The 57671-nt window shown below is 61.0% G+C and carries 47 protein-coding genes, 1 tRNA gene and 1 pseudogene (2 of these 49 only partly in view); 23 read left to right on the plus strand and 26 right to left on the minus strand.

Translation table 11 applies throughout. The features are described from left to right. The 4 genes from ACT4OC_RS04335 to ACT4OC_RS04350 all read right to left on the minus strand — a co-directional run. Positions 1 to 98, minus strand: partial view of a DUF932 domain-containing protein gene (locus ACT4OC_RS04335; RefSeq protein ID WP_211379701.1) — the 5' end (the start) only. It extends 1096 nt beyond the left edge of the window; 98 of the gene's 1194 nt are visible here — the first part of the coding sequence; it begins with the start codon at positions 96 to 98; the stop codon falls past the left edge of the window. Between the two features lie 691 nt (positions 99 to 789). Then, entirely contained in the window at positions 790 to 981 is a 192-nt protein-coding gene (locus ACT4OC_RS04340; RefSeq protein ID WP_444837732.1) for a hypothetical protein, read from the minus strand. Between the two features lie 136 nt (positions 982 to 1117). Then, complete coding sequence (locus tag ACT4OC_RS04345; protein WP_444837733.1) at positions 1118 to 1615, minus strand: thermonuclease family protein; 498 nt, start codon at positions 1613 to 1615, stop codon at positions 1118 to 1120. A gap of 45 nt (positions 1616 to 1660) precedes the next feature. Then, the gene (locus ACT4OC_RS04350) at positions 1661 to 2134 is read right to left on the minus strand and encodes a hypothetical protein (RefSeq protein WP_444837734.1); all 474 of its coding nucleotides are present in this window, start codon (positions 2132 to 2134) and stop codon (positions 1661 to 1663) included. Between the two features lie 133 nt (positions 2135 to 2267). Here ACT4OC_RS04350 and ACT4OC_RS04355 point away from each other — a divergent pair, with 133 nt between their 5' ends. From ACT4OC_RS04355 to ACT4OC_RS04370, 4 genes are all read left to right on the plus strand, one after another. Then, positions 2268 to 2474 carry a hypothetical protein gene (locus ACT4OC_RS04355; RefSeq protein ID WP_444837735.1) on the plus strand — a complete coding sequence of 69 codons (207 nt, stop codon included), beginning with the start codon at positions 2268 to 2270 and terminating at the stop codon, positions 2472 to 2474. A gap of 23 nt (positions 2475 to 2497) precedes the next feature. After that, positions 2498 to 2794 carry a hypothetical protein gene (locus ACT4OC_RS04360; protein WP_444837736.1) on the plus strand — a complete coding sequence of 99 codons (297 nt, stop codon included), beginning with the start codon at positions 2498 to 2500 and terminating at the stop codon, positions 2792 to 2794. Between the two features lie 92 nt (positions 2795 to 2886). Next, a complete protein-coding gene (locus ACT4OC_RS04365; RefSeq protein WP_444837737.1) occupies positions 2887 to 3549 on the plus strand; it encodes an SOS response-associated peptidase in 663 nt (220 codons plus the stop codon). Between the two features lie 125 nt (positions 3550 to 3674). Beyond that, positions 3675 to 5747, plus strand: a complete 2073-nt coding sequence (locus tag ACT4OC_RS04370; protein WP_444837738.1) for an ATP-dependent helicase — start codon at positions 3675 to 3677, stop codon at positions 5745 to 5747. 163 nt (positions 5748 to 5910) lie between these two features. Here ACT4OC_RS04370 and ACT4OC_RS04375 read toward each other — a convergent pair whose 3' ends face one another. The 8 genes from ACT4OC_RS04375 to ACT4OC_RS04410 all read right to left on the minus strand — a co-directional run bounded on the left by ACT4OC_RS04375 (position 5911) and on the right by ACT4OC_RS04410 (position 19486). After that, positions 5911 to 9303 carry a TM0106 family RecB-like putative nuclease gene (locus ACT4OC_RS04375; RefSeq protein ID WP_444837739.1) on the minus strand — a complete coding sequence of 1131 codons (3393 nt, stop codon included), beginning with the start codon at positions 9301 to 9303 and terminating at the stop codon, positions 5911 to 5913. 36 nt (positions 9304 to 9339) lie between these two features. Next, complete coding sequence (locus ACT4OC_RS04380) at positions 9340 to 11571, minus strand: DEAD/DEAH box helicase (protein ID WP_444837740.1); 2232 nt, start codon at positions 11569 to 11571, stop codon at positions 9340 to 9342. Further along, positions 11543 to 12859 carry an ATP-binding protein gene (locus ACT4OC_RS04385; protein ID WP_444837741.1) on the minus strand — a complete coding sequence of 439 codons (1317 nt, stop codon included), beginning with the start codon at positions 12857 to 12859 and terminating at the stop codon, positions 11543 to 11545. The genes ACT4OC_RS04380 and ACT4OC_RS04385 overlap by 29 nt, the downstream gene beginning before the upstream one ends. Beyond that, on the minus strand, positions 12856 to 15210 hold the full coding sequence (locus ACT4OC_RS04390; RefSeq protein WP_444837742.1) for a TerB N-terminal domain-containing protein: 2355 nt from the start codon (positions 15208 to 15210) through the stop codon (positions 12856 to 12858). The genes ACT4OC_RS04385 and ACT4OC_RS04390 overlap by 4 nt, the downstream gene beginning before the upstream one ends. A gap of 301 nt (positions 15211 to 15511) precedes the next feature. After that, on the minus strand, positions 15512 to 17041 hold the full coding sequence (locus ACT4OC_RS04395; protein ID WP_444837743.1) for an SAVED domain-containing protein: 1530 nt from the start codon (positions 17039 to 17041) through the stop codon (positions 15512 to 15514). Between the two features lie 7 nt (positions 17042 to 17048). Continuing rightward, a complete protein-coding gene (locus ACT4OC_RS04400) occupies positions 17049 to 17996 on the minus strand; it encodes an AAA family ATPase (RefSeq protein ID WP_444837744.1) in 948 nt (315 codons plus the stop codon). After that, positions 17996 to 18511: an HORMA-1 domain-containing protein gene (locus ACT4OC_RS04405; protein WP_444837745.1), complete on the minus strand. Its 516-nt coding sequence runs from the start codon at positions 18509 to 18511 to the stop codon at positions 17996 to 17998. The genes ACT4OC_RS04400 and ACT4OC_RS04405 overlap by 1 nt, the downstream gene beginning before the upstream one ends. A 9-nt stretch (positions 18512 to 18520) precedes the next feature. Beyond that, the gene (locus tag ACT4OC_RS04410; RefSeq protein WP_444837746.1) at positions 18521 to 19486 is read right to left on the minus strand and encodes a CBASS oligonucleotide cyclase; all 966 of its coding nucleotides are present in this window, start codon (positions 19484 to 19486) and stop codon (positions 18521 to 18523) included. A 157-nt stretch (positions 19487 to 19643) separates the two neighbouring features. Here ACT4OC_RS04410 and ACT4OC_RS04415 point away from each other — a divergent pair, with 157 nt between their 5' ends. The 5 genes from ACT4OC_RS04415 to ACT4OC_RS04435 all read left to right on the plus strand — a co-directional run bounded on the left by ACT4OC_RS04415 (position 19644) and on the right by ACT4OC_RS04435 (position 22202). Then, positions 19644 to 19856 carry a ribbon-helix-helix protein, CopG family gene (locus ACT4OC_RS04415; protein WP_009734077.1) on the plus strand — a complete coding sequence of 71 codons (213 nt, stop codon included), beginning with the start codon at positions 19644 to 19646 and terminating at the stop codon, positions 19854 to 19856. Beyond that, positions 19853 to 20482, plus strand: coding sequence for a GNAT family N-acetyltransferase (locus ACT4OC_RS04420; protein WP_444837747.1), 630 nt, complete (start codon positions 19853 to 19855; stop codon positions 20480 to 20482). The genes ACT4OC_RS04415 and ACT4OC_RS04420 overlap by 4 nt, the downstream gene beginning before the upstream one ends. Then, positions 20479 to 20982, plus strand: coding sequence for a helix-turn-helix domain-containing protein (locus ACT4OC_RS04425; protein WP_444837748.1), 504 nt, complete (start codon positions 20479 to 20481; stop codon positions 20980 to 20982). Before ACT4OC_RS04420 ends, ACT4OC_RS04425 begins: the two co-directional genes overlap by 4 nt. Further along, entirely contained in the window at positions 20979 to 21914 is a 936-nt protein-coding gene (locus ACT4OC_RS04430) for an ImmA/IrrE family metallo-endopeptidase (protein ID WP_291553993.1), read from the plus strand. Before ACT4OC_RS04425 ends, ACT4OC_RS04430 begins: the two co-directional genes overlap by 4 nt. 120 nt (positions 21915 to 22034) lie before the next feature. Beyond that, positions 22035 to 22202, plus strand: a complete 168-nt coding sequence (locus ACT4OC_RS04435) for a hypothetical protein (RefSeq protein ID WP_444837749.1) — start codon at positions 22035 to 22037, stop codon at positions 22200 to 22202. 49 nt (positions 22203 to 22251) lie between these two features. On the opposite strand, the gene ACT4OC_RS04440 is transcribed toward ACT4OC_RS04435, so the two are convergent. Further along, on the minus strand, positions 22252 to 22869 hold the full coding sequence (locus tag ACT4OC_RS04440; protein WP_444837790.1) for a cell envelope biogenesis protein TolA: 618 nt from the start codon (positions 22867 to 22869) through the stop codon (positions 22252 to 22254). A 153-nt stretch (positions 22870 to 23022) separates the two neighbouring features. Between ACT4OC_RS04440 and ligD the strand changes: the two genes are divergently transcribed. Then, positions 23023 to 23970, plus strand: coding sequence for a non-homologous end-joining DNA ligase (gene ligD, locus ACT4OC_RS04445; protein WP_444837750.1), 948 nt, complete (start codon positions 23023 to 23025; stop codon positions 23968 to 23970). Between the two features lie 79 nt (positions 23971 to 24049). Here ligD and ACT4OC_RS04450 read toward each other — a convergent pair whose 3' ends face one another. From ACT4OC_RS04450 to ku, 3 genes are all read right to left on the minus strand, one after another. Continuing rightward, the gene (locus tag ACT4OC_RS04450; protein WP_444837751.1) at positions 24050 to 24514 is read right to left on the minus strand and encodes a metallophosphoesterase family protein; all 465 of its coding nucleotides are present in this window, start codon (positions 24512 to 24514) and stop codon (positions 24050 to 24052) included. After that, a complete protein-coding gene (locus ACT4OC_RS04455; protein WP_444837752.1) occupies positions 24511 to 25014 on the minus strand; it encodes an NUDIX domain-containing protein in 504 nt (167 codons plus the stop codon). Before ACT4OC_RS04455 ends, ACT4OC_RS04450 begins: the two co-directional genes overlap by 4 nt. A 63-nt stretch (positions 25015 to 25077) precedes the next feature. Further along, entirely contained in the window at positions 25078 to 26007 is a 930-nt protein-coding gene (ku, locus tag ACT4OC_RS04460; protein ID WP_444837753.1) for a non-homologous end joining protein Ku, read from the minus strand. 145 nt (positions 26008 to 26152) lie between these two features. Here ku and ACT4OC_RS04465 point away from each other — a divergent pair, with 145 nt between their 5' ends. From ACT4OC_RS04465 to ACT4OC_RS04475, 3 genes and pseudogenes are all read left to right on the plus strand, one after another. After that, the gene (locus ACT4OC_RS04465) at positions 26153 to 26548 is read left to right on the plus strand and encodes a hypothetical protein (RefSeq protein ID WP_444837754.1); all 396 of its coding nucleotides are present in this window, start codon (positions 26153 to 26155) and stop codon (positions 26546 to 26548) included. Between the two features lie 46 nt (positions 26549 to 26594). Next, complete coding sequence (locus tag ACT4OC_RS04470) at positions 26595 to 27044, plus strand: hypothetical protein (RefSeq protein ID WP_444837755.1); 450 nt, start codon at positions 26595 to 26597, stop codon at positions 27042 to 27044. A 3-nt stretch (positions 27045 to 27047) separates the two neighbouring features. Next, positions 27048 to 27131, plus strand: a pseudogene (locus tag ACT4OC_RS04475) (SOS response-associated peptidase); the annotation flags it as partial. 20 nt (positions 27132 to 27151) lie between these two features. On the opposite strand, the gene ACT4OC_RS04480 reads toward ACT4OC_RS04475, so the two are convergent. Beyond that, positions 27152 to 30958: a CHAT domain-containing protein gene (locus tag ACT4OC_RS04480; protein WP_444837756.1), complete on the minus strand. Its 3807-nt coding sequence runs from the start codon at positions 30956 to 30958 to the stop codon at positions 27152 to 27154. Between the two features lie 178 nt (positions 30959 to 31136). Continuing rightward, positions 31137 to 31643, minus strand: a complete 507-nt coding sequence (locus ACT4OC_RS04485) for a hypothetical protein (protein WP_211377799.1) — start codon at positions 31641 to 31643, stop codon at positions 31137 to 31139. Positions 31644 to 32099: 456 nt separating this feature from the next. Between ACT4OC_RS04485 and ACT4OC_RS04490 the strand changes: the two genes are divergently transcribed. Genes ACT4OC_RS04490 through ACT4OC_RS04510 form a run of 5 tightly spaced genes read left to right on the plus strand, consistent with a single transcriptional unit; the run spans position 32100 to position 48225 of the window. Continuing rightward, positions 32100 to 33032, plus strand: a complete 933-nt coding sequence (locus ACT4OC_RS04490; protein WP_311970879.1) for a WYL domain-containing protein — start codon at positions 32100 to 32102, stop codon at positions 33030 to 33032. Beyond that, the gene (locus ACT4OC_RS04495) at positions 32989 to 34110 is read left to right on the plus strand and encodes a restriction endonuclease-related protein (RefSeq protein ID WP_211377798.1); all 1122 of its coding nucleotides are present in this window, start codon (positions 32989 to 32991) and stop codon (positions 34108 to 34110) included. Before ACT4OC_RS04490 ends, ACT4OC_RS04495 begins: the two co-directional genes overlap by 44 nt. Then, positions 34107 to 37496, plus strand: a complete 3390-nt coding sequence (locus tag ACT4OC_RS04500; protein WP_444837757.1) for a hypothetical protein — start codon at positions 34107 to 34109, stop codon at positions 37494 to 37496. The genes ACT4OC_RS04495 and ACT4OC_RS04500 overlap by 4 nt, the downstream gene beginning before the upstream one ends. Next, complete coding sequence (locus ACT4OC_RS04505; protein ID WP_211377796.1) at positions 37493 to 46600, plus strand: RNaseH domain-containing protein; 9108 nt, start codon at positions 37493 to 37495, stop codon at positions 46598 to 46600. Before ACT4OC_RS04500 ends, ACT4OC_RS04505 begins: the two co-directional genes overlap by 4 nt. After that, positions 46597 to 48225, plus strand: coding sequence for an AAA family ATPase (locus tag ACT4OC_RS04510; protein WP_211377795.1), 1629 nt, complete (start codon positions 46597 to 46599; stop codon positions 48223 to 48225). Before ACT4OC_RS04505 ends, ACT4OC_RS04510 begins: the two co-directional genes overlap by 4 nt. A 289-nt stretch (positions 48226 to 48514) precedes the next feature. Here ACT4OC_RS04510 and ACT4OC_RS04515 read toward each other — a convergent pair. Then, positions 48515 to 48589, minus strand: a tRNA-Glu gene (locus ACT4OC_RS04515). A gap of 101 nt (positions 48590 to 48690) precedes the next feature. Then, entirely contained in the window at positions 48691 to 49029 is a 339-nt protein-coding gene (locus ACT4OC_RS04520; RefSeq protein WP_444837758.1) for a hypothetical protein, read from the minus strand. An 11-nt stretch (positions 49030 to 49040) separates the two neighbouring features. Here ACT4OC_RS04520 and ACT4OC_RS04525 point away from each other — a divergent pair, with 11 nt between their 5' ends. Beyond that, the gene (locus ACT4OC_RS04525; protein ID WP_444837759.1) at positions 49041 to 50054 is read left to right on the plus strand and encodes an RluA family pseudouridine synthase; all 1014 of its coding nucleotides are present in this window, start codon (positions 49041 to 49043) and stop codon (positions 50052 to 50054) included. A gap of 215 nt (positions 50055 to 50269) precedes the next feature. Next, complete coding sequence (gene rpoH / locus ACT4OC_RS04530) at positions 50270 to 51166, plus strand: RNA polymerase sigma factor RpoH (protein ID WP_444837760.1); 897 nt, start codon at positions 50270 to 50272, stop codon at positions 51164 to 51166. A gap of 81 nt (positions 51167 to 51247) precedes the next feature. Here the strand turns inward: rpoH and ACT4OC_RS04535 are convergent, their stop codons facing one another. The 5 genes from ACT4OC_RS04535 to ACT4OC_RS04555 form a co-directional block, all read right to left on the minus strand. After that, a complete protein-coding gene (locus ACT4OC_RS04535; protein ID WP_444837761.1) occupies positions 51248 to 51532 on the minus strand; it encodes a type II toxin-antitoxin system RelE/ParE family toxin in 285 nt (94 codons plus the stop codon). After that, positions 51529 to 51798 carry a hypothetical protein gene (locus tag ACT4OC_RS04540; protein WP_444837762.1) on the minus strand — a complete coding sequence of 90 codons (270 nt, stop codon included), beginning with the start codon at positions 51796 to 51798 and terminating at the stop codon, positions 51529 to 51531. The genes ACT4OC_RS04535 and ACT4OC_RS04540 overlap by 4 nt, the downstream gene beginning before the upstream one ends. A gap of 62 nt (positions 51799 to 51860) precedes the next feature. Further along, complete coding sequence (locus ACT4OC_RS04545) at positions 51861 to 52466, minus strand: peptidoglycan recognition protein family protein (protein ID WP_444837791.1); 606 nt, start codon at positions 52464 to 52466, stop codon at positions 51861 to 51863. Between the two features lie 66 nt (positions 52467 to 52532). Then, on the minus strand, positions 52533 to 53762 hold the full coding sequence (locus ACT4OC_RS04550) for a GGDEF domain-containing protein (RefSeq protein ID WP_444837763.1): 1230 nt from the start codon (positions 53760 to 53762) through the stop codon (positions 52533 to 52535). 694 nt (positions 53763 to 54456) lie between these two features. Further along, on the minus strand, positions 54457 to 55068 hold the full coding sequence (locus ACT4OC_RS04555; protein ID WP_444837764.1) for a LysE family translocator: 612 nt from the start codon (positions 55066 to 55068) through the stop codon (positions 54457 to 54459). 122 nt (positions 55069 to 55190) lie between these two features. On the opposite strand from ACT4OC_RS04555, the gene ACT4OC_RS04560 reads away from it, so the two are divergent. Continuing rightward, entirely contained in the window at positions 55191 to 56042 is an 852-nt protein-coding gene (locus tag ACT4OC_RS04560; protein ID WP_444837765.1) for an SDR family NAD(P)-dependent oxidoreductase, read from the plus strand. Between the two features lie 232 nt (positions 56043 to 56274). After that, the gene (locus ACT4OC_RS04565; RefSeq protein WP_444837766.1) at positions 56275 to 56565 is read left to right on the plus strand and encodes a hypothetical protein; all 291 of its coding nucleotides are present in this window, start codon (positions 56275 to 56277) and stop codon (positions 56563 to 56565) included. Positions 56566 to 56625: 60 nt separating this feature from the next. On the opposite strand, the gene ACT4OC_RS04570 is transcribed toward ACT4OC_RS04565, so the two are convergent. Beyond that, complete coding sequence (locus ACT4OC_RS04570) at positions 56626 to 57417, minus strand: lytic murein transglycosylase (protein ID WP_444837767.1); 792 nt, start codon at positions 57415 to 57417, stop codon at positions 56626 to 56628. A 204-nt stretch (positions 57418 to 57621) separates the two neighbouring features. On the opposite strand from ACT4OC_RS04570, the gene ACT4OC_RS04575 reads away from it, so the two are divergent. Further along, positions 57622 to 57671, plus strand: partial view of a hypothetical protein gene (locus ACT4OC_RS04575; RefSeq protein WP_444837768.1) — the 5' end (the start) only. Its footprint extends 448 nt past the window's final position; only the first 50 of its 498 coding nucleotides appear in the window; its start codon is at positions 57622 to 57624; the stop codon falls past the right edge of the window.

Consider the following 57671-nt stretch of genomic DNA (forward strand, 5'->3'; position numbering starts at 1 on the left):
CACTCAGAGGACACCCGACCGACGCGCTCGCCGCGACTTACGTCCACTCTGTAACCGCCGCTGGCGTCGCGGCGGGCATCAAGAACCTGCGTATTCATGGGAGCAATCTCCATGACGGGCGCCGGAAGACTCTCCTCCGGCCCTGAACCCGTCACGGTCAGCGCCACCCCACTCTTCCTCTCCTGCATCGTCTATCGCCGACGCCGACGAAAATTCCGCTCCCGCCGCATCTTCCGTCAGGGATGGAAGCCCGAAGGGTGAAAACCCGGCTCAAGCCGGGGTTTCAGCGCCAGCCGACAGCCCGGTCCCGCAGGGAGACGGCAAACCACTGGGCTGCCGCTCATAATGGTCTGGTTGCAGGTTCATGTTCGGCCGGGCCAACACCAATCACCCAATCAGGGGTTTTTCTTGCTCTTGACGGCTCCGCAGACAGTCTACCACGCATTACGTTCTAGCCCCCGGAGAGTCTCTTCGGCCGAAGCGCAGCGAAGGCAAGAGAGAACGCAGCCGACGAAGGGGCAGTGATAGCGACGCGGGCATGAAATGCCCGCGGGCACCGAGGCGACTGCAGTCGCGAGACCGGTTAAAAAGGCACCCGCGTTCGGGGCAGTGATAGCGGTGCCGGCATGCAATGCCGGCAGCCCCTAACGCGAGAGCCTCCGGCGAGCGACACCGTATCGCGCAAGGGATCGAAGCCGGACGGCCGAGACGCGTCAGCGGCTCGGTTCACGAGAGCCCGGTCCGCGGCTAGCGGATGCGCACAAGCAGAAGAATCCGCTTACACTTGAGTCAGAGGATCTGGATTTCCTCGCGCGCATTGGTCTGCGCGTCATAGATCCTGATCTGAAGCATGGGAAAACGCTTCTTGAGTTCTTCTCCACCTGCCCTTGCGCCATCCTTGGTTGCAAATTCGGCTTTCAGTCGGCCATCCACTTCGAGCGCGTAACCAGAGGCCGGCAGTTCACGATTGGTTGCAACCATTTCATTCCCATTGTGCAGTGAGGCGGTTGGGACCGATGGATTAACGTGAGTCGCCCAAACCACGCTAGAGCCACCTGCGCGACTGTGTGCGACAGGCCACCGCACGTTGTGGATTGGCGCCTCGCATTGGAGTTCGTCATGGATGAGCACTTGCGTCGTCCGAACAGGCGGACGGATTTCCGTTCGCGCGGATGCAGGCACGATAGAGCCACGGTTCGACATAGCTGCCCTTCCAGATACCTCGACCGGCGCGCTCGGCATCGCGCTGAGCCCCGGTGTATCTGCCTCTCGAGTATTGTCGCCAGTCCAGAGCAAGCCCATTGCGCACGAGCCATTCGCCGAGATCGACGCCCTCGACAGAACAAGTCGCAACGGTGCGGCCATAGGAGTCGACGCTGAGCGGGATGCAGTCGACGGGGCGCCGCGCAATGTAAGCACTCAGATCGTTTGCCGCCTGGCCACCACAGCGATATTGAAGGCTGTCCTCGCCGCGGCACAGTTGGCTGCTCTCCGGCGCGTCGATGCCCCATAGCCGGATGTGTATCCCATGAATTTCCAGCGTGTCGCCATCAATAACGCTGGCCTGGCCGACAACATTATCGGCCAGAGCTCCGCTCGATAACAGCAGGAGCATCGATACAAGGGCTCGGAGTTTGCTCACAACGTTGACTACCATTGATTACCGCAGATCGCGGGGATTGGATTTCGGCCAGCTCTCAAGCGGCTTCAGTGCCGGCAGATTCGCTGGCCGCTCGGGATAATGAAACTCGGTGCCGCGCAACCAGCGGCCCTGAAAGCTATCCCAGAACAGGATCGCATCCATCTGCCAGGTGAACTCATAAACTCTCCAAACACCGTCGCTCTCTATGACTTCACCCGTCGCGTTGAAGGGCAGGCTGTTGAGCTTGCAGAGAGCGTAGATCTCATCCCAGTGCTCGCGGATATAGCGGTCCTCGAGCGCTACGTGATAGGGCCGGTCGGCCCGCCAGCGCAGCCCGCCTCCGCGCGGATAAAAGCCTTGGCGGGGCATCAGAAATTCGGGAATGCGCGCGATCGCCTTGCCGATCCGGCGCGCCTCATCCGAGGAGAGCTTGCTGGCGCCAAAACTGTAGCGCTGTGCGTCATCGCGGCAATAAAGCCACGCGAGGGTCACGCCATTGGCGTCCTTAACGACGTAGCACTCGGAATTTTCCCGGACCAAGGTCCAGGGAGGCCTGAAACGACGGCTTGACTCCATGAGAACAAAATAAGAACATGACCCGTCGACGGTCAACCTGGAACGGGCCATGTCCTCGGTCTTTCAGCCGAACGAACAGGACGATGGACTCGAAGCGGCCGTCGGCCAGGCGATCGCCGTTTGCGACGGCGATCAGCGTGCGACTGTTCGCGCGCTGATCGTCGCTAACAACCTTTTGGAGTCAGAGATAGCGGAGTTGAAGAAGGCGGTATCGCACGCCTACACGCGCGGGCGCTTTCGGACCTACACGGGATAGACGCTGGAGGTGGTGAGGTATCGATGAAGCACCAGGACAAGCTTTCCTTCATCACGGATGACCAGGCCGAGCAGATGGGAGCCGACATGGCGATCCAGTTCATGCTCGCGACGCTATTTCAGATCGTGTCGGAGATGGCTGATGAGCCGCGCGGCTTTCGTACGGATGTTCATAGGGAACTTACCGACCTCATGGCAGCCTATAAGCTGCCACCAATGCCAGAGGATGCTGAGCGAAAGGTTCGAGCCGCCGCTGGCAAAATTCTCGGCGGCATCATGATGCGCTCATTTGAACAAGACGGGGTGAGGAAGGCATCGTGACGGCCGGGAATACAGACCAACGGTTTTCAGATGCGTGGCGTGCCCCGTCCGGTCGAGGTCGTTGCCCATGATCGTCGAGAGCGAACGCTGAAATGTGCAATCTGTATTCGATCACGACGAACCAGGCGGCGATTGCTGGCTTGTTCAGACGCATGAACCGGTACGTCGGCAACCTGCCGCCCATGCCCGGTGTCTTTCCGGATTATCCGGCACCGGTGATCCGCAACATCGGTGATGCTGAAGAGATGATCCTGATGCGCTGGGGCATGCCGCCGCCGCCGAGGAACAGTGGTCCGCCAGTAACCAATATTCGCAACACGTCCTCTCCGCACTGGCGCGGTTGGCTGAAGCCGGAGAACCGCTGTCTGGTGCCCGCGAACAGCTTTGCTGAATATGCTCCGGAGGCGAATCCTGAGACCAGGAAGAAGGACGTCGTCTGGTTTGCGCTCGACGACAGTCGTCCGCTGTTCTGCTTTGCCGGCATTTGGACCGAGTTCAAGGGAGAGCGCGGCACGAAGTCGAAGCCGATTCCTGGACCTCATCTCGTTTATGGTTTCCTGACGACGTCACCGAACGCCATCGTCGCGCCGATCCATCCGAAGGCAATGCCAGTGATCCTGACGACCGAGGAAGAACGCGACGTCTGGCTACGCGGTCCGTGGGACGAGGCGAAGGCGCTGCAGCGTCCACTGCCCGATAACGAGCTGCAGATCGTCATGCGCGGAGCCGACAAGGAAGACAAGGCGGCGGCATAGGCCCGTCTGCCTGGAGCGCCGGAACCACGAAGGGACTGAAGGACGTCCTGAGGCCGAAGCGCAGATCATCTCATTGCGATTTGAGTGAGAATCATCGAGCGTGCAGAACTAACAGGGGGACAATCGTGCTCGCGCCCGCGGCCGCATCATATCTTGAGACGCTCAACGCGGAACAGCGTCGAGCCGTCGAGCACGGGGTCACCGCCGACGGTCATGTCGGAGCTCCCCTTCTGGTCATCGCCGGCGCCGGGTCCGGCAAGACGAATACCCTTGCCCATCGTGTTGCCCACCTCATCGTCAGCGGCGCTGACCCGCGCCGGATCTTGCTGATGACCTTCTCGCGGCGCGCTGCGTCCGAGATGTCGAAGCGCGTCGAGCGGATCGCTCGTAAGGTCCTTGGCACTGATGCTGGGATCATGACCGACGCGCTCAGTTGGGCTGGCACCTTCCATGGTATTGGTGCAAGACTGCTTCGTGAGTATGCCGACCAGATCGGCCTCAATCCCGCCTTCACCATTCACGACCGCGAGGACTCGGCAGACCTGATGAATCTGGTCCGGCACGAGCGCGGGTTCTCCAAGACCGAAAGCCGTTTTCCCGCCAAGGGCACCTGCCTTTCGATCTACTCCCGATGCGTCAACGCCGAGACCCAGCTTGAAGAGGTGCTCGGAGCGTCATACCCGTGGTGCTCGGGCTGGGCTGCCGAGCTCAAAGATCTCTTTGCGGCCTACGTCGAGGCCAAGCAGAAGCAGAACGTCCTCGATTACGATGACCTTCTTCTGTACTGGGCGCAGATGATGAACGACGCCGCCATCGCCGACGATGTCGCTGACCGCTTCGATCACGTGCTCGTCGACGAATACCAGGACACCAATCGCCTGCAGTCGTCAGTTCTGCTTGCGTTGAAGCCCGGAGGGCGCGGCCTCACGGTGGTGGGCGACGATGCGCAATCGATCTATTCCTTCCGGGCCGCCACGATCCGCAATATTCTGGATTTTCCCGAACAATTCAGTCCGAGAGCGGAGCTCGTCACCCTCGACCGCAACTATCGTTCGACGCAGCCGATCCTTTCGGCGGCAAACGGCGTCATTGATCTCGCCAAGGAGCGCTTCACGAAGAACCTATGGACGGAGCGCGCGTCATCCGCAAAACCTCGCCTGGTCGCCGTGCGCGACGAGGCGGACCAGGCGCGCTACATCGTTGAACGCATTCTCGAAAACCGCGAGGAAGGGGCGCTTCTCAAACAACAGGCGGTGCTCTTCCGCACCTCCTCGCACAGCGGGCCGCTGGAGGTCGAACTCACCCGTCGTAACATCCCGTTCGTGAAGTTCGGCGGTCTGAAGTTTCTTGACGCCGCGCATGTCAAGGACATGCTCGCCCTGCTGCGGTACGTCGAGAACCCGCGCGATCGTGTCGCCGGCTTCCGTGTGCTGCATCTGTTGCCGGGTATCGGTCCCGCTTCCGCGCAGCGCATCCTCGATCACATGGCTGAAGCCACCGACCCACTCGGCGCGCTTTGCAGCCTTCCCTGCCCGCCCCGCACCGGCGATGACTGGACAGCCTTCGTCGAAGCTGTCGGAAATCTCCGGTATTCGGAGTGGCCCGCCGACCTTGAGCGTGCCCGCCTCTGGTACGAACCGCATCTCGAGCGCATCCACGAAGACGCCGAGGTCCGGCGCGCCGATCTTGTTCAACTTGAACAGATAGCCGGCGGATATCCCTCGCGCGAACGCTTCCTAACGGAGCTGACCCTGGATCCGCCGGACGCGACCAGCGACCAGGCTGGTGTGCCCTTGCTGGACGAGGACTATCTGATCCTATCGACCATCCACTCGGCCAAGGGCCAAGAGTGGAAGTCAGTGTACGTCCTCAACGTAGTCGACGGCTGCATGCCGTCGGACCTGGGGGCCGGCACCTCGGCCGAGCTCGAGGAGGAGCGCCGCCTTCTCTACGTCGCGATGACGCGGGCGAAGGACGATCTCCATCTGGTGGTACCACAGCGCTTCTTCGCCCACGGTCAGCACTCACAGGGTGACCGGCACGTTTACGCTTCGCGAACCCGTTTCATTCCCGAGAAGCTGCTCGGTCTGTTCGAGCGCACGAACTGGCCGACAGCGTCTGCAGAGGCCTCCGCACGCGGCCCATCCGAGGGACCCCGCGTCGACATCGGAGCTCGCGTGCGAGGGATGTGGCGCTGAAGCTTTGCGGAAGCCATGCGATTTCGAATCCCTCAGGCGATCACCCTAGATGGTCGGCCCGGGCGGAGACGCCACCGAGAGCTCGCGTAAGCATTGCCGAAATCTATTGCTTCCTAAACATGATAGTTGAGCGACGAAACTCGCTCTGAAAGTGCTCGGCATCTCAAAGCGTCGTTGCCATCTCCAAGTATCGACAGAAGGCATTGGCGAGTTGCATCTGCCGGGGCGTCCGGCACTCAGCCTCAAACAAGGTTGGCGAGGCGACGACGATGCACATGCATTTAGCACGGGACGTCGCCACGTTCAATCTGTTGGCGCTGTACAAGAACTCCATACCGCGCGGCGCATCAGCATGGCTCGAGGTCGTCATTGAGTAAATGACAATAGGAGCTTCCTGTCCCTGAAACTTGTCGACTGTACCGATGCAGGCGGTCGGCAGGCGCTCCTGCAAAGCAAAGACCTGGGCATTGTAGGGAGCGATGATCAAAATGTCCTTGAGCGTGAGAGGCGCCTCGACTCTGTCTCGATCAATCCAGCTGGTGTCGGATTGCATGATTTCATCGACGAGCGCGCAGACGCGTTCGACTTCCTCGGGTGATGAACTTTGATTACCTGCGTGTTCAACAGGCGAGTAGCGCAAACCGGCTCCTGTGATCCTGCCTTTCGACTTGATCCCTTGCTTTTCCAGTCCGGGCAGGGAGTGCAAGCGCCCTTCGTAGAATAGCTCCGAATTGAACGCGCAAATCGAAGGATGTAGCCGCCATGTCTCGGGCAGAAAGAGCCCGCGCTCCGGTGGGACGGTCGCATGGGCGCCAAGCAGGTGATCGAGCGCGGAAACGGCAACGCCGTCGGGATGACTCCCTTGAATCGGCTGCTCAAGCTGGCGCGGATCGCCGAGCAGGACCAGGCTATTGGCGGCCTGAGAGACGGCAAGCACATTGGCCAAGGACATCTGCGCCGCTTCGTCGATGAACAAAACGTCGATACTACATTTTGCGTCGGGTCGCGCCCAGAACCAGGCGGTTGCACCGCCAAGGCTGACGTCATCCTGCAGCGCTTCGAGAAATTCCGAATTGCTCGTGATGAGTTTAATGCCGGGTCGGTCTTTCTCTTTGTCCGAGACCTTCTGCATGCAACGGACAACATGCCCATCTTTCGTCGCTGCGGCGACGGCTTCGTCGAGAAGCTTGCCGATGACCGTGTGGCTGTTTGCCGTCACTCCAACGGTCTGACCTCGCTTTGCCAACGTGCTGACCATGCGCGCGCCGGTGTGGGTCTTGCCTGCGCCCGGCGGCCCCTGGACGGGAAAGACGCTTTCGTCGAGATGAAGCGCGACGCGGAGCGCAGTGTCCTTCGCAGCTTCGCCCGCCTGCTGGAATGCCTGCCCGCGAAGACGCGGCGCGACGGCCATTAGAATATCCCTGGCTGCACGATAATCGCCCTCGCGCTCCACGCCATGGTCAGCGACGTATTCGCCGATGCGCATGAGTGATTCGGCAAGCACCTGGGTTCCGACAAAGCTGTGCGCGAAGACGGCCTCGGGATGCAGGTTGGCTGTGTCGCCGCGCTTTTTGATGTCGATGGTGCGCTGGTCGAGCGCAATATCCGCAACGCGTCCGAACTTCTCACCGCCAAGGCTGTGAAGCTCATCCCCCGGACGAATATCGGTATCCTGCAAGACGAACCTGTAGCGGTGCACGGGCGTCTTGGCGGTGCCGTCGACTTGCGCGACGAATTCAAGGCCGGCCAAGCCGTCACGCTCGAACAAGAGATCTTCAGCGGACAGGTCCCGAAGCCGGAAATACTCCCACCAGACCGCCTTGTTTTCGCGACCATGAAAATCCAGCATTGAAGCAAGGAGCCAGCGCGCCTGCTGTTCAGAGGTCCGCTCGCCAGCGTCATCGGGCACGCCGTCGGTCAGCCGCGCAGCAAGCGCGGCAACCTTCTTCTGCCAAGCATCGAGCTCCGGGCTGATTTCCGGCTCTGGGATCGCGGGCCGGTCGATCGAAGCGCCGTTCTGGATGAGCTCGGCGCGAAGGCTCTCCAGCCAGTCACGCAAGCCTTTTGTTGAAGCGCAATCGTCGCGGTTGTATCCGCAAATGGCAGCCTTATCCGTTTCCGGAATGTTGTTGGCATCGGCAAGTTCAAGCCGTGCCTGCGTTCGTGCCATGACGACACGCACATCCTCCAAGGGTACAGCGCGCTCGAACCCATACAGAGGCTCAAGTTTCTTGATCGAGTAGCTTTCTACGCTCGCGCGGATCGCATGCCTCACGACGGCATAAAGATCGACGAAGCGCTCGGCACGCAGGAGGTTGTCGACGTCATTTTCACGCGTGGCGTAACGGCCCATCAAGCGCTTGATGGCGGCGGGCTCATAGGGAGCGAAGTGGTAGATGTGAAGGCCGGGATGCGCCTTGAGCCGTTCGATCACGAAGTCCATGAAGCGCTCGAAGGCCGCTCTTTCCTCCTGGCGGGTGGATGCCCAATCGCCGGTGTAACGTAACTTGCCCTCGTCATCCGCATAGAGATACCCAAACAGGAACTCCAAGCCGCCCTCACCGACGAACGGATCACCTTCAAAATCAAAGAAGATGTCGCCCGGCGAAGGCTCCGGCAGCCGTGATAATCCAAACCCGGCAATCTGGGGCAGGGCTTCAAAAATGACCGCGCCTTGGGTCCGGCCATCGACCTGGATTCGCGCCTGCTCGCGTATTTTTTCAAAGCTTTGCACCGCGCCGCGTTCTGGCCGCCACGGCAATGGCAGCGGAACGGCGGCCAGTGCAGCCATGGTACTTACGCCGCGCCTTTCAAGCTCGCCCGCTTGCGACTTGCTGATGCCGGCGACGAGGGACAGGTAATCGTCAGCCCTGCGACGCTCGTCGCAGTGGTTTCTCCAGCGGCAAATGTCACAGTGCTCGATCGGCTCGGGATAGGCACCATCCATGCGTGACGCGATCGCGCGCTCAAGGCTGCTTCTGACATGCCGGTAATAGGCCGCGTAGTCGGCTACGCGGTATAGTTCGGGCTCGTATTGCGTGCCTGGCGTCACGACAAAGGCGGATGCAGGAGGGCTGCCCTGCATGGACGACACAAGGTCGGAATAAAGTGAGACCTGAAGGACGGTATTGCCCTTCGTTTCCCGCGCGAGCTTGGTGTCGGTGACTTCATAGGACCAAGCGCCAAAATTACTCGGCGTTTCGACGCGACGCAGAACGTCGGCGCGTCCACTCCATTGGCCGGATTGGAGCGCGCCCTGAACGATGACGGTATCGCCACGCCGCATGGCCTCCGTGGTTGCCGCGACGGCGGCTGCATCAATGCCAACACCATCGATCACGGTTATGGCCGCCCCGCCACCCTTTAGATGTTCGATGAAGCCTTGCTCATGAAGCGCGCCGCGCTCTGCAAGCGTTTCAAGGACAGGATCCCAGATCTTTGGTTTCGCCAGCTCGCCATGCGCGACCTTGAGATCAAGCTCGGTCAGGTAGCGGCAATTCAGATGGCCGACCAAGTCGCCCGCGCTGAGTTGAAGTGTTTCGCCTATCTTTTGCATCTGTTTTCACCGCGACGATGGAACGAACCCGTTGGGTTACAAGCTGCGTGCGATTTCGCTAATGGCATTGATTTCGGCGGTGTTTTGCCGAACCCACAAGGAGCGCGCGAGCGGTCCGGGAACCTGATCCTTGAATTTGCCAGCTGCTATGTCCTTCACGAAACCCGAGAGCCGAGCCGGATCGACCGCGCCTTCGGTTGCGAGAGCCTTCAATTTGGGCTGGGCATCAGCGGCGTTCGTCTGGGCAAGCGTGAGCCCCAGATCATGTACTTGGCCCGGAAGGCCGGCCATCGCGGCGGCGGCGCCGAATACGGCCGTGGTCTGCGACCCACGCCAAAGAAACACGTGAAGGTCCCGCTCTTCCTGCACAAAGGTCGTGGTTTCAAGCTTCAGCTCGCGAAACATCTCACGCCCCTCGGCCAGCAACTCTTGCCCCCTGTCGTCGAGATAGGGCGGCACGTCGGACGACAGGTAGACCCGACGCATTTCCTCGGCGAGACGATTGTGGAGGCGTTCACCGTCGGCGCGTTCGAACCGCGGCACCACACCGCCAGGATGTGGCGCCACGAACAGCGTGTTGGTCTTCTCATCGATGTCCTGGACGATCCAACGACGGCCGGCGAAAACCACGAGGCCGTCCTTGTGGACCGGGTACGAGATGGGAAGGGTCCCCAGCGTCTTGCCGCCCACGGTGAGACGCCATTCCTCGGCCGATTCAAACACGGCGAAGAAGCTTCGCGACTGCACGGTCTGCTCGCCTTTTTCGGCCAGCATGATCAATCCGTCTTGGGATTGCTCGATGAACTTGATCGCATCGGATGCTAGATGGCGCAGAAGCCCGGCGAATTCAGACACAGAAACTTCCGCAAAGGGGCCAGGACCGCACAACAGATCATAAAGCGGACGCGCTCTTATCCCACCGCGCTCGGCAATGACGGAAAGTATCTGATGAATGAGCGTCGAGGCGACCTCCGGTACCTGGCCTGCCGGCTCGACGAACTTTTCCAGCAAGAGCCGGATGACCGCGACGGAGCGGATTGTGTTCGGCCGCAGCCGGTCGAGGGTGCCGGACTCGCTGTCGATATGAGGCTCGCGCACATAGATCCGCAGGGTCGATGGCGTGTCGCGGCGGCGTCCGGTCCGGCCTAGCCTTTGCTTCAGCGACGACAGTGAGCGCGGCGATCCAATCTGAGCTACGGACTTCACCGAGCCAATGTCGATACCGAGCTCAAGGGTGGATGTGCATATCGCGGTTGTCGGGAGATTGCCGTCCTTGAGGCGGTCTTCCAGTTCTTCCCGCAGCGTCTTCGAGAGGCTGCCATGGTGCGGGAAAAATTCATCGGGCACCTTGGCTTTTTCCGATCGCCGCCGAAGCCGGTCGGCCGTCGACTCGACCGTACGGCGCGAGCTACCGAAAACCAGGTTGTTCGAGCCGCGCAGGGTTCCAAAAAGGTGGTCCGCGATGGCATCCAGCGCGATCCTTCGCGGCACTTCTTCCGCACCCGATCCACCCTCGGCATGATCGGGGTCGTCCAATTCCGGCGGCTCGACATAACCGCGTATCTGCAGGCGTAATTCGGGGGCGTCGGTTTTGGCTTCGAGGATTTCAACTTCGTCGTGATTGCCCGGCCGAAGCCATTTGGCGGCCTGTGGCAGGTCACCGATGGTGGCCGACAGGCCCACGCGCCGGGCTGGTTTGGGCGCCATTGCATCGATCCGACGCAAGAGGCTGGCCAGATGAAGGCCGCGGGGACCTTGCAGAAACGAATGCAATTCGTCGATGACGATGAAGCCGGCCGTTGAAAGCAGCCGCCGCGCATCGCCGGCGCGCCTCGTCAGCATGGCTTCGATTGATTCCGGCGTAATGAGTGCAACGCCCTGAGGGTTCGAAATCGCTCGCTTCTTGGCCGACTGTGGCGCGTCGCCATGCCACTTGACGACGGGGATGTCCATCTTGTCGCAAAGCTCGTCGAGACGCTTGAACTGATCGTTGATGAGCGCTTTCAGCGGGCTGATATACAAGACGGAGAACCCGGCATCGCTGCGGTCGGCAACCTGAGTGAGGATCGGCAGAAACGCCGCTTCCGTCTTACCGGCGGCGGTGGTCGCCGCGATCAGGATATCGCGATCAACCTCGATGACGGAGAGGATGGTACGCGCCTGGATCTCACGAAGCTCATCCCAGCCCTGGTCGCGGATCCAGCGACGGATGGTTGGATGGAGCTTGTGATAAGCCCCTTCAAGAGAGTCGGATACTGGTGAGCTCATCGCCCTCCCCGTTGGCGCCCGCCTCTGCGGCATCGTCCGGTGTATCGGGGGCGATCGAAACCGTCTCAAGAAGGCTTTGCCACGTCGTGCCTGGGTTTTGCTCAAGTATGGAGAGCATGTTGACGAACGCCTTGACCGTTGAGCGTGGCGTACGGAAGTAGGATTCACCGATCTTACGGTTGCAATACATCATGAAGGCCGTCAGCGCCTCGTCGGGAACCAGGTGCTTCGCAGCATCGCCACTAGCGAAGACCGTGCGGATATTGCCGAGCAGAACCAGAAGATCCTCGGGTGTGAGATTTTGCAGTTGGATGACTGGCCCTGAGAAGTCGACGCGGCCCTGGCCGGCGAACACGTTTTCCGCCAGACGGGACTGCAGTGCCTCATAGCTGAAGACGCCGCGGCGGGTATCGAGCAGGAACTCCGGAGTGCCACACATCACGAAACCGATCCCCGACGTCGTACCCTGCAGCGCATCATTCACGATATTGAGGATCTGCTCGTAGTTTTGTTTGCGCGCTTGCGCGTTCTGTAGCTTGTAGATGTTGGCCATCTCATCGAACATGACCAAGAGACCCGCATAGCCAGCAACCCGAACGAGGCATGCGAGCGATTTCAACGACTCATAGACCGTCTCGTCGTCAATGATGGTCCGAACGCCGAGATCCTTTCTCGCGTCGGTCTTGGTGGAATACTCGCCGCGAAGCCAGCGGATCGCATTTTCCTTCAGCGAGCCGTTTGATTCCTCGCTGCCCCGCCAATAGGCCTTGAGCACCGTGGCAAAGTCGTAGCCGCCCTGAACACCGGAGATCGGCTCCAGCTTCTGATCGATGACGGTTTCGACGGCCACGCTTTTCTCGCTCGCTTCCTTCACGGCGTCGGTGACCAGCCTCTCGATGACACTTTGCAGGGCGCCGCCCTCGGGCTTGTTTCGGGTCGCCATGTTGTTGACGGCCTCGGCATAGAGCGCGCGACCCTGGCCTCCGCTGGCGTGAATGCGCCGGTTCGGTGACAAGTCAGCGTGCATGGTCACGCACTTCCTTTCGTGCGCGATCAAGCGGACCATGCCTGCGAAGAAGGTCTTGCCGGCACCATAAGCTCCGATGACGAAGCGGATCGCCGACCCACCGTCAGCAACGCGATCGACGTCGCGAACCAACGCGGCTGTTTCCCCCACGCGGCCCACCACGATATGCGGCAAGCCAAGGCGCGGCACTACGCCCGCTGACAGAGCCTGGATGATCGTATCCCTCTCCTTCGGACGGATGGTCCTGGTCGCTTTCGTCATGCCGTACTCTCTCTAATCTCAGCGATGCGGTCGCGCATATGTGGGGCGACCGTGACTTCATCTCCGTCCTCGATCAATGCTTCATCAAAGCGATCGAAAGACCAGTCGTTGATGCGTTCAATAGCCCCATCGGGCAGCAAGCGCATCTCGCGCGCGTGGCGATCAAATTCCGACCGGCTCATCGCCCCGCGCAGTTCAAGCAATTCGAGCAGTTCGGTATGGGGTCCGTCTAGCCCCTTCAGAGCGGCGGGCTGCTCGATCACAGGGAGTGGTGGCGGCGCTTCCTCCTCGAATATCCCGGATAAGAGCGCGGAGACTTCGCTTGTCTCCTGACGCGTGCGCGCGAGGCGCGCCGCGTCGAACCGAATTCCGCCGGGAGCAGGCGAGAGAGCTCGCGCGGGCGCCGGCTCCTTCGGGATGGGAACGCCTGCGACGCGTTTTTCTTCACTGATTGCGACGGGCTCATCCGGACGGGCGGCAGCCGCCTGGTGAAGGCCCTCATAGACGGCCTCTTTCGGCAATCCAAGCGACTTATGCAGGCGTTCCAGGAATTTGACTTCCGAAACGTCCGGCGTGGGATTGTCACCGACCACAGCCAAAGCCGCGCCGGCAATCGCTCGTCGTTCAGGTTCGCCCATTTCGGCCAGCTTGCGCATCACGCGGGCACGCTTGGGAGGGCTATTGAAGGTGGTGACGGCGAAGGCAATCAGGCGCGCCTGCTCCACGCCAGATAAATCTGTAGCGGCACGGATACGGGCGATCGTCCGCTGCAACTCTTCGAAGGATGCGTCGCCGTCCGCGCCGGCGGCCAGCACGGCGACCTCGACCTGCGCCCGCATCGCCTTGAACGGCGCGCGCGCAGCGTCGACCGCTCCGCCCCCTTGGGCCTTGAACACGAAAACCTGCTCGTCAGCGCGAGGCACGCTGCTGCCGTACCGCCGGTCTGGCTCGATCGCGACATCGATGGAATCAAGCGCACGGCCAAGGTCATCGGCGACCGCCGCGGGAATCTTGCCATCGGGTGGAACCTCGATCCCCGCCATCTGGAAGAGAATTTGGGCCGTGGTACTGCCGCGCCCTTGCTCACCCATCACAGACGCCAGCTGACGTCGGAATTCGCCGAAAGCGGCGAGCCCGGGTGTCCGCTGAAGATCATCCGGCAGCATCGCCGCCGCCACCATTGAATTGCGAAGAGCCGGCTTGCGACCTACGAAACGGCTGAAGGCATCGAGTTCATCCGTACATTCGGCGACCAATGCCTGCAGCTTATCGAGAGGCTTGGAAAGCCCGGACACATCGGGCCATTTTTGGTGCGTGCCATCGACCTCGACTTCAAATGCTGCGCTTGCCGCGCGATAGCGCAGGGAGATCTTGCACTTTGCGTTGACCGCAAGCCCCGCCGGAAAGCGCTTTGCAAAGCGGATGTTCCAGAGCCGGACGAATTCATCGAAGCAGCGGAGCGCGGGGGTCCTGAGATAGGTATCCGGCGAGGCCAGTACCCATCGCAACGCATCCGCGGCGGAAAGTGACGGCGAATCCGCGAGGCGCTCGCCGAGATAGAGGCGGGTCGCAAGATCGAGCTCTGGGCCACCCAGGCGCTCAGGTGACAGTGGCGGCAAGGGCAGCCGCGCGCCGTACCAGACGCAGGCCATCGCGACGAACGTGGTCGCGTAGCCGCGAAAGGAATTGTTGGTGCCATAGATCGTGAGCAGTCGCTCGACTTCACGCACGAGCAGGGCCGCATCGTCGCCTCGGTCAACGAACAGGCGATGCTCAAGCCCGTAGAAGAACATGAAAACATAGCCGATGCCGTAGGCAGGATTGCGCCGGCCGTCACGCATCCAATCCAGGAAGGCGCGCCGTGCGGCAGGCGACATGTCTGCATACGAAGACCAGTAAGGCATCGAATGGCCTTCGATGTCCGCCCCACTGCTTGCGACCGGCAGTGCAGGATTGATCGCATACTGCACGATCGCCTGTCCCGGCCCCGGAAGGTAGCTACCTAGGTAGAAGAGGCCGATCGCAATCTCAGTGTTACCTATGCGGGCCCGGTCACCGGGAGGAATCCATTTCGCCGGCGGCGCCTGCTGCCGACCCGTCCCGCCGGTTCGGACTTGTCGTCCAACCGGGGGCGACAATCCGCGATCCTCAACCGAAGATATGGATGGAGATTTCCTGCGGGACAGCAGATACGCCAAAAGGATGATGCCACCGCATACGAGCGCAAATGCGCTGATCGCCGTGGCGTTTTCGACCACGAATCGATAAACGGCCGAAACCGCCGCTGCCAGCAGGCCGAAAACGACCAGGAAAACTGTTCCGCCTGCGGAAGATGTACGCCGACGCCCCATGCTCGAAAATACCGCGTACGTCCTTCAATAAGAACTCAAAAACTATCTACGTAGGGTGAGTTTCGCACGCCATGCAACCAACAGCAAACCTTATCCCGCCAGGCTGGCGATTGTCGGCCCACATTCTGTCCCTGCTCTACCCCGCGCCGGTTCGTCCGGCACGGTTGGAACTCCGCCCGACGGTCATCGCCGACACCGCGCCAACAATCTCCGATCCAATGCATTGCATTGCGGCTGGTCAGGTCCCGCTTTTGCACACTGCGGGGGAGCTGCTCTATTCCACCGCCTTCACAGGCACGCTTCACGATTTCGCTTTGTCGAGCGGCAACGTCAAGGCGGCTGCATAGGAGCGGCCACGTCCGCCGTCGAAATCGAACTCGTATAGCCGGACAGTGCCAAGCGCCGTCTGACGCTGGCCGAGAAAAAAGGTGAAGGCATTGGGCGCAGCGACGAATAGATGCGTCAAGCCGGGTCCGTCGGCCTTGGCGGTGCGGATCGCGCCGGTCGCCGTGTCGGCGAGCTCGAATGCGTGGCGGCCGCAAGTGACCGATTGCGCACCCGAACCGCAATTTGGCTTTAGAATCAGAATCTGTCCGACATTCGGAAGAGCGGATTCGCAATATCGGCGCACATCGGCCGATACATCATGCGTCAGGCCGACCGCGACTGCGAGTTCCGGTTGATCGGGCCGAAGCACCGCGGTTTCGAGGACGAGGGCAGGCCAGGTCGTATCGGGGATCATGTCATCGGCGGACCAGAGCCGCCGGCCCGTGCTTCGCTGTTCGAGCTCCACTTGGCGACCAGACTTGATGTTGATGACGGAGCCCGCGGCGAAGGCGAGCGTAACGTGGGCGTCAAGCGCAAGCCGCAACCGCGGCTGGTCTTTAGCGGCAGCGAGGAGAAAGGTCCGCAATGCGGGATAAAGTTTGGCGTCCCAGTCCGCGTCGCTGCGGATGTAGCGTTCGTCGAAGGATGGAATCAGATCCAAGACCGCGTGACACCGCTCCTCAAGCCGATCGAACGCGTGCTCGAAGGATTTTACCCCGAAAACCCGCGGGCCACCTTGCGCCGCGCCGAGAAGATCTTCCCGAGCGCAGACGGCGCGGAAGCCCACGCGGTCGAACTCGAGGCGTCCCTGCGCCATCCATTGGAAGATGGCATCGTCATAGGGGAACGCACTCTGGTTGGCCGGAATGCGGCGCAAACCGACATAGGCAAACAGCAGGTCCAGCTGATCACGAAGCCCATCGAGCGTGTCGGTCGCCTCGCCGAAGGCGAGCGTGCGCGCAAGCAGCCGAAGTTCGGCCTCGTCAATGCCGAGATGCTCGCGCCATGCCTTGCGCACCGCACCGGCTCTGCTGTTGTCCGTCAGGGAACCATACAGCCGCTCGAGCCGCATCGCGCCGGAGCGCGTGCCGACCATGTCACGCAGTGGGTCGTTGCGATCGAGCCGCCAATTGGTCACCAGCTTGAACCGCACGCCGCTACCCTGCGGTGCATGGGCAAGTTGCGCATCGCGCGCCCGCTCCAGCAACGAGCGGGCATTTGCGTTGATAAACTCCGGATCGACCAGATGTGAGTAACCATAGCTGTCGGGCGTGACATGCCATTTGCACTGCATGTGCTCGCGGCGCAGTGGGTCACCATACTGATCGACCGCGCTACGCGCCGGGTCGTATTCGACCCAGATGTCGTCGAAACTCTTCGGCCCCGTCTCGAAACCCACGCGGACGACCGGGCTTTCGGGATCGAGCAGACGCGCCGCGTGATACCAGAACAGGCGCGCCTGGAAGGTGTCGCCGTCGCGCCGGACGGTTACGGCCTGGGACATAGCACCATCACCTCGGCATCTCGCCGTCCCGGAAGGGAGGCGTCGGAACCATGGACCGGGCGATCTCGACCGCGCGCGCGCCGTCGACCGCCCTGGTCGGATAGGCATCCAGGACAATGGTCGGCAGCAGCCGTTGCGTCAGGTCCGAGAAGGTGAAGCCGTAGTCGCGGCCACCCCGCTGCGGCCCGGTGGCCGAAACCAGGGCTTCGATATGATGGCGGCCGAGGCCGATGGTCTCCAGCCGGATGGACAGCACGAAGCGGCGCTGCTCGTCCCCGGGTCGCGCAAAACTCAATACGTCGGCCGCACGGCGCCGTACGGCCGGATCGAGCGCATTGAGGCGGTTGGTGCACATCAGGACGGCCGCCGGCAGCTTCGCATTGGCGATCCGGTCGATGCCGCGGATGAAGGCGTTCACGCCGGCCCGGTCCTCGTGATGCATCTGTGCCGCCTCGCGCGACTGCGCGAGCGCGTCGGCCTCGTCGACCAGCAGGATCACAGCCCCGCGCGCCCGGCCCGAGGCTGATTTGAGCCTGGTCGCCTCCGCCACGGTATAGTCGAACGCGGCCGAGAGCAGCTGCGTCATCTCACCGACCCGGCCCTGCCCGCGCGTCGACAGGCTGAGCGGAAAAAGCGAGATGTCGATCTTCTCCTGTCGCGCGACCGCATCGCCGATCGTCTCGGCGAGCTCGGTCTTTCCGGAGCCTACGTCGCCGGCGAGCACCACCAGTGAAGGCCGCCGCAGCACCGTGTCGAGCAAAGCCTGCGCACCCGGATGGTGCTTCTTCGCCCAATCGGCGAGGCCGCCGGGATTGACGAGCAGGCCGAGGATCTTCGCGAGGCGGTTCTTCTGCTCATCGAGCCCGACGAGCCGGGCGAGGCGCGCCTGTGGGTCGATGTCGGGATAGGTGATGCGGCGCTCGAAGAGCTCATCGAGGGTCGGCTTGGTGTTCATCAGAAGCTCCTCACGGTAGCGCGGTCGAGGGCCCTGCCCCCGGACGAATAGGTGCGGTCGTTGGATAGGTAGCCCGAGACCCCGGGCTCGGCGGCACCGTTGCGCGCGAACGGCAAGGTCGCCTTGAAGACGTCGCGCTCGGCCTGGCTGAGCCGGTCCCACGCCGCCGTGTAGGTCATATAGCTGTAAAATGAGGCACCGCTGATGTCGGCGCCTGGGCGGATGCGGCCGGGGTCGTCGTCGTTGGCCGACGCGCCGGCGAGGTCACGGGCCGTATAACGAAGAGTCGGCTCGATCCACTTGCCGTCCCTCTTGAAACCGTAAGTGACGGTGTCGAGATAGCCGGCCCGCAGCATCTCGGTCGCCTCGCTTTCGTAGTCTGCGATATTTTCGTCGGACGGCTTGCCGTAGAACCGCTGCATGCGCTTCAGGTCAGTTGCGACCTTGGCAGCCATGTGGCGGGCGTGGGTGACCGTGAAGGTTCTGCTTTCGGTGTAGCTGTAGCTGTCGGACATGGTGTAACCTCACGCCTGGAAGGAGGAGCCGAAGACCTTCTGCCAATAGGCGACGGTCAGTTGCTTGTTGGGAGCGGCAAGCGCCGCATCGATCGCGTCGCCGGCGTCGAGTGCGGCATCGACGATCGCGTCCGCGTTCGTTGTCGTGTAGAGGCGAGCGACGTTGTTCGTGGCGTTCACCGGATCAATGATCTGCACAGTGTCGGGAAACGTGCCGACCGACGAGGCGGGATAGTAGTCGCTGAACACGATCTGCTGCCGGAAGTCCGTGCGGGCGACATAGGTGAAGAAGTGCTGAAGCGCCTCCGGATAGTCCGAGAAATCCAGCCCGTCGTCGCAGAGCTTGGCGAGGATCATCTCGATCATGAAGGATTTGAAACGGAAGCCGTCCCGCTCCTGCTTCATGCGCCGGGCCCAGAACTTCACGAGCCGGACCACCTGCGCGAAATGCTTCTCCTGCGCGCGTTTGCGCTTGGCCGCGAATTCCAGATGCAGCGGAATGCTCGTCTTCAGGAACGAGCCGTCATCCTGGCTGACGAGGTTGCCATACCACTTCGGGTCGCCATCATAGAGGATCGGCACTACGTCTACATCGAGCCCGGTCCCCCGGAAGGAGACGGTGACGGAATAGGTCTGCGGCTTGACCTGGTCGGGACTGAAATTGGGGAAGGCCTTGCGTAGCCGCTCGGCCAAATAGTCGAGCAAAGCCTGCACGTCCTTCGGCGCGTCGGCGCCGCTGATGTAGCAGGCGATGTCGATGTCATTGAGAGAACGAAGCGCCGTGCCCTTCGCCAAGCTGCCCGAGAGCAGCATCTTCTTCAGCGTGAAGTCCGGATGCTCGGACAGATAGCCTTCCAGCTTCTCGCGAAGCCGCCGGGCCTGCGCCCGATACTCATCCGCCGCGTCCTTGGGCAGGTTCACTTTATCCTGCGCAAAGGTGGCGATTTCATCATGGCCGATATGTTGCCGTCCCATATTCCGCTCCTGTTTGGCCGGCTGGCCCGAGGGGCGGCGGCGTTGAGACTAGGACATAATAGCTAAATTTTAGCTATTCAAGGGGCTAAATCTGGCTAATTGTCGTTGACAAAATCCATTGATTCTCTATATGCTGCGGACAACGACGGAGGATGAGATGACGGCGAAGCGAACCATGACGCTGAACCTCACCGACGCCGAGATGCGGGTTCTGGACGAATTGTCGGCCCGGAAGGACATCACCAAGACTGCCGTGCTCCGGCAGGCCTTGCGCCTCTATCAGACGATCGATGCTCGGGTCGAAAAGGGCGAAAAGCTCTTGTTCGAGAACGACGCGACGAAGGAGAAGGCGGAGTTGATGCTTCTATGACGGTCGACGTCTCGAAAATCTATCTTCTCGATGTCGCGACCGGTGCAAGCGTCGAAGCCGAGCTGCGCGATGCGATCGAGCAAGCGCAGCTCGATGACTGGCAGACGAAGTGGCGCCCTGCCCTGCTGACCGTACTTCAGGAGCTCGCGCGCAGGGGCGTGCCGATAGACCAGTGGCCGCAAAGCTGGCACTGGGATTGGACGCAGAAGACGACCCGCGTGCAAGGGCTCTTGGCCTTCCGCGGGTTCAGCGTCGTCGCTCTCGGCGAAACGCAAGGCCTGGCTCAGGTCGATCTGACCAAGACGGGCCGGGAAGCAAACCAGCGCGGCAAGCCGCTCGTGTATGTCGATTACCTCGAGGTTGCGCCATGGAACCGACCGGAGCTCGGTGCCGCCCCGCGCCTCCGCGGCGTGGGCTCGGCCCTCATCACGGCGGCCATCGCGCTCAGCGAAGACGAGGGTTTCAAGGGGCGCTTGGGGCTCCATTCCCTGCCCCAAGCCGATGATTACTACCGCAAGATCGGAATGACCGATCTGGGCCAGGACGTGGCGTACCAAAATTTAAGATACTTTGAGATGACCAGCGAGCAGGCCCGCGCGTTCTTCGAACAGGAGGGAGAACGATGAAAATTGAACGGAGTAAGGAGTGGTGGATGGCTCGAGCTCGTCGTGAAGGCGACGCCGCCGTCGGCGCCGGCTTGCTGGCGTTCGATCCGGTACCGGACGAGCGTCCGACCACGATTACGCAGACCGCTGCGGCCGAGGAAACCCGAATTGCTTTCGGCAAGTTCGTGAACCTGATGCGACGCCGTCGCGGTCTTTCCATGGAGAAACTGGCCGAGGTCGCCGAGCTCGACGCGAGCGAGTTGCTCGTGATCGAGAACGAAGTCCATTATGTTCCGGAGCCGCGAACGATCTTCAAACTGGCGCAGACCTTTGAGGTATCCCAGCGGCGCTTGATGCAGCTTGCCGGACTGACCGCGGCGAACGACGCCGGGTTGCGGCAGGAGGCCGTCCGATTCGCCGCCCGCTCCGAGGCTATGCAGAAGCTGACGCCGGAAGAAAACTCGGCTCTCGAGGCGTTCGTCGCCGTCTTGAGCGAACAGGACCCCAAGCGAGCCAAGTGAAGAACGTCAGCCTCGGACATCGAACGATCGCCGATATCGACGGACAGGTCGACAAGGTCCTACGGGGTCTTGGCAACCCGGAGCCGCCCATCGATCTGCGTGTTGTCCGGGACCTGCTGAAGCTCGACCGCGGCTACTATTCGACGACCGACGACAGCCTTTTGCGGGAGACTTTCTCGCGCATGAAGGTCGCAGGTCTTCAGGTTCTCCTCCGCCCGACGCTCCTGCGCGACGCGGTCCAAAACCTCAGCCTGAAGGCCCTGTATTTGCCCGACCAGAAGCGGATCCTGCTCGACCAGGATCTGCCTGTCCTCAAGCACCGCTGGAACGAGGCCCACGAGATCGGCCACGACATCATCCCTTGGCACACCGGGATGATGTTGGGCGATACGGAACAGACGCTCACGCCCGCCTGCCACCAAATCATGGAAGCCGAGGCGAACTACGCTGCCGGCCAGATGCTTTTTCTCGCTGGTCGCTTCGTCTCCGAAGCGATCTCGTCGAGCCCGAGCCTTGCGTTCGTCAAAAGCTTGAGCAAGGGGTTCGGCAACACCATGACGTCCACGCTCTGGCGCTTCGTCGAACAGGGCCATGGTGGCCGGCCGATCGTCGCCCTGGTCACAGGCCATCCGCATCCGGCACGGCGCAAGACCGATTTCGATCCTGCGAACCCATGCCGCTATTGCGTGGAATCTCCCCCATTCCGCCAACGTTTTGGCTCGCTGCGCGAGACCGATCTGTTCGCGACGATCGTCGGCTATTGTGGCGCGCAACGAGGCGGTAGCCTCGGTCGGAGCGAGGTGCTCCTGGCGGACCTCAACGGAGACCGACACGTTTTCGATTTCGAGACGTTCTTCAATCGCCACGAGGCTTTGACGCTCGGTCATTGGTTGCGCTCGCATAACGCGCAGATGCCCGTGCAGGCATTCTGAAAACGGTTTCGCGAGAACAGGCGAACCGGAGCGCGATTCGAAAGAAGGTGAGTATCGCGCGAAGTCGGCCGAGGGAAAGGTCCGCCACCCGTTTTTCCGAGGCCTGCGGGAGGACCTGTGATGGATGCATTCGACCGCTTCTGGCAGTGGGCCAACAAACCCTTGGAAAGTCAGCTGACGATTCCGGCCGAAGTACATCGGGCCGTCATGGAGCTCGCTCCTGAGGACCGACGGGACCGCGCCGCGGTCAACCAAGCCGCAGCACGCGTGCTGCATCCCGAACGATGAACGCTTGAAGGGGACCGCTGGCCTTCACGCGTGGGCGCCGGCACAGAAACTAACCCCGCGCGCGCCGCAAGGCGCCTTGCAATCGCTCTTTCTCCTTATCCCAGCGGGCTTCTTCGGTTTGCGATCTCTTCTGAAGAGCCTCGACCTCAGCCTGGATGGCGGCCGACCGCTTCGCGTGATTCTGCTCGGCCTTGTCCAAAGCAGCCTGTGCCTTGTCGACCGCCTGCTGACGGCGTTCACGCTCCTTCTGCCTCGCGGCCTCCTCCCTCGCCCGTTCAACATCGCGGCGCTTCTGTTCCCGTTCGTAGGCGAGAGCGGCCTTTCGCTCCGCAGCCTCGTCGACAGGGCGAGAGGAAGGCCTCTTCGCCTTTGGGCCCTTCGACTTGCGGGCGGCTTTCGTCGGTCTTTTGCCGTCGCCCAGATTGGTGGGCAATTCCGCATGCTCGCTGAACGATCCGTCGGATCCAACCGGGCGCCTGAGAACGACGCCAGGCTTCTTCATGGCCGCAGCGATGACGTCCGGATCGTCACTCTCCTTCGCTGCGCCCTGGTGGAAGAGATTGCTGTCGGCGCCCCACGCTTCCAGAGCCGCTTTCATGGAGGGCGCGGCGATCGCCAGATCGAAGAAACCCAGCGAAGTCTGGTAGGTCTTGAGTTTTCTGGCCATCGGTCTGATCAGCCCTTCCGGATCGATAGTCAACATCGCACACTCTGGGATTTGTCGCGGCGTCTGACGGAACATGCCATGCCCTTGAGCGTTCCCTCATTCTTGAAGGACGTCCATGCATTACGCAACGCGCTCTGAAGGATTGGCCCTTGAATGAGCCGGACGTCGACCCTGCCCAAGCGCTTACAGCCGATGCTCGCTACGCTCACCGACGCGCCGTTCGACGACCCCGGCTGGGTTTTTGAGGACAAGTACGATGGCTTCCGGATGATCGCGGAAATCCGGCGGGGCAAGGTTTCGCTCTACAGCCGCAATGGCAAGATCATCAGCCGCAGCTATATCGAGGTCGCCAAAGCGCTGGAGGGCGTGAAGGGTGACGCCGTCATCGATGGCGAGCTCGTCGCGATCGGAAAGGACGGCGTCTCGCATTTCCAGCTGCTTCAAAACGCGCTGCGCCATGAAGCGAAGCTGCTGTATTGCGCCTTCGATCTCATGTTTCAGAACACAGCGGACTTGCGCAAACGGCCTCTTCTCGAGCGCAAGGAGCGGCTGAAAGCGATCCTGCCGCGCCACCGTCTGATCGCCTTCAGCCGCCACCGCAAAGCGAACGGCACGAAATTTTTCGCCGAAGCCGAGCGGAAGGGTCTGGAAGGTGTCATGGCGAAGCGCGCCGACAGCGCGTATGCATCCGGAAGCCGGACCCCGGATTGGCTGAAGATCAAGACGGCAAAGCGACAGGAAGTGGTGATCGCCGGCTTCACGGCGCCCAGGCGCACTAGGCCATTCTTCGGCGCCCTGGTCCTCGCCGTGCGTGAAGACGACGCATGGCGCTACATCGGACATGTCGGCACTGGCTTCAGCCACAAGGTCCTGGAAGACCTCCATGCCAGGCTCGTGAAGCTGATGACCCCTAGATCACCCTTCCCTGCCAAAGTGAAGGACGAGGCCGCCACAACCTGGGTCAGGCCCTCGTTGGTTGCCGAAGTCAAATTCGCGGAGTGGACGAGCAAGGGCGAGCTGCGCCAGCCCGTCTACCTCGGGCTCAGGTCCGACAAGCGGGCGAAGGATGTCGTGCACGAGCGAGAACGTCCCCGCACATAGCCCTTCCCTTCTGGCGTACCGGCAACCGGACCGAACTAACGCATTCGCCTCGCTGTGAATTCCGTTCGCAGTGGTGCGCTCAGTCCCCTCCAAGGTCGTCGATTTCCGGTCGCATGCCCTCAGGCGTGACTACGAGCGTCGCAAGCGTGATCGGCAGCTTGAAGCGTCGCGGTCCCGCGCTGCCGGGATTCAGGTAGAGAACGCCACCTACCGTGTCGATCTTCGGCACGTGGGAATGCCCGGAGACAATGACGTCGATGCCGGCGCCAAGATCGGCCTGCAGCGTCTTCAGGTCGTGCAGAACGTAGATCGACTTTGCCGCCAGGCGCACGAGTTTCGTGTCGGGATATTGGTGGGCCCACTCGCCGATGTCCACGTTTCCACGGATGGCCGTGACGGGCGCGATCCGGCGAAGCGCGTCGACGATCTCGGGGCGCCCGATGTCGCCGGCATGGATGATGTGATCGACGCCCGTCAGGCCTCGTTCCGCCTCGTGCCTCAACAGGCCGTGCGTGTCTGAAATGATTCCAATCCTGAACGTCATTTCCCGGCGCTCTCAACCGCGATCGCCAAAAGACGATCGAGAAGCTCTACCTGAGCGGACAGCATCTTCGTCCGCGCAAACTCGATATCGAACCAGTCCGCGCGGTCGACTTCGGGAAAGCTCTGTCGTCGACCGCTTCGGGGCGGCCATTCGATATCGAAGGTATTGCTGGTCAGCGCCGCCGGGTCAAAATGGCCTTCTCCGGCGAATGCGATGACGCGCTTCCCTCCTTGCTGCCGGATCTCCCCCAGCGGCAGGAGTGGACCAATCGAAGCGCTCGGGCCGAGCTCCTCGGCAAACTCGCGCCGCGCGACCTGCTCTGGAGCATCCGCGGAATCGATTTCGCCCTTCGGGATGGACCAGGCGCCATTATCCTTCTTGCGCCAGAACGGACCGCCGGGATGAACGAGCAGAACCTCAAGCCCGCGAGCGCCATTGCGGTAGGGGAGAATGCCCGCACTCAACATCGATCTCCTGGAAGTCTTTTTCAGCGCAGCCATATCGCTCCCTGCTGCGGACACGAAGTAACGGCCGTCTGGCGTCACTGAATGCTTAACGACACGCTAGGCTGACTTCCGCTGCGGCCTGGTCGCTGGCTTCTTCGCGGCCTCCTTGGCCGGTTTCTTGCCGGCAATCGGCATCAGCATTTCCTTCTGCCCGGCCGCTGCCTTGCGCACTTTCTTGACGGGCTTCTTTGGCGCCTCTGTCGCTGGCGCCGAACCTCCTCCGATGCTCTTGCGCAGAGCGTCCATCAGATCCACCACGTTCTCGCCGCGGGGACGCGCTTTCGCGGTGATGGGTTTGCCGGCGCGCTTCTGGTTGATGAGATCGATGAGGGCGGTTTCGTACTGGTCCTCGAACTTGTCCGGCTCGAAATGGCCCGCCTTTTGATTAACGATGTGCTTCGCGAGGTCGAGCATGTCCTTCGTGACTTTCACATCCTGGATATCGTCGAAATACTCGTCCGCGGAACGGACTTCGTAGGGATAGCGCAACAGCGTCCCCATCAGCCCCTTGTCGAGCGGCTCGAGTGCAATGATGTGCTCGCGATTGGTCAGCACCACACGGCCGATTGCGACCTTGTTCATCTCCCGGATGGTTTCGCGAATGACGGCGAAAGCGTCGTGCCCGACCTTGCCGTCGGGGCGCAAATAGTAAGGCCGGATGAGATATCTCGGATCGATCTCGCTGCGGTCGACGAACTCGTCGATCTCGATGGTTCGCGTCGATTCCAGCGCGACGTTCTCGAGCTCCTCCTTCGTCACCTCGATGAAGGTATCGGTGTCGACCTTGTAGCCCTTGACGATGTCCTCGTTGGCGACCTCCTCGCCGGTGTCAGCATCCACCTTGGCGTACTTGATGCGATGGCCGGTCTTCCGGTTGAGCTGGTTGAAAGACACTTTTTCGGATTCCGACGTGGCCGGATAGAGCGCGATCGGACAGGTGACGAGGGAAAGACGCAGGAAGCCTTTCCAGTTCGCGCGAGGGGCCATGGCGGGGGAACTCCATTACTGATGCCGGATTCAAGACGAACGGCCCAGCTTGGTTCCGACATCGTGCCCCCTTCCAACTGGATGATTTTTCTCGGGTGGGGCTTGAGTGGACTCGACTTTTGTTCTTCTTATGTTCTAATTCGGAATGACCGACCGACCCGCGAGCTGGCGCATGCCGACCCCGAAACAGATGGAAAAACTGGCCGCTGAAGCCGCTCGTAGGCCGGGCCCATCCGCTGCGGCTCCAGACGCACCCCTCCCGGCCGAATACTGGGAATCGGTCCTCAAAGACCCTCGCGCCGGCGCCACCGGGGCCCAGATGCGGCAGCGACGTCTGTCGGAAATCCAGCGCCACGTCCTGCGCGTCTCCTGCCGCCGCTGCGAGCGGATCGTGGAAATCCAGACTGCCGATGCAGTCCGATTGTACGGCGGCAACGCGGTCTGGAAGGACGTCGCGCAGCGGCTGCTCGACAAAACCTGCCAACAGCGTACCGGCAGGCATGAAGAAGACGGGTGCTGGCCGGCGTTCGAGACGCCGTAGCCCGCTCCGGATCGCCGATCCGATTTCTTGGCGCCTGAGTGTCCGGATGGCCCCGAAGTATCACCCTACGCCCCTATCGAGCGGCGATCGCAAGGCTCTGGCGAAAGAGCTTGGCAAGGCACGCGCGATGGCCAACATCCTGGCCGCCCAATCGGCTGAGATGCGGGCCAAAGGTGAGGCGATGATCCAGCAGGCCGACAGACTTCTGTGCGAAAGCTGGAACGAGCGGATGTGGAGCGACGGCGAACCGATAGATCCGTCGCCGACCATCGACCAGGCTGTGAATGGAGGCTTCCCCTGGCTGGAGATCAGGTGCGCGCGCTGCAAGACGCCGAGCGACGTGGACCTCGCTGCGATGAAGCACCCGCCCACCACCTTCGTGCATGATCTCGCCAGCCGGCTGCGCTGCCGCAAATGCGCCAAGGCGGGCCGCCGTCCATCCGCGACTTTGCTACAGTTGACGTGGCAGCCGCGCCACACTCGAACCGAATCCTGATCGATGTGCAATCTTTATTCGATCACGACAAACCAAGCTTCCATTAGTGCGCTGTTTCGCATCGTAAACCGATACGTCGGCAATCTCGGGTAGGTCAAGCTACAGGATCAATCACCCGGCCGCGGCGCGCGCGTGCGTACCCCGTCTCCGTAGACGCTCATGGCCAGGTAATCGCGTTGCTCGGCGCTGAAGCGGGACTTGACTGCCTGATTGGCCTCGAACGCCGCATCGACGACCGCCTGTCCTTTCTCCCAGGCGGAAAGAAAGGCTGGCAACCAATAGGATGGGACCCTGGAATCCAACGGCCAGGGCGAGGCGACTACGCACTTGCAGCCGGCTTCGAGCGCATACTTCACCAGGCCCACCGTCGTGTTCGACATAGAGTGGCTGTCCACCCGCCCGCCGCTGCAAACGAAGAGCACCGCGACTTCCGCGCCTCGGATGGCCTCCGCGAAGCGCCGCGCAGCTGACCTCAATTCGGCGTCGTTCGCTATGACATGGAAGTAATGACCTCCCGGCAGAAGGCCTCCGTGAGCCGCGACGACGGCGAGTTCGGCACCCGCCAGCCTTTTCGGAATTTCAGGCTCCTCGTCCAGATCGATCCCATGTTCGTGCAACGTATCGCGCAATCGGTCCGCCATGATCTGAAGCGTCAGGCTCCCCTCGGGAGTGGTCTCGGTGGAAATCCACGCCGCATACCGCCCCGGTTTCGCCGGCGCTGCGCGGACCACTTCGAACCAAGCCATAGAGGGGACTAGAAATAGCTGATGATCGTCGCCCGCAAGTGCATCCCCGATTCGGAGAATATTCGGCGGGATCCGCTGCAAAGCGGTGCTTGCCACGATCGCCGCACGCTGCGGAAATTCGGTCACCCCGAGCCCCTCCGTACTCGTGTGAAACAGGTTGAAGGTCTTCTCGTCCACGCCGTATTTGAACGGAAATTCTGCGGCCCACTTGCGGAAGCGCTCGCGATCGAACACCGTCTTGTCCTCCCGCACGGGAGGCATCGCGCCTTCTGGACCGACGGTCACGCGTAGCAAAGCGCCTTCCGAGCCCATCCCGACGAATACCACGGCCAGCGAAGTGGCCGCCGCCAGTGCGGCGGCCTGTGCCAAGGGCCGACCGACTTCGTGCGGGAGGACCGGATCCTTCGATCCGGGAGCAACGATGGCGAGATCGCTGACGAGCTCGACACCGAACGCCGCCACCTCCGGGCTGGCCGTGGCTTCTTCGCTCGACAAAAGCCGCTGCGCCATGACGATGAGATGCCTCAGATCAAATGCGAAATCTTCCGCATGCTGGGCCGACTCGAGATTGCGAACGAGAGCATGAAGCTCCGCCGCGGAAGGCGCTTCCTTCGATGCCGCCTCGAGCACGGGCGTCTGCGAAGCATCACTTCTCTTCGACAGTTCGGCAAGCACAGCCAACGTCTCCGGTGAGACATCGAGGCCGGCCATGCGTGCCTCACGCACGATCTGCCCGAGTGTGGCCGCCACGGGACCGATCTGATGTTCTCCGTTAAGCACGTTCCTCGCATTCTCGACGAGATCGGCCATCAAATCGGGAAGCGCGGCGGCGTCAACGTCGTCCCCTTTCATCAGGTTGAGCATCCGGAGCTGCAGCGCGGAGGTGTCGAGCTGCACCTTGAACTTCCCGAGCGCGCCGAACTGCGACAAGGCTTGACTACCGGCATCGAGAAAGCCGAGCGCGTGGTCAGTCATGCCGAGATCTCGCGCGATACGGAACAGCAGCATGCTTTCGTACCAGATCTGATCCGGCGTCGCGCTTCCGTCCGCCATGAAGCCACAACATGCGGCGATCAGCGCTTCGTGGAGGTTATTGTTGCGGGCATAGACGTCGCCGTGACACAGCCACGCGATCCGCGCCCGCCGAGGCACGTCTCCCGCGAGCATAAGCGCGGTTTCGGCATAGTTGCGTGCCAGCTGGTGCCGGTTGGCGAGCGCAAACCGAACGGCAGCCAGCCGGATCATCGAGAGGTCCATGTCCTTTATGCTCGCGCGGGGGACAAGGGCCACTGCGCAAACGAGGATCTGCTCAAACAATCCGGAACCTTGTTCGGTATCGATCGGCTGGAATTCCAGAAAGCGAAGCAATCCCGCAACGATGGAATCCACGTTCGCCGGGATGAGCGCGTCGGGGAGCACGGCGCGGCCGATCATCACCGGGCTCGCCTTGGACATCCATTGAAGCGTCGGACCGATAGCGTCGAGGATGGCGTCGGGCGAAGCCGGCTTCGGCCAGGCACTCAAATCCGCGAGCGGTTCGGGCTTCTGCGGACGCTTCGCGAGGTCGAGCGCGATCGACATGAGAATCGCCAATCCGTGAAGACCCATGGATTCGACCGACAGGGTGCGCGTGAGTTGGTTCCGGAGGTCGCCGTCGTAAGGCGTCCGCGCCACGACGGCAAGGACTGCCGAGATCGCCTTCGTCAACTTCTCGCCGGACTCTGGGCGCACGACAAGACAGTCACGGACCGCGCGAAGGCTCAGCCGGGCCAGCCCTTCATCGAAATCTTCCGTCGCCACGGCAAGAACGAGGTCCAACACCGTGACTGGTCGGCCGCGGTGAAGCGCGTTCTCGCAGATCAGTCTGGCAGCGAGACGTCGATACTGCGGCGGGAAATTCCGACTTGCTTCAATGGCTCCCGAATAGTCCGGAGCGTTGCCATCGAAGCGGTCCGCGACCAAGGCATAGACCGCGGCGTGCTCCGCCGCATGTGGTGCGGCTTGCTTCGACGCGATCTCCGCCGCGGACCGATAATCGAAGGATGTGATCGCCCGTTCTATTCGATGCCACGCCAGCCCGAGCGAAGTAGGATACTTCGTCTCGAGCAGACGCTCGGCGCGTTTGCCGGGCTCCTGAAGTCCCAAGACAACGGCAAGCCTGAGAAAAGTCTCCAGAAACTCCGAGGCCAAGACCTCGGGATCGACGTCGCTCAGTATTCGCCGGGCAGCGTCGGGCTGACCCAATTCGAGCGCGATCTCGGCGACGACGACCGCGTCCGCCGGCCGAAGTCGCGGGAAATCCGCAGGCATCTTCGCGATCGCCTGCCTAGCGAAACCATCGAGTCCGGCCTTCCTCAGCAATTGGAGGTGCAAGAGCGGCTTCATGCCGTCGAAGCGGGACGGAAGCGCGTCGATCTCACGCTGGATCGGCCCGATAGCGCCCGTCCGGATGGCCTCCGTCCAGCTATCGAGATGGGACGACAGGAGCTCAGCAGCCGAGCCTGGAATGCCGCCGCCAAGAACTCCGAGCCCTTCAACAGATTTGAGCAGGTCCTGGTTCTCGCCGCGAATCGGCCATTCCTCGCCGGCGTCGATGACTAGGTAAGCCTGCCGATCGCTGATCGCTTCAAGGGCCCGGACGCAGAGAGCGTGCAGGTGAGGAGCCCATGCGTCCTCGGGCAGGCCCAGTTGTCCGGCTGAAGTCCGGGGCGGCAGGTCGGCGACCCGGAAGGTCGCTGCGGATCGAATCACCACGGCTGACCGCGATTCAACCTCCCCGACGGCGGAAATCACGCTTTCTGCTGCCAGCGTCGGGATCGGGACGACGCGTAACGCCCTCGATACGATTCCCTCCTCTTCGGGCGAAAGCTTCGCGCCGCGCCAGCGCTGTATGGCCTCGGCGATCGCGGCCAATACGGGCCGCTCGTCGCCCAAGTCGGCAGGCTGAACCAACACGATCCGATGGACGGCCCGCTTTTGGGTTTCCCCTTCGAAAGTGTTGAGGACGCAGGCAAGAAGTTCGCCCAGAACGTCGAGCGATCCAGCCGCCAGAAGAAGATCGCCGACACCCCAGTCCAAGCCGTTTTTCGCGAAATGCTCGCGGACGAAACCGTCGTTGGCCCCGGCCGACGTCTGATCGCCGGACCGATCGCTGATTTCGGAAGTCATCTGGCTATTTCTCGATGAGAGTAAGCTTGTACTGAGCTTTTTCTACCTGACTTAGATAGCCACGAGATCGGATCGGAGTTCCTCAGGCAAAAGTCCGCATTCGTTCAATTTTACCAGCAGACGGACGTTGGTGCTGTTGGCCATTTCGACGCGAATGAGGTTCTCGCGCGGACACATGTTAGCCCTCCTTATGAGCCGCCTCACATGCCTTCGCGATGATTTCGGACCCGTTGGGAAGTTTGACCGCGTCTACAACGAATGTCGTCGGCTTATCATCGAACTTGAACTGGGCGCCCGGGAAAAGCACGGCGCCGAAGTTCTTGAAGGTTGGCGAGGCGAGACGGTCAGGTCGCTCGAGCCGAACCGTGGCACCATCGACAACGGTCGGTATCAGGCGAACTTGAAGCAACCCCCGTTGGTCAAAAGGCCGCCGGTCGTCTTCCGGACTTTTCGGCTGGCGCCAGCCAATCCGGCCCATCGGAATGAAATGGGCCGCATCGTTACCGACTTTCCAGTCGTTCGGATTACTGCGCCAGTTGCCAAGGTGCAGCGCAGCAAACTCCTGCTCCAAGGCGCGGAGACATGCGCCTAGCTGCCCAACCAGTTCAGTGTCCGAGAGCGTCCCGCTGACAGTGAGGTCGAAATTCGGGAGACGCACGTCGACCGATTCGGCGAGCGTCATCATGTCCGACTCAGGAATCAGCGAGTACAGTTGCTTGATCGGCGACGGGGCACCGGCCAGGGATCTCCAAACAAGAAAAATTGCCTCGGCAAGGCCACCGCACCGTCATTGCGGTCCACTTTGGCGAGTTCGCCAGGCAGAGCAAGCGCCGCCGCCTTCCATTCTGCTTCCGTCACTGACAAATTTGTCGCTCTCCCCTGCCGCCAAAAACCCGGGTCAGCCAGCCCTCTCGATCGTTCGAGAAGCTCGCCGTCCAGCCCGAACTACGAATTTTGTGTCTGAGCCGCCTCGAGGCCGCCTCGCGCAGGAGGGCGAGGGTCCGCGCCATAGCATTGTGCCGCGGACCATTCGATGGCAGCTCGTCCGAATAAAACTGAGTATAACCTTTAGTTGCATCCTTGACAAGTCATCAGCATATAAAGTAGATGGGTCTACTTCGTATCCATATAGGCTCGAAACGTGACCGAAGTTAGGGAAGGCCTGAACTTGAATTGGGGCGTCGAGAAACGCCTCGAGTTCATTGAATTTCGCCTGTTCTGGGAGGGCGGGGCTAATCGGGCAGACATCATGGAGATGTTTGCGGTTTCGATGCCGCAAGCCTCCAAAGATTTGTCGCTTTATCAAGAGATCGCGCCGGGCAATGCACTCTACGACAAGAGCGCGAAGCGATATGTCGCAAGCAATGCTTTCAAGCCGCGTTTCCTGAAGCCGGATTCCGACACGTATTTGTCTCGCTTGCGATTATTGGCCGATGGCTTTGTCGAGCAATCCGAATCTTGGATCCGAACGCCTCCTGCGATCGACGTTGCTCTAACCCCTCGCCGCGAGGTCTCTCCGGTAGCACTTCGTTCAGTGCTCGACGCAATACGGGATAGCGGATCGATCGAGGTTCGCTACCAGTCCATGAACAAGTCTCGTCCGGGGCCAATCTGGCGTCGCATAACGCCGCATGCACTCGGATATGACGGCTTTCGTTGGCACGCCCGAGCTTATTGTCATCTCGACAATGGGTTTCAGGATTTTCTGCTCCCGCGCATCATTGATGCGCGGCTCCCCGGACCATCCGGCGCGGTCGCCACGGACGACGTTCTCTGGCAGACCACCTTCGAGGTCGCAATCGGGCCGCATCCATCCTTGACCCCTGGTCAGCAAGAAATCGTCTCCAAAGACTATGGCATGCGAGATGGACGCCTCAGACTAAAGATCCGTTATGCGATGCTTTTTTATGTCCTCAAACGGCTTGGCCTTCTAGAGGACGCCAAGTTGAAGGACTCACGACATCAGCACATCATCGTTTTGAACTGGAAGGAGGCTCGAGAAGCTCTGAAACGCGTTGGCTTCGAGGCGGATGGCCCATCTCCAGGAGAAGAACGAAATGCCCGTGCGAGATGATGAGCTCATCGTGTTGACCAGGCTACTCGCCAAAGGATTCGTCGATATGGCGAGGCTCGTGGCCGAAGGCGCGATCGTCAGACAGGATGAAATGCCGCAAAGTCTTCGGTCAGGCATGGAGCGACTTTCCCGTCAGTGCCTCATCGAACAGGTCGAGGATTTTGGCGCAAACGTCCACGTCCTGATGGATCTTGCCTGTCGGCCGCTGATGGACTGGGGCATACCCGGGCTTGGTGAGAACTTCGTTTACGGCCGAGCGATCCTGATCGACGTCGGGACAGGCCTGCCAACGGATGATTGCATTGAGATCGGCTCCATCTCGAGCGAAGGCGACGCTTACGAGGAAATCCATCATCGGAAACTTAGAGAAGCCGTCAGAGCACAAGGACGAAGAGCCGACGAGGCTTACACGCTCGTCCGCGAACGCATCGTCCGCAATCCCGTTGATAATCACCGATCGCTGGCCGAATTCTTTCTCGAAAGCGGTCTGACGAAGTTCGGGGACGTCTATCGTACCTGGCTTCGGCCCGTTCCCGTGTCGGCAATCTTTCCGGATGGAAAATCTCGCACCTGCGAAGGCTGCGGATCGCTTTTGTATCCTTCAAGAGACATCGCCCGATTTCCGTCTGGACGGTGCCGGGTCCGTGGTTGCATCGAGGAGACTCCCACGCCTCGCGCTGGCCGTGTCATCGATGATCCCACCGAATGGCGGACCGTTTCTAATGACGTGCTCACTAGCTGGGTTGGACCAGGCCTGCCCGAGATTAGACTATTCGACGAGTTGCAGCGCCGCGGATTGCAAGTAAAGCTATATCCGGGGCAAGACGCTGTCGACGTCGGCATCACCTACGAGTTGGGCGTGGACGTAAAGTCTTACTTCTGTCCAATGACACTCGCCGAGCGTCTTTCGCGATCGATCGGGGGGCTCGCTCAATTCGACAGACGTATTATCGCCATTCCTGATGTCAGAACCCGAAGCCATCGTGGGTATCTGCGCGATCTCACAGCAAATTACCGCGGAAAGACGCCGGTCGAATTCATGACGGCTTCGGGCGCGATCGAGGCACTGACGAGATGAGATCATCCCCCGCAACCTTCGACCGTGCCTTGCGCGTCCAGTGGGTGTGCGCCGCGTTCCACCATTTTCTCGGAAGAAGAGAGCTACGCGGTGCACCGGCGCTTCTGTCAGGATATCGATCGATAGTCGATCACCCGGCGTTGACAAGTTTCTCATTGCCGGCCTTCAATCTCAGGCAGATGGGAATTTCGATCGTCTCCGACGCAACGTTGCGGGAAGCGATATCTGATTGGGCGACATGGGAGGCAGAGAACCGGCTGAGCCCCGACTATGTCGAGCCTCCGTTTGCGATCACGCTGGATGACCGTCTTAGTTTCAGTCTACGTGTTCGGGAGAACGATCCCGCGTATGTGTCGATGATCAACGCGCTTTCGGTGCCGCTGCCCGATCGAACCTGGCAAAAATCGACCGCTGACGTTGATCGGCCGTTCAAAATTCCCGGTGAGTTCCTGGGCGGGAACGAATCCTTGGTCGCAGACACTTCGGCTCTTGCGGGAAAGCTGGCAAGCGCTCCCCGCCTCGACTTGACGCCTCGGAACCGGAGTCCGATCAAAATCACGCTCGCCGAGCTAGAGCGAATTGCAGACGAGCTCGACGCGATTGATGCGAGCGCGCCCGAACGAATTCCGGGTAACTTCAAGGCGAGATTGCGCGACGACGTTGGAAATCCGCTGTTTTCGGTTCTCTCGCCTTCGAAAGAAGCGCTCGCATCCACCGACACCATCGAGATCTCCAAGGTCAAGCATCTCATCGGCCTGCCGGGATCGGGTAAGTCAACGCTAATCCTTTTGATCGTCGTGGCCCTGTCCCGAAGCGGGCTACATATCGTACTTCTTCTTCCCTCCATTGAGGCTTCCCTCAACTACGTCGCCGAACTCGAACGCTATGGCGTTAACCCAGCGCTTCTTGTTGGCCAGTCGCCGGACGCGAGGAGGCGTCACTCACGCAAGCTAGCCGAACGCATTGCAGCCTCCGATGACACGGGCGGGATGGGCAGAACGGCTCCAGGTAGCGAATTGCTCTCTGTCAACTGCGCGTTGGCTGGCTTTCTTTCCAATCCCGAACCAAGCCTGGGCTTTCCTCACCTAAGCCCTCCGTGCTCGGATATTCAACAGCGGCGCCAGAAGCGAGATGGAAGCGAGACCGAAGCAGAGGGCGACCGGCTCTGCCCTCTGTCAGCGGTCTGTGGTCGGCAGAAATCGGCACGTGAATTGGCCAATCCGAGTCGGAACGTCTGGATTGGCCACGTAATCTCTACCGACGTCCGCATGTCGCCGCACTTTGCATCAGAGCAAATACGCTTCTTTGAAACGATCGCGCGAATTAGTGACCTCGTGATCGTCGACGAGGCAGATGGAGCGCAAGCTGCGTTGGATGGCCACGCCCTGGCCGAACTGGACCTTACAGGAAGCGTGGATTCCTACGAGGCAACTCTGCTGAAGGACCTGATGGTGCCAGTGGCATCGGGTCAAAACCAATCGGCCAATTCTCTTGTGCAGAACTACACTTATGCGTCTCAGGAATTTTCCAAGCTGAACCGCGCGTTGGTCACTCACTTGCTGGATGACCGGAGGGGGACCGCGCATCTCAATAGGTTCCAAGACACCTTTGTTACGGGCAACACCGTGCTCGCAGCATTGTATCTTGCCGACGGAAATCGCTCGACCGAGATTTACAATGTCATTCGAGGCCTTTGGGACGGCTCCGTCCGGCGCGTTATGGCCGAGCGAAGCGGGCAAGTGTCAATTCGTGACGACGATGAGCGGCCCGAAATTGTCGAACTTGACGGCATAGACATCAACACAGTTGCCGTTGCCGCCGGCCTGTCTCAAGCCGAGGTGGAAGAAGCGATCCGAGAAACTCTCTCCGCGATGACGCGATGGTTCGGTGCGACCAATGTCCTGATTCGGGAAGAGGCTGGCCAACGCGTCAGGGAAGGATTCTTCAAAATCTTTCCACCGGACGTAACTGTGCCCGACGAAGCGGCCCGCGAATACTTTTCGTTCCTTCTGGAAGTCACGGCCCTCGTCTTTCAGTTCCTGACGCTCATCCCGATGCAGCAGGCCATGATTGCCGAGGGCGTCCACTCCCGTCGAATTTTCGGCTCCGGGGTCTCCGTGGACATGGCCCGCTTCATGCCGGAAGCTTTGGTTGGGCGCTTATCCGGTATCAAGATTTATTTCCAGGACGGTCGCAAAGGCCGGACGCTGAAGTTGAAATACGTCTCCTTTGCTTCAGTTCCACGACTGCTACTCTATCACCTCACGAAGCTGCTCGAACCCGAAGGTATCGCAGGGCCCGCCGTTCTTCTCGCTTCAGCAACTAGCTTTCTCGAAGAGAGTCCAAGCTACCATATACCAGTAGGGCCGCACTTCGTCCTCAAACGGGAAAACGAGGCGGACGCGTGGCGCCGGAGCGAGTACCTCTTCGCGCCGGTCCCCGATCCAGCCGATCCGCGACGCAATATCCGGCTCAGCGGCGCCTTTGAAGATCGTGAACGCGGAATGCGCGCAATAGTTGATCACTACCTGGGCGGTGACGATCCGCTGATCTCTCGTATGCGTCACGATTTTGATGCTGGCCGCCGGACCGCGCTTGTCGTGAACTCATATGAACAGGTCCGGCTGATCAAGGATCACGCAAGACGAAACCACGGATCGGTTGGAAGACGAATTGTCGGCGTCGTCGACCAGATCGAAGATATTCCTTTCTCAGAAGCGGGAGAGTGGGTGACCGCGTCGCAGGTCGAGCGGCTTGGCGCCCGCGACGACTGGGATGCGGTCGTATTTCCTATGCGCGCCATCGGTCGAGGCGTGAATATCGTCTATCCCGATGGACCGCGGAAGCGTGATGCGGCGATTGGAACCGTCGTATTCTTCATGCGACCGCATCCCTCAGTCGACAGTCTCGACTTCACGGCTGGCTTGGCCGGGCGACACGCGCTCGATTTTGATCGCCGATCTCTGCCGGCCTCTGCACAACTGACGGAGCTGGTCGCCTCATGGCGAGAAAACAGAAGCCAGTCGCTGGACTTAATGCGACGCTTGCTTCGATATCCTATTCAAGCGGGTCGCCTGGGTGATCTGATCGTCCCCTTCACTGCCGACATCATGGTCGACGTGCTACAGACGATCGGGCGCGCCATGCGTAACGGTTGCAAGACCCGAGCGATCTTCGTCGACGAAGCATGGGCCCCATCGTCCGTACGCGGCAGGCCAGACACCCCGAATACGAGCATGCTTGTCTGCATGCGGGACATCTTGCGCGGTCGTCTCGAAGACCCTGACCGAATTGCTCGCGAGACCTATTCTCTTCTTTACCGGCCATTCCTTGATCCGCTGACGCGGTGCAAGGGCATTATATTCCCCGATGAGCTTGCAATATGAGCGACGCTAATATTGAAGCACCATTTTGGATTCGACGGAGAGTCCGACAAACCCGGTCGTTAAGCGCCCTTCGATGGAACGGCTATGCCGATCAACACGGCGCGACTGTCTCGCTTCAGTGGACGCAGGCCGCAATCTCACTTCTCTCCGCGATCAAGCGAAGAGCCTCGCAGTCAGAGGATCGAACCGGAAGGTCGCTGCCCTACGCGACCCTTCGCTCCCTGCTCGAAGCGCGCGTATCTGGCGCGGTTGTCGTCAGTCCCGATCTCGGAGAACCGTGGAGCGGTAAGGAGCCACGATCGTTCCTTATTACGAGCGCGCAGGATCCATCCGACGTACTTTTGCAGGCCGGCCGTGCCGTCGGCCAATGGAGTACCGATGTACTGTACCGCTGGGCGGAGCGTATCGACATTCCGCTTGGTGAGGTGGACCGGATTCGAGAGCTTGCAGCCGATAAGCGCGTGCTGGAAATTCGCGACAGCTCGAGCACGTCTATAGATCCCAAGAATCTCGATGCGTTGAGCTCATTTCCCCTGGTAAAAAATGCGGCACGCGCTCTTCTCGTTGAAACACTCACGGGCCGTGAACTGTTCGACGGCCTGGGTCCGGTCTATCGTGTTGTATCATCGGCACTAGGCTCCAATAGCGTCGAATTCGAGACTTGGCCTGTCGCCCGTGAGGGCGGATGCTTCTCGATGGTGTGCACAGCCCTCATCGATACGGCACCCTACAGCCGGAAGCCAGTCGTGCGCATCCGTGCCTCGAAGCGAGTCTGGTCAAACAAGTTTCCAACACCAAACCAGCTTTTCGGAAGTAGCCGAATCACGCTTCGATTGATGTCTCGCGAAGCACTTGTTTCAGTCGGCTATGAGATGCGCCTGAGTAAGGGTCTTCCGGCCACCGAAGACATTGAGGAGCCCGCTTTCCTTGCGGCTATGCTCAAGTCCAGCACCGATTTCGGGGCCGATCTTGCCCAAGCGGTGTCACAGGCGGACCCCGGTCGACGTGAGTTTCTGTCCGTCCCTTATCGAACTGCATATGGGCGCACTAAGATTCCGCGCGGTGTGACCGCTGGCGACCAACTCGACTTGTTCGAGAAAGTTGCCCAGATCACCGCGGATTGCGGTTTTGAGCCCCTACCTTTCACCGAAGTGAAGAAGCTCAAAAGGCCGGAGGAATATCACTCGGCACTCACAACGGAGATGCTTCTCAATCACGTTGCGTCAGAAGTACGCCTCAACGCGCTCGATGACGAACAGATCGAGCGTCTCTTTGGCCAACTGACCGGAGATCCCGGAGGCAAGGATCTCTCAGCTGAGAAGGTCGTCGAAGCGGGGGAACTGCTGGCGAAAGTCCGAGCCGCGAATGCCGCTCGGCTTTCGCGAACGTTCGGCGAGGAGCAGCCTACCATCGTGTTCGTCTCGCGGACGGAGGAGGAGGGACGCCTCTTCAAATCGGCGGTGACCACCTTGTTTCCCCAAATTGTCGTTGCCGAGTATCGCCTCCCATCGGGTACGCACGGCCTTTTCTCAGGCGGGCCAAAGCGATACGCGGACAAGTTCGAACAACGTGTTGAGGCTTGGCGGGAATTGAGCTTGGCAATTGCCGCCGCGCATTCGCGCGCCAGGGTGATCGTGCAGGCCGCGAAGGAATATGCAGACCCGTCCGGTTGGGCGCGCGACGAAGACGTGGTCAACAAGGAAGCGGGTCGCTACGCGCTCGCACGTTTTGCCGGCGCCAATGTCCAATACCTCGTACCCCGCGCTCCGGGAGATGCCTACGGCTATCTTCTGCGCCTCCAGGCGGCGACTTACGACTTGCTGTTCGCTCACTCAGGAATTGCACCAATTCCCTCAGATGCTCTCAAGGAGGCATTTCCAGATCCCGCCCGTCGCCCCGACTTTTTGCTTGGCGTGTCCATCGTCCGGACCGCTCGACGACGGCGCGGAGGGAATGGCGGCGCGCTGATCTTCGCGGCCAAGGTCAACCTGAGCGACGGAAAGACGGTGGCGAGATTGGCCTCGAGCCAGGGCACTACGTCGTGGCTTCCGTTCGGGGACGCGCTCGTCGAGGTTGCCAAACTGGGAGCCGCGGACCTCGGAATTGATCGGACGGCCGCAATTGAAACATTCCAACGCTTCGTTTCCGATACCGTGAAGGAGCAGGTAGCGGCCGGCGAGCGGCCGATGGTCCTGTTCGACGGATCGGCCTCGATGGGACTGTGGCCGTGGCTGAACAATCCAAAGATCTCCGGCCTGCCCGAGTTCGGCAAAGAGCAGATTCTGGATCAGAAGACGTGGAAGGAGCTTACTACTGTTCGGATCAGGACCCAAAGCTCGCCTCGTCTTCTGACCATCATGACGCATGAGAACAAGCCGGCAGACGGATCTGGCGCAGTCCTAGTTGATTCCCATGCAAGTATGTCGGCGTGCGTTATCAAAGTTGCTAGCTCCGACGTCGGAGGAGACTACGTGGCAACACACGCCTGGGAGCGCACCCGGAAAGTTGTCAGAGGCACCAGCGTCTATCGCGAGCTTCCGGGATATCGTCGAGTCAAGAAGGAACCTGAACGCAAGGGCCGTATGCTGTATCGGCAGATACGTCATGCCCCATCGGACGAGGAATCATCCTTGCCCGAGTCCATCAACATCACTGTCGCTAATGTCTCGCCAGGCTCCGACCCAGACAAGGTCGCGAGTTTGATCGCCTGCATGCGACACGGGTACGCGCACAGCGCGATGGCTACCTCATTGCCGGCCCCGCTGTCATTTAGGTCCAAGATTGCCGACTACATTGCGCGGCACAGCATGGAGGAAGAGCTCGATGAGCCTACGCCTTCCAGCGCAGAAGACCCCATTTCAGACGATAGCGATACGCCGGATGAGCAGACGGACGCATTAGGCGCAACTTTTGGTCAGCTCCGGAACGCCCTGCTCAGCGGCACTTCACTCGTAAAATTTCAACCTTCTGCCAGGGAGACTCTCCCATTGAATTCGCTCCTATCATCCGCCACTCCGCAATCGAGCCTGGACAAGGGCAAATCCGGCAAGCCGATCGAAATCGGCCAGATCAAGGATCACGACCAGCTCAGGCGCCCCATTCTTGCGTTACCAAATTTTGCAACAACGGAGTGGTTCAAGAAATACATCATCGTTTCCCGAAGTCATCTTCGCATCTTCCATTCTAAATACGCTCGCAACGTACGCCCTGTAGTTGGCTTCCCTTGGCCGCAGGAAAAGCCGGACGTAGAAGAATTCTATCGGCTATTGCCGGAGATTGCTAAATATCCCTTCGGACTTCGCTTCGTTCTCAGCGGCCTTTTCGAAAAGATGCCCACATGGCAACGCCGGCTCCATCAACTTTACATCGCCGCACGACGCGAGGCTGGCCTGACAACGACGATGGCAGACGACCTCGAACGACGCCATGCGCAGGTCGTCCAGCTTGCCGAAGCCGGAAAGCACGATGTCACTCGCGCTATCGCGATTTTGCACTGGGGCTTGTACAATCAAAAGACGCCAGCCATGGCGAAGCTCGCAACCCATGATCCCGAAATTGCCGACTACATTGAGAAGTTTCTTGCCTGCGATCACTCCCTTTTCGGGGAGCTATGGAAGCGCTACGCTAACAATACGGACGAGCCTGACATCGCAGCGGCTCCGAACGATGAACTGAAGGATGCTCAAGTCATCGGCGATGGCGTTGAACAACGCCCCAGCGAAGATGCGGGCAGCCCTCCACCAACAATCTCGTCAGGAGAACAGGCTATCGATCCTGTTCGCTCCCAAGAACCTGCACTCTTGGCAACTGAGGTCGCCTTATCCGTCGCCACCGCACGCTGGAAAGCTCGGCTGGGGTCGATCGAAAGTCTCGCGAAGCAGAATTGCGATCTGGACCCGAATGACAGCGTTAGAGTCGAGCTCGAACAGCTTGTTGCCGAGCTAAAGAACGACATAGACGCCTTCGAGGCCGCCAAGCCGATTTCATTACCGACTGCCGAACTGATCGAGCGCCTAAGAACTGCCCTAAATGAGGTAAAATCGGTGCTCGCGCGCGCCGGTAGCATGGAAGGTGAAATACTAGATAACGTCACCACGCTCGAAGCCGCCGCTGACGCGGCACCTCCCCTTATGTCGAAGGATCGCCTCCTGGCCTCGGAGGAGGGTGTGACGCGGGCCGAAGCATCGGCCCTCGATACAACGCGGGCCCAGGAGCGCCTCGATGCAGCAAACAAGGATCTCTCTTATGCGGAGTTCCTGAAGGTCGCCCCGGACCTTCTTGGCCGCGTGGTCGAAACAGGCAGAACGGCTCTGAACGACATCGAAATGGCGTTGCGCGGTCTATCTGAGCGCGACGTCACCACCTTGCCGAACCGGCCACTGCCTTCGCCGTCATCGCCAATAGTCCCCGCGGCCGCCGATCAACAAACAACTCATACTTCTGAGATCCGATCACCCATCGACATTGGTGACGAAGTCTACGCAACCGAGTTTGAACCCGCGGAGGGTGACCTTGTTTTATCGCCTCTTCCGTCAGCAGAAGCTCTGATCGAAAAGGCCCCTGAACCTGAGATCGATCCGCTGCAAACTCAAATCGAGCGGAAGGCTGACGAACTGTTCACGTGCCACGAATTCGGGCTTGCCTACCATCTTGCGAGAGCTGGCGCCAAGGTGCTTGGTGACGCGCCCCTCCTTCCTTACACCGTCGACGAACTTCGGCTGATTGCGATGGGCGAGCGCCTCGCGAATCCGTCACGTTACGAAACAGAGGTCTATCGCGAATCCCTGCACGCGTGTGCGACCTTGGCGCAGGTCTTGCGGGAGGACGATAGCAGCGAACGCAATAGCGCACGCCGCATCGCACTCCTCTCGGCTGCAATTCCCATCGCTCTGCTTCACGCGTCGGATGGAGGTTCCGCCTTCGCAATCATTGACAGCATCAAGGTAACGGGAAGCTGTTCGCCATTTTTCTTCATCGTGGACACACTTCGCGAGAACCGTAAGCAGGGATTCCCGCTGCATCCGTCGAACCTGCGCATGGCAGTCGTCGCCAACGCCGGCCTCTCGTACCTCAATGATGTCTTGCTCGACATCAAGCGCCAAATCGCGGCCGTACAAGCGGCAAAATTTCGATTTGTGCTCGGCCAACGGGTTAAGCACTGGCTCGTATCGCTGGAAGGACCAGTCGGCGCGCTGGCCGCAAAAATATCCGGGCCGCGAGGCGCTCACGCAGCCCGTGAATTTGCCGCTGAGTACGCGAGCCGCGACGCGATCCACGAGATGCTCAAGAACGCGCCCGACCTGGCCAACCATAATCAGCTGATCGACGGCGCCGCACGTGAGCGCTTGATTGCCCTCGTGTCGGATCTCGCCTCCCTTTGTGCGGATTACTCGGCTGCAGCCGAGGCGGCCGAGGAAGCCCGGACCAACAGTAGCCGTATTGGATTGGTTAGGAAGCTTGCAGACGCCCTTATCGCCGGCATTAAAAAATTTGAGGCCGATACATCTGCCTCTTCCGGAAGCGACTTAATCGACGCAGCCAATCGCTACGCGAGGAAAGTACTGCGGCAGATTTCCGACTTGGCCGAAGGAAAGTCACATTTCGAAACAGATCGGGGATCAATCGGCCTCGCTTTGCACGTTCCGCTTCTATGGCTACCCGGAATGACCTGGGCGAGCGCCTGGACTCCGTCGCCAAATGAGGCATCACGGCTCCTCGAAGCGATTATGACGATGCCGGTACCCCGCTTCGCTGGCGATTCGGCAGAAGCTCTACGAGCCGCGATTGAGGCACGTCGGGCCGAAGACGCATTCGTGCCAGCCAGAATGCTGTTGGAGTTCGCTCCGAAATTCGGCTGGGACAAAGGACGCATTGCAGATGAGGAAGCTCGGCTGGAGTCGGCCGAAGCGACCCGCAAGGGACAGCTACGATCGAGACGTGACCATGTCTCCAGCCTTGTCACGAAGGTACGCCGAATGGCGCTCGGTGGCTTGGAAGGATCGTCGCAGCTATCCCTAAGCCTCGATACGGTGACTATCGATAGCGAGCGTCCGAGCATAACGGTCGACTTTTTGCCAGAAGAAATCGAGGGCACCCGGATCGTGGACGTCAACGCCGCTGGCAATCGCCTAACGGCCATCGAAAACAAGGCGCGTCGGCTGCTTGACGAAGCAAAACAGGCTTTCGCGCGCGACATAGCGGCACTAGCCGACGGCAACAAGATCTCGGTTGAGGAGCGACGCGAGCTGGAGCGTCTCCTTGCGGCGGACGACCTTACGACGTTGGCCGACTGGATTCCGATGTTCGGGGCCGAAGATCAGCGCCGCCCGGGACTGGCCGGCGCGGTTGTGAACGAAGGATTACATCGGTTTTTGAAGATCCTCGGGGAAACACCAAATATCGATTTGGTGAGCGCCAGCCACGCCGTGGCGCAAGGCGAGAAAATCGGTGCATTCGACTTTTCCGTGCTCGACGAAGAGCGGCGTGAGGAGATCGAATCCGTCTTCCGTCAATGGTTCGATTTCAAGCGCTCGATGAAGGCCAATGCGGGCGGTCTTACGCATATCGGTCCTCGGCTGGCTCATCTTCTAACGCAAGTGGCATACGACACGAATGTCGTTGAGCTGAATTCCGGAGAAAGTCAGGAGCGGCGCGGAATCTTTGCGATCGACGCGAAAATGGAACTACCGTTTGATGCGAATTCGCTGATGCTGCCAGATTTTGGAAGCTCTACTAACGCTGGCTGGCGTATCGTCGCAGCTCCCGGAACCATCACGAATGCCGAGATTTTGGCGCGGACTGAGGGGGCCGAACCGCGCGGGGTGCTGGTGCTCGTGTTCGGATCACTCTCCCTCGACCGCCGTAATCAGCTGAAACTCGAATGTATCAAGCGGCGCAGGAAAGTGCTGGTCGTGGACGAACTTCTGTTGCTCACGATGCTGTCCGCTCGGGAGCGACGGCCCTTGGCCATGTTTGAGATCGCGCAGGCATTTACGACCGCCACACCCTACCAGGATTACGGGCGTTCCCATGTTCCGCGCGAAATGTTTAAGGGTCGCGCCCGGGAAACGGCAAACATTGTCAATCCGCACGGATCGTACATCGTGTACGGGGGACGGCGGCTGGGCAAGACCGCATTGCTTCGCCATATCTCTCGCAATAGACCGGAACATGGTTTGTTCGCGTATGTCGATCTGGTCGATTCTTCTTCGGCGGCTCTTTGGGAACGTGCCTCCGGTGCGCTCAAGGAGGCATTTGCTCAACCTGCAGCTACTTCCGAGGAGTTCGATCAGGGCGTCAAAGCTTACCTTAAGGGAGATGAGCGGCGCCGCATCCTCCTACTTCTCGACGAGGCTGACAACTTCATCAAGGAACAAGCGAGAATAAATCACCACCACGTGCTTCGGCTACTCGCTTTGATGGCCGAGACGAACCAGAGATTTAAGTTTGTTCTTGCCGGCCTCCACAACGTGTCGAGGATTACGCGGTCGGAAAATTCGCCTCTGGCACAAATTTCCAATGACCCCGTGCGAATTGGCCCCCTCGTCGAGGGCGATGTCGGGGACGCGGAGATTCTTGTCCGCGGACCGATGGCCGCACTCGGCTACGAATTTGCCAATAGAGAGGACGTGTGGCGCATTTTGAGCTACACGAACTATTATCCCGTCCTTATTCAGGTTTTTTGCCAGGGACTGCTCCAGATCATCGAAGAACAGACGGTACGAAACTCCAAGATCATAAAGGTCATCGATGGCAAGATGGTCGATAGCGCCGTCGCCAACAGCCAAATCAGGAAGGCTCTTTACGAGAGTTTCGACAAGACCATTACCCACATCGAACAGAGGTATGAGCTTCTCACGTACATCATCGCCGAGCGCGCTCTCATCGACGCTGTAGAGGGTATGGACGGAGACGGGTTGACCGCCAGCGAGGTCACGGAACGAGCCGGGCGGTATTGGCCCGAGGCATTTCCAAAAGGAAGTGATCCCGCTGAAGTCGAATATCTTCTCGACGAAATGGAAGGTTTTGGCATTCTTCGTCGTTTTCCTTCGGGTCGTTGGACGCTGAGGTCGAGGATGTTGCTTGACCTGATGGTGACTGACGAGGAGGAGCTGCTCGCCCGCATCTACCGCTTCAAGGGCAAGCAGCCCGAAACCCAGTTCGACCCCAAGAACACACGGCGAAAAATAAATGTCGGAAAGAGGACGCCGATTGAGAAGGTTTCACCTCTCACGGACGGGCAAGAAGCGGAGATAATGTCTCCCGATCCCAGCGTGGGGCAATCGTTCGTGATATTCGGCGCGCCGATCTCAAACATTGATCACGTCCACGACGCTCTGGAGACTTCGCACACAGCGCTCGGGATGAACCAACGCAAGGTTCAGCTGGAAGTCCGCGGGTGGCGCGATCGAGCGGATTTCATTTCGGAGGTCCGTTCGACCAAAAAAGCTGGGGTCATGAAGGTACTGGTAGTTACGAGCCAGACCGAATGGACTCCCGAATGGGTCGCAGAAGCTTCGAAGCAACCAAACGTCGCGAAGGGACTGGTTCGACCGGTCTTCATAGGAGCTTCGAAGCATGCGCTTGCGTGGTCGCGTGGCTACCCATTGGGTACGAAGGGACTTCCCCGAACGGCAATTCGACCATTGCGACCTTGGGCACGTTCCTACGTCGCTTCCCGCCTGGATGCCATCAACGCCCTGAAATCTCCGCTGGTCGATAGCGTTCTCCGCTTGACCGGTGGTTGGAACGATCCGTGTCAGAACCTTTTTGCTGCGTCTGGATCTTCTAGCCAAATTGAACATGTGGGAGCCGGCATCTTCGACGGCCTCAGGGGAACCGCGGGTGCCGAACGTTTTGGAATTCCAACTGAAATGCTCGCTGCATTCAATACGTTGGCAAACTGGTGCCCTGACGACAGTTCGACGCTCGATATTGCAGATGTTCTCCGGGATATCGAAGAAGCCGAAGTGAAGGCGATCCTCCGATTTGGAGCTCTGGTCGGCATTCTTTCGATTAAACCAGACCCTGCCGATCCGAAACGAGAGCTCGTCGACATGAATGTCTTGGCGCGTGAAATTCTAAGCGCGGATCTTCAGCAATGAAGGACGGCGCGCAGTGGTGGAGTCTCCCCGGCCCTTCCGCCTTCGTCGGGCGAGTCCTCTCAGATTTGATAAGCTCGGGGGTCTCGATCGTCGAATGCCCAAGACCTCTGCCAGATGGCTTGATGGATGCGATAAGCCGCCGGGTCGCTGATGATTTGGCGCTTGATATGGTGCGGTTCGACGGATCTCACATTGGTGCGAACCAATCAATTGTGCACGAACTGGCCCTGTCTACCGGGATCAGCGGAGCATCGATTGGGACGGTCAGTGATTTTCTGAACGATCCCGCGTTGGTCGATAAGGCCTTTTGCGTGGATGGGATCAATCGCGAAGTGGTTTCCCAGTGGGGCTATCTCTTGCGAGCAGTAACTGAGGAGAGACGCCGGCAAGGTGGTTCGGCCGGCCCGTTCCTTGTCGTCATCAAGCCTACAGGACTGGCCCAAGCGAGCGCGGCGCAGCTGTCAGGCAGGCTGCGAACCCGCAAAAGCATTGGAATGGTTTCGTCCATCGATAGCAACGCCTGGATAGCGGCTGCCGGAATCCGGATCGGCTCGGGCATCGCGGAAAGGCTGGCAATAACAACGGTCATCGAGACCGCCGCCTGGTCACGTGACATTCTCGAACAGGCTGTTCGCTGGGATACAGAGACCCAGCTATCGCCATTAGCCAATCTTCATGTCTTGGCCGGTAGCCGCCCCTGGCCGTTTCCATGTTGGGAGAACGGTCTCGTCGATATCTGGGATGACATTCCCGTTCCACACGCCGCAGCCGCGCTCGCTCACGGATTCGATGCCGAAATTGAACGTCGCATTTGGGCCGCTCAATCGCGAGTCCTCCTTCCAATTTTCGATGCTGCTCGAAGGGGCCTCATTGCCAAATACCTGGACGAGTTGGAGCGACACGCCAACCCCTCGAAGCCGTACCAGAAGCAAGTTCACGACCGCATATTCTCGTACACCACTCCTTGGAGATTTGAGTGGTACGAGCTCAACAAGCTGTTGAGCAATATAATGACCAGCGAAGAAAAGGGGTTGATCGAGGATTTCAAGCGCTCGCGAGACTACTTGGCGCACGCACGGGTGATCAACGCGGCCAACCTCCATCAGCTATCCGAACGCTGGGACAGAGTTGCGGATAATCTGACTGCGCTGGTACCAGGATGGGACTGGCCGCGGTCTGGACAGTGCCTTTCCATGATGGTTGGCCCCGCCGCCGGCGGAAAGTCGACTTGGGCAATGACCCAAGATATTCCTGTCGTATCAACGGACAGCCTTAGAATTCAGATGTATGGCAGCTTGTCCGTTGCGGGCAGTCAAGGGCCTGTCTTCAGAACAGCGAGAGCGCAGGTTGCGTCTCTTATGCGCGCTGGATCTCATGCAATCCTTGATGCCAGTCATCTCCGCAAGGACGATCGAGTACGCAACGCCTCGATGGTCCCGCCGGATCTTTGTGTCAGATACGTAATTGTGGATCGAAAGCTCGAAGACAAGCTAAGCACTGCTGGTGACAGGAAGCCCGGCCTCGTGGAGGAGCATCACGAGACTTTCCTGTCATCGATTGCCGAGTGCCTAGAGGGCGATCGCCTCCAACACGTTAATGTCGTTGACATGAGGATTGCCGAGTGAAGCGGAAGTCGCGCTGAGGCGAATCTCACGAGCCCAAACAAATCAGTTCAATCTTCGAAGTTTCGCGTCAGATGAAGCCGGCCTACTCGGATTCTAGATTAAGCCAAATGTTGCATTTACGTCCGCCACCTTTTCGAGAGGCAAAGCGAACTCTAGCCTGCAATGGAAGCGAGAATACGCCGCGGCTGAGTCTACCAATTAGGCCGGCAAAGTCCGCCATGGTTCGCCGACGCTTATTCAACGGATATTCGACGACTTCTCGAGAGCGAATCTAAGTTATTGAAATTTATGGCGCTCCCTAGGGGAATCGAACCCCTGTTTCAGCCTTGAGAGGGCCGCGTCCTAACCGCTAGACGAAGGGAGCGTGCGCCTCAGGCAATAGCCTTGAAATCGGCCTGCCGCAAGGCGCCTTGGCCTGATTTAGTTAGTGTGGCTACGCGGCCAGCGCGGCCCGCCCACGCAAACTCAGGGCTCGCTGACGAATTTCAGCTTTCCGGCCGGTTTCAGCGTCTTCACATCGAAAGTGCGGATTTCCGTCGCCCCGCCGACATCCAGCGTCACCACCAGCCGCTCGCCGGCGACCGCGGTGGAGACGATCCGGGCGCCCTTCGGCAGGGCGGCGGTGACGTCTGACGCGGCGGTAGTCACGCTTGGCTCGCTGCGGTAAAGGCGGTAACCGACGGCGAACAGCACGGCCGCGATCGCAACGCCCGTGGTGGCGCCCGCGATCAGCATCATCCGCCGCACCCGGGCAAACAAGGCGGCCTGTTCGGGGGTCGGTTCGGGAATGGCGGCTTCGGTCATAAGGTTGTTCTTTGCAAGGCTCTTCTTCAAACGGCGGTGAGACGCTTCATGTCACGGTCGGGGGCGACGAAGGCTCGCCCCGGCTCGACCGCGTGCTGGCCGCTCGCTGCGCCAGCCTGTCGCGCTCGCGGCTGAAGGCGCTGATCCTGGCCGGCTCCGTGACCGTGAAGGGGGCGCCAATCCGCGACCCCGCTTATCACGTCACCGCGGGCGATACGATCACAATCGACGTGCCGGAAGCCGCACCGCCAGAGCCGAAGGGCGAAGATATTGCGCTCGATATCGTGTTCGAGGACGGCGACATCATCGTCATCGACAAGCCGAAGGGCCTGGTCGTGCATCCCGCCGCCGGGCACGAGACCGGCACACTGGTGAACGCGCTGATCGCCCATTGCGGCGAGAGTCTCTCCGGCATCGGTGGGGTCAAGCGGCCGGGCATCGTGCACCGGCTCGACAAGGACACCACGGGTCTGATGGTGGTGGCCAAGAACGATGCCGCCCACGCTTCGCTGACGGCGCAGTTCGCCGACCACGGCCGCACCGGCGAGATGCGCCGTGGCTATCTCGCCTTCGTCTGGGGCGTGCCGAACCGGCAGCGCGGCACCATCGATGCGCCGATCGACCGCCATCCGTATGCGCGGGAAAAGATGGCAGTGCGCGAGGGCGGCCGCGAAGCCGTGACGCATTGGGAAATCCGCGAGGTCTTTGGCGGCCGCGACGGCAAGCCGGTAGCCTCGCTGCTGGCCTGCCAGCTCGAGACCGGGCGGACCCATCAGATCAGGGTGCACCTGGCCCATATCGGCCACCCTCTATTAGGTGACTCGGTCTACGGCCCCCACTTCAAGACCAAGGCCGGCCACCTCGGACCGGAGGCGCAGGCGGCCCTGACCGCGCTCGGGCGGCAGGCCCTCCACGCTTACCTCCTGGCCCTGGAGCACCCCCGAAGCGGAGAAGTTCTTCACTGGGAGGCGGCTTTGCCGGAGGATTTGCTCCTATTGGAGAAAACCCTGCAGGCGGCGCTATGACGCAGGCTGCTCGGAAAACGCCAATTATTACAAAAAGTTATATCTGCCACACGGGGACGTGACGTCAGTATTCCTTCCCTATCGGGGGCGTTTTGGGGTATATTGCACCTGCGCTGAATATCCAGCGCGGAACATCGCAAGTTGGCCGGCTTTGACAAAGCGGCCACCTGCCAGGCCCGCCGCTATCGGGGGCCTGAACATCTGGAGGGCGCTTAATGGCCCGCACAGCTACGTTGCCGATTCTCAATGGAGAATCCGGCCTTTCCCGGTACCTCGCCGAGATCCGCAAGTTTCCGATGCTGGAACCCCAGCAGGAATACATGCTCGCCAAGCGTTGGCGCGAGCATGACGATCGCGACGCGGCACATCAACTCGTCACCAGCCACCTCAGGCTCGTGGCCAAGATCGCCATGGGCTATCGCGGCTACGGCTTGCCGATTTCCGAGGTCGTCTCGGAGGGCAATGTCGGCCTGATGCAGGCGGTGAAGCGGTTCGAACCCGAGAAGGGGTTCCGTCTCGCCACCTACGCCAGGTGGTGGATCAAGGCGTCGATTCAAGAGTACATCCTGCGTTCCTGGTCGCTCGTGAAAATGGGCACTACCGCGAACCAGAAGAAGCTGTTCTTCAACCTGCGCAAGGCGAAGAGCAAGATCAACGCGCTGGACGAGGGCGATCTGCGTCCCGACCAGGTCAAGATCATCGCCAAGCGCCTCGGCGTGACCGATCAGGACGTTGTCGACATGAACCGCCGTCTCGGCGGCGATGCCTCGCTCAACGCACCGATCCGCGACGACGGCGAAGCCGGCGAATGGCAGGACTGGCTGGTCGACAATTCGCCCAACGCCGAAGCCTTGATGGCGGAGAGCGAGGAATTCGATCACCGCCGCCAGGCCTTGAGCGGCGCGATCGGTGTGCTCAACCCGCGCGAACGCCGCATCTTCGAGGCGCGGCGCCTTGCGGAGGAGCCGATGACGCTGGAAGACCTCGCCGCCGAATTCGGCGTCTCGCGCGAGCGCGTCCGGCAGATCGAGGTCCGCGCCTTCGAGAAGGTGCAGTCCGCGGTCAAGGGCGCGATTGCAAGGCAGGAAGCGGCGCTGGAAGCCGCGCACTAGCCAACAGTCACAGGCGGATCGAAACGAAGGCCGGCGGCAACGCCGGCTTTCTGTTTTTGGACGCACGCCGCCACAACGGCATTATTCACGTGCTTCACGACTATGAAACACCCGCAGCATCACGAGCCGCGTGCCGTCGAAGCGATACTGAAAGACATAGGCCGTGCCCAGAACCTGGAGCACGATCTGCCGATATTCAGGGCGGCCCGCAATCGGCCGTCCCAGCTTGGGGTGCTGCGACAACACTTGCGTCTTTGCAATAATTTCCCTCGCCACAATCGCAGCAAGCGAGGGGTGCTCCCGGTTGAGAAATTCCACGAAGCGGTCGAGATCGGCGAGCGCCGCGTTCGACCATTCAAGCTTCATCGATCGCGCCAGGCCCGGAACGTCGGCGTGCCCCACGTCTGAAGCCACCGCACAACCTCGTCATTCGACGCAACCGAGTCCTGAGCTTCGAATGCCTTTGAGCGGCGATCAAGCTCGGCGATATTATCGCCACTTGCCTCGGCAGGACCGGCTGCAAGCGCAACCAGTTCGGCCAACAATTCCGGCACGCTGACGCCACGCTCTTCGGCGCGCTGCTTGAGGGCCACGGCCGTATCGTCATCAACTTCGATGGTATGGGTCTTCATGCGGCCACGATACCCCAAAATCGCAGGCTTATCCAGATTGGGCCAATGACCGGCTCAACGCCCTACTCGCCCCACTCCCGCGCCAGCTTCGCGAGCTGGCAGCCTTCGCAATAGCGCGCGTCCTTGTAGTCGATCCAGTTGTGCGCATAGACGCGATCGAGCGGAATGTCGTACCGCGCGCGCAGCACCTTCACGAGCACCCGCCATGCCGCGACCTGCGCCTCAGTGGGCCCGCGGGTGACATCCGGAAAATTGCCGGCGAACTCGACGCCGATCGAATTGCTGCCGAGCACCTGCCGGAAGGTCGGCCGGTTGTCGATGTACTTGTTGTCGTTGCGGTTGGCGCCGTCGCCATGGGTCGGCACCAGATGCTCCGCCACCGCCCAGTAAACCGTGCCGTCGATCTCGACCCACACCGTGACCCCGCGCCTCGTCGGATTCCTGTTCTGCAGTTGCGCGCCGCCCCTCGCCGATCCGGCCGGGCCCTCGGTCTGGTGCACGATGATGTTCTTCCAGGGGTGCGCTTTCGAAACGTCGCCCCAGGGGGCAAGCCAGACCATTTTCAGCCCGGGAATCTCCGGTGTGCCCGAAGCGCGCGCCAGCGTCGCGAGGTCGGATGACTGCGCGGTGGCGGGAAGAGAGAATACGATGGTGAGAAGCGCCATCATCGACAGGCGAAATTTCATGAGGCTCGATATCCGGTGGCGCTGACGCCTTAGCACGTTTCTGGATGCTCAGGCGCGCTTGCGGATGGCCTCCGCGACCGGATAGCCTTCGAGGCCGGGCACCAGCGGCGGCGACGGGTCGTAGGCGGCAAAGCGGTTGCGGCCGTCGCGCTTGGCCTCGTAGAGCGCGTGATCGGCGGCCGCGATCAGCCGGTCCGGGAAAACGCCCATGCTGCGCGTCCATTGCGCAACGCCGATCGAGACGGAAATGGGAATATCGGTGCCGGCACAATCGGCGGCGTCCGCCCGGCAGACCTCGAGCACGCGACGGGCGATCATCGCGCCCTCGCGCAAGGTGGAGGACGGCAGCACGATGCAGAATTCGTCGCCGCCGGTGCGCGCCAGCAGGTCGCCGTGCCGCAGCCGGGTCTGCGCCGTCAGGGTGAAATGCTGCAGGCAGGCGTCGCCCGCGGCGTGGCCGTGGGTGTCGTTGATGCCCTTGAAGCCGTCGAGGTCGATCACCAGCAGCGCGAACGCCTCGCCGGAGCGCTCCGAGCGCGCGCATTCCTCGGTCAGCCGCTGCAGCAGATGCCGGCGGTTGGCAACGCCCGTGAGATCGTCCATCAGCGCGAGATCGGCGACCTCGTTGCGCAGGCGGTCCATTGCCATCAGCACGAAGCCGAAGTTCAGCGCCATGGAGAGGAACACCAGCACGAGGACCAGGAAGGACTGGAACTGGTTGTCGTGCTGGACGAAGGAGAACTCGCCACCGATCCGGGCGAAGGCTGCCACCAGGCGGACCGCATACATCGCGACGATCAAGCTGGCGATGATTCCGGCAAGGCGCGCGCCGGCGCTGCGGCGGCCGTCCGGCGGCCACAGCAGGAGTCTTATGGCCGGCACCAGCGGCAGCGCCTGCGCGACGGTGAAGATCGAGATCCGGATCGGCACGCTGTCGTAGACGAAGATGAAGAAGGAGAGCCAGGCGAAGGTGCCGCCTGTGATCAGGATGGCCCGGCGCCAGTCGACCGGCTGCGCGTAGAAGCGCTGGATGCCCATGGTGGCAAGGCAGGTCGCGAAGATCAGCATGGTGCCGGCGGCCAGCAGCGGCAGCAGGGAATCGGTGAACACCATGCGCAGCATGGTCAGCGCCGCGCCGAGAGCGCAGCAGAAGGCCGAACCGGTCCAGAAATCGGCGGCTTCGAACGAGGGATAGGTCCGCTGCACATAGCCCCAGATCAGGCCGAGCGCCAGGAAATTGATGACCAATACGGTCCACAGCGTCGGAACGCTCAGCATCGCCAAATGCGGGACCGCATTGTCCCGTCTCCCCTAGATTATCGAACGGCCCATTGTCGGGATTCGGTTCGAGACAATCCCCGTTTTCTTACGGGCCAAACTGCAGCTGCGGCGCTTAACGGAGTCTGACCGCGGCCGCAGAATCCGAGCCGTGGTTTTATTTTGATGAATGCGCAGGACGGCCTTTGACCGGTGCGTCGAATGGGGACAGAAGGCGCCCGCATTGGTGTTGCGTTAACCCTGTCGGCGGCGCGACGCCGCTCGGGACGAGGGTCAGCCATGAATCAAAAAGGCGGGCCGCCGCCCGCCGTCTTTAAAATCAACTCAACGAAACCCGGTACCCTGATTGGGCGCCCGGGCAGAGCGCGCGGCGCTCCACCCGGGCTGAATAGTTACTTCTTGGACTTCTTGGCCTTCTTCGCCTTCTTCGCCTTCTTGGCCTTCTTCGCTTTCTTAGCCATAGTATCCTCTCAGGGGTTAATGGATTGAACGCGACTCCGAGGCATGCATTGTGGCGGAGGGCCAACCTCGCAACATCCTCGCGTACATTTCCAACAGATTCGCGGGCTGCTGCCGCGTGCTGTCACGACGCCATGATGGCGTTATCCACAGCTGTTATGCGTTTTGAGGTGCTTTTCTTGAAATTTTCCTGCGTCGCGCCTCGAAGATGAAGCGAGAGGCGGGCCACAAGGAGCTAACGCTCCGACAGCGCCAGCTTCGCACCCAGCGCAGCGAAGCCCGCCGCAAAACTGCGGCGCAGCCAGGCCAGCACCTTCGGGCGCGAGATGACGCGGTCGCGGACGGCGGCGGCGAACAGGCCGTAGGCTGCGAACACCACGAAGGTCATCAGCATGAACACGGCCGACAGTTCCAGAAGGCGCGCCAGCGGATGCGGCTCGTCGATGGCGATGAATTGCGGCAGGAAGGCGTAGAAGAAGATCGACAGCTTCGGATTGAGGACGTTGATCAGGACCGCGGTGACGATCACCTTGCGGTCCGATCTCGCCGACGGCCCGGCCTTGATCGCCAGCGCCCCCGTCTCGCGCAGCGCCTGCCAGGCCATGTAGAGCAGATAGGCGACGCCGCACCATTTCAGCGCCGCAAAGGCCAGCGCGCTGGTGTGCAGGATGGCGGCAAGCCCCAGCATCGCCCCGATCATCTGCGGCACGATGCCGAGCGTGCAGCCGAACGCGGCGGCGACCGACGCGCGCGAGCCCTGGGCCAGCGCCACCGCCAGCGTATAGAGCACGCCGGTGCCGGGGGAAGCGACCACGATCAGCGAGGTCAGCAGGAAGGACAGCGTCATGCCCGGCAAATATCACGCCGCGGGAAATCGTGGAAGCGCCGCCTCGCGCCAATCCGGTTGCCAAAGCCGGCGGGCCGTATAGGTTTCGGCCCGACATCACGATCCGACGGAGCCGACATCAAATGACTGCGATCAACGGAAGCGCCGCCGCGGTGACGGGGGCGGCGAGCGGCATCGGCCGGGCGCTGGCAATCGAGCTCGCCGCGCGCGGCTGCGACCTTGCGATTGCCGACCGCGACGAGGCCGGCCTTGCGGCGGTCGCCGCCGAGCTTGCCGCCCGCGGACGCAAGGTGACGACGCACCGCCTCGACGTTTCCGATCCCGCCCAGATCCGGGCCTTCGCGGACGCCGCCACAAGCGCGCATCCCGGGCTCAACATCGTCATCAACAATGCCGGCGTCGCCCTGCTCGGCCAGTTCAACGAAATCGACCAGTCGCAGTTCGAATGGCTGATGAACATCAATTTCTGGGGCGTGGTGCACGGCAGCCGCGCTTTCCTGCCCCATCTCGAGCGGCAGAAGGCGGCGCATATCGTCAACATCTCCTCGATCTTCGGCATCATTGCCCCGGCAGGGCAGACCGCCTATTGCGCCTCGAAATTCGCCGTGCGCGGCTTTTCCGAGGCGCTGCGGCACGAGTTCTGGCTGAACAAGAGCCCGATCCGGCTCACGGTCGTGCATCCCGGCGGCATCAAGACCAACATCGTGCGCAACATGCGCACCGGTGCCGGGATCACCGACAACGCCCGCCGCGTCGAATCGATCGAGCGGTTCGACAATGAATTCGCCAAGACGACGCCTGACGTGGCGGCGCAGACCATCATCAAGGGCATCGAGACCGACGCGCCGCGGGTGCTGATCGGCGGCGATGCGAGATTCCTGGACCTCTTGCAGCGGTTCCGGCCGGGAAAGTATTTCACGATGCTGCAGCGGCGGATCGAGAAGGAGCGCGCGGCGGCGGCGCAGGCGAAATAGAAGGACCAGGAAACTCGCTCCCGGGAAGTGTCGACAGCTGACCACCTCCGCCCGAGGCCCGGGCTGCCCCCTCTCCCCAACCCTCCCCCGCGAGGGAGGTAACGCACCGAGCAAGCCGCAGCCGCAAACTTAGGAACGCTCTCGCACCACAAGGCGTTGACGCCGTGGGCGGCGATGCGCGGATATGCTAGAGATGCGGTACGGAAGGCACGAACGGTTCGGAGAACTGGACATGCCGTTGACGCGGCTGCTTGCAGTCAACCTCGGCATCGGCGTGACGCTGGCGGTGCTGCTGGTCGGCGGTCTGCTGGTGCTCAACCCCGGGGGCTTGCGCGACCTGATCCTCGCCGACAGCTCCCCGCTCGTTCCGATCGGGCTGTTGCTCGGCGGCTTCATCGTCACGCTCGGCTCGACCGCGATGGGCACGGCCATCATGGCGATGAGCGCGGATGACGATGACGAGCCGCGCGGCGGATTGCGCGCGGTGAAGCAGGAAGCGACGCGGAGAGTTGCCGGTCGCTAAGAGCCACGCATTCCGACCTTCGTCATGGCCGGGCTTGACGATGGAGAGAGCGATGCCTCCCTACTCTCCCCCGTCGATCTGGCGGCCCATCAGCGCGATGGCCTTCTGGTAGACGCCGGCCGCATTCCAGGCCTGGATGGCAGCGAAGTTTGGCTCGCCGGGCTGGTAGCCGGCGCCCGCGCGCCAGCCATGGGCGCGCAGGAAGTTGGCGGTCGAGGTCAGCGCATTCGCCGCGTTCTCGAGATTGCCGGTGCCGTAGGCCAGGATGGCCTTGGGCATGAACTGGGTCTGGCCGACTTCCCCATGCATGGAGCCGCGCTGGCCCGGCGACAGCGCGCCGCGGTCGATCAGTTGCAGGGCGGCGTAGAGGTGTTCGGTGAAGTATGCCGAGCGCCGGCAGTCATAGGCGAGCGTTGCGATCGAGGCGAGCATGTTTTGGTTGCCGCGCTGGGTGCCGAAGCCCGTCTCCATGCCCCAGATCGCCAGCAGCGGCCCCGGCGGCACGCCGTAGCGCTGCTGGATCGAGGCGAACAGCGCGCCTTGCGAGGCCTTCAATTTCCGCCCCTTGGCGACGATGGCGGCCGCGCCGCGCTTGGCGAGGAACTGATCGAGCGTGAGCTGAAAGCTGCGCTGGCCGCGGTCGGCATTGATGGTCGCCTGCGCGTAGTTGGTCGCCATCAGCGCCGAGATGGTGCCGGCGCTGATGCCCTTGGCCCGCGCTTCGCCGGCGAACTGCTGCTTCCAGCCTTCGTAGCCGGCGGCCGAGCTGCCGCATTGCGCGGCATGAGCCCGGGGGCCGAGCCATGCGAGTATCGCGAGCGCGAGGGCAACGGTCGAAACAATCCTGGTCATTCCTATTTCCCTTGGGCTCTGCGGCCCCCAATCAATCCGTGCAATCCATTTCCCCGGTATCCCAGAACCCTGTTCCATCATCGCATGGCGAAATGAAGTCCGTCAAAGCGCTGCCCCCGGGCGGCATGCCGGGCGCAAGGACTTGATCCCCATCAACACTTTCAATCCGCGCTTCTCCTAATCTGGACGCAAGGAGAGCCGTTCATGATCGGGATCACGCTGTCCATCGAACAGATCCGGGCCGCACCGCCGGA

The organism is Bradyrhizobium sp., from assembly GCF_052389815.1.
GTDB lineage: Bacteria > Pseudomonadota > Alphaproteobacteria > Rhizobiales > Xanthobacteraceae > Bradyrhizobium.

Bases quoted from the DNA above. Each gene is read 5' to 3' on its own strand.
- ACT4OC_RS04340 (WP_444837732.1), bottom strand. From the start codon at position 981: ATGGTTGCAACCAATCGTGAACTGCCGGCCTCTGGTTACGCGCTCGAA.
- ACT4OC_RS04345 (WP_444837733.1), bottom strand. From the start codon at position 1,615: ATGCTCCTGCTGTTATCGAGCGGAGCTCTGGCCGATAATGTTGTCGGC.
- ACT4OC_RS04355 (WP_444837735.1), top strand. From the start codon at position 2,268: ATGTCCTCGGTCTTTCAGCCGAACGAACAGGACGATGGACTCGAAGCG.
- ACT4OC_RS04360 (WP_444837736.1), top strand. From the start codon at position 2,498: ATGAAGCACCAGGACAAGCTTTCCTTCATCACGGATGACCAGGCCGAG.
- ACT4OC_RS04365 (WP_444837737.1), top strand. From the start codon at position 2,887: ATGTGCAATCTGTATTCGATCACGACGAACCAGGCGGCGATTGCTGGC.
- ACT4OC_RS04375 (WP_444837739.1), bottom strand. From the start codon at position 9,303: ATGCAAAAGATAGGCGAAACACTTCAACTCAGCGCGGGCGACTTGGTC.
- ACT4OC_RS04380 (WP_444837740.1), bottom strand. From the start codon at position 11,571: ATGAGCTCACCAGTATCCGACTCTCTTGAAGGGGCTTATCACAAGCTC.
- ACT4OC_RS04385 (WP_444837741.1), bottom strand. From the start codon at position 12,859: ATGACGAAAGCGACCAGGACCATCCGTCCGAAGGAGAGGGATACGATC.
- ACT4OC_RS04390 (WP_444837742.1), bottom strand. From the start codon at position 15,210: ATGGGGCGTCGGCGTACATCTTCCGCAGGCGGAACAGTTTTCCTGGTC.
- ACT4OC_RS04395 (WP_444837743.1), bottom strand. From the start codon at position 17,041: ATGTCCCAGGCCGTAACCGTCCGGCGCGACGGCGACACCTTCCAGGCG.
- ACT4OC_RS04400 (WP_444837744.1), bottom strand. From the start codon at position 17,996: ATGAACACCAAGCCGACCCTCGATGAGCTCTTCGAGCGCCGCATCACC.
- ACT4OC_RS04405 (WP_444837745.1), bottom strand. From the start codon at position 18,511: ATGTCCGACAGCTACAGCTACACCGAAAGCAGAACCTTCACGGTCACC.
- ACT4OC_RS04410 (WP_444837746.1), bottom strand. From the start codon at position 19,486: ATGGGACGGCAACATATCGGCCATGATGAAATCGCCACCTTTGCGCAG.
- ACT4OC_RS04415 (WP_009734077.1), top strand. From the start codon at position 19,644: ATGACGGCGAAGCGAACCATGACGCTGAACCTCACCGACGCCGAGATG.
- ACT4OC_RS04420 (WP_444837747.1), top strand. From the start codon at position 19,853: ATGACGGTCGACGTCTCGAAAATCTATCTTCTCGATGTCGCGACCGGT.
- ACT4OC_RS04425 (WP_444837748.1), top strand. From the start codon at position 20,479: ATGAAAATTGAACGGAGTAAGGAGTGGTGGATGGCTCGAGCTCGTCGT.
- ACT4OC_RS04435 (WP_444837749.1), top strand. From the start codon at position 22,035: ATGGATGCATTCGACCGCTTCTGGCAGTGGGCCAACAAACCCTTGGAA.
- ACT4OC_RS04440 (WP_444837790.1), bottom strand. From the start codon at position 22,869: ATGGCCAGAAAACTCAAGACCTACCAGACTTCGCTGGGTTTCTTCGAT.
- ligD (WP_444837750.1), top strand. From the start codon at position 23,023: ATGAGCCGGACGTCGACCCTGCCCAAGCGCTTACAGCCGATGCTCGCT.
- ACT4OC_RS04450 (WP_444837751.1), bottom strand. From the start codon at position 24,514: ATGACGTTCAGGATTGGAATCATTTCAGACACGCACGGCCTGTTGAGG.
- ACT4OC_RS04455 (WP_444837752.1), bottom strand. From the start codon at position 25,014: ATGGCTGCGCTGAAAAAGACTTCCAGGAGATCGATGTTGAGTGCGGGC.
- ku (WP_444837753.1), bottom strand. From the start codon at position 26,007: ATGGCCCCTCGCGCGAACTGGAAAGGCTTCCTGCGTCTTTCCCTCGTC.
- ACT4OC_RS04465 (WP_444837754.1), top strand. From the start codon at position 26,153: ATGACCGACCGACCCGCGAGCTGGCGCATGCCGACCCCGAAACAGATG.
- ACT4OC_RS04470 (WP_444837755.1), top strand. From the start codon at position 26,595: ATGGCCCCGAAGTATCACCCTACGCCCCTATCGAGCGGCGATCGCAAG.
- ACT4OC_RS04480 (WP_444837756.1), bottom strand. From the start codon at position 30,958: ATGACTTCCGAAATCAGCGATCGGTCCGGCGATCAGACGTCGGCCGGG.
- ACT4OC_RS04485 (WP_211377799.1), bottom strand. From the start codon at position 31,643: ATGATGACGCTCGCCGAATCGGTCGACGTGCGTCTCCCGAATTTCGAC.
- ACT4OC_RS04495 (WP_211377798.1), top strand. From the start codon at position 32,989: ATGGCCCATCTCCAGGAGAAGAACGAAATGCCCGTGCGAGATGATGAG.
- ACT4OC_RS04500 (WP_444837757.1), top strand. From the start codon at position 34,107: ATGAGATCATCCCCCGCAACCTTCGACCGTGCCTTGCGCGTCCAGTGG.
- ACT4OC_RS04505 (WP_211377796.1), top strand. From the start codon at position 37,493: ATGAGCGACGCTAATATTGAAGCACCATTTTGGATTCGACGGAGAGTC.
- ACT4OC_RS04510 (WP_211377795.1), top strand. From the start codon at position 46,597: ATGAAGGACGGCGCGCAGTGGTGGAGTCTCCCCGGCCCTTCCGCCTTC.
- ACT4OC_RS04520 (WP_444837758.1), bottom strand. From the start codon at position 49,029: ATGACCGAAGCCGCCATTCCCGAACCGACCCCCGAACAGGCCGCCTTG.
- rpoH (WP_444837760.1), top strand. From the start codon at position 50,270: ATGGCCCGCACAGCTACGTTGCCGATTCTCAATGGAGAATCCGGCCTT.
- ACT4OC_RS04535 (WP_444837761.1), bottom strand. From the start codon at position 51,532: ATGAAGCTTGAATGGTCGAACGCGGCGCTCGCCGATCTCGACCGCTTC.
- ACT4OC_RS04540 (WP_444837762.1), bottom strand. From the start codon at position 51,798: ATGAAGACCCATACCATCGAAGTTGATGACGATACGGCCGTGGCCCTC.
- ACT4OC_RS04545 (WP_444837791.1), bottom strand. From the start codon at position 52,466: ATGATGGCGCTTCTCACCATCGTATTCTCTCTTCCCGCCACCGCGCAG.
- ACT4OC_RS04550 (WP_444837763.1), bottom strand. From the start codon at position 53,762: ATGCTGAGCGTTCCGACGCTGTGGACCGTATTGGTCATCAATTTCCTG.
- ACT4OC_RS04555 (WP_444837764.1), bottom strand. From the start codon at position 55,068: ATGACGCTGTCCTTCCTGCTGACCTCGCTGATCGTGGTCGCTTCCCCC.
- ACT4OC_RS04560 (WP_444837765.1), top strand. From the start codon at position 55,191: ATGACTGCGATCAACGGAAGCGCCGCCGCGGTGACGGGGGCGGCGAGC.
- ACT4OC_RS04565 (WP_444837766.1), top strand. From the start codon at position 56,275: ATGCCGTTGACGCGGCTGCTTGCAGTCAACCTCGGCATCGGCGTGACG.
- ACT4OC_RS04570 (WP_444837767.1), bottom strand. From the start codon at position 57,417: ATGACCAGGATTGTTTCGACCGTTGCCCTCGCGCTCGCGATACTCGCA.